This is a genomic window from Flavobacterium sp. PL002, from assembly GCF_054165825.1.
Genome location: NZ_CM135110.1, coordinates 2,629,114 through 2,686,784 on the forward strand (window position 1 = coordinate 2,629,114; position 57,671 = coordinate 2,686,784).

At 33.6% G+C, this 57,671-nt stretch carries 46 protein-coding genes (1 of these 46 running past the window's edge); 24 read left to right on the plus strand and 22 right to left on the minus strand.

Annotated elements, in window-relative coordinates; all coding sequences use genetic code 11:
- The 4 genes from ACVEGE_RS11520 to ACVEGE_RS11535 form a co-directional block, all read right to left on the minus strand.
- Nucleotides 1–1,281, minus strand: the 5' portion of a protein-coding gene (locus ACVEGE_RS11520; protein WP_192500096.1) for a catalase. It extends 870 nt beyond the left edge of the window; the window shows 1,281 of its 2,151 coding nt (coding positions 1–1,281); it begins with the start codon at nt 1,279–1,281; the stop codon falls past the left edge of the window.
- A 29-nt stretch (nt 1,282–1,310) separates the two neighbouring features.
- Nucleotides 1,311–2,039: a DUF72 domain-containing protein gene (locus tag ACVEGE_RS11525; protein WP_192500095.1), complete on the minus strand. Its 729-nt coding sequence runs from the start codon at nt 2,037–2,039 to the stop codon at nt 1,311–1,313.
- A 122-nt stretch (nt 2,040–2,161) separates the two neighbouring features.
- Entirely contained in the window at nt 2,162–2,734 is a 573-nt protein-coding gene (locus tag ACVEGE_RS11530; protein ID WP_192500094.1) for a YciE/YciF ferroxidase family protein, read from the minus strand.
- A 261-nt stretch (nt 2,735–2,995) separates the two neighbouring features.
- Nucleotides 2,996–3,544 carry a hypothetical protein gene (locus ACVEGE_RS11535; RefSeq protein ID WP_173854506.1) on the minus strand — a complete coding sequence of 183 codons (549 nt, stop codon included), beginning with the start codon at nt 3,542–3,544 and terminating at the stop codon, nt 2,996–2,998.
- A gap of 235 nt (nt 3,545–3,779) precedes the next feature.
- Here ACVEGE_RS11535 and ACVEGE_RS11540 point away from each other — a divergent pair, with 235 nt between their 5' ends.
- The gene (locus tag ACVEGE_RS11540) at nt 3,780–5,177 is read left to right on the plus strand and encodes an MATE family efflux transporter (RefSeq protein ID WP_192500093.1); all 1,398 of its coding nucleotides are present in this window, start codon (nt 3,780–3,782) and stop codon (nt 5,175–5,177) included.
- 160 nt (nt 5,178–5,337) lie between these two features.
- The gene (locus ACVEGE_RS11545) at nt 5,338–5,568 is read left to right on the plus strand and encodes a hypothetical protein (protein ID WP_173837156.1); all 231 of its coding nucleotides are present in this window, start codon (nt 5,338–5,340) and stop codon (nt 5,566–5,568) included.
- A gap of 1 nt (nt 5,569) precedes the next feature.
- On the opposite strand, the gene meaB is transcribed toward ACVEGE_RS11545, so the two are convergent.
- Nucleotides 5,570–6,655, minus strand: coding sequence for a methylmalonyl Co-A mutase-associated GTPase MeaB (meaB, locus tag ACVEGE_RS11550; RefSeq protein WP_173856610.1), 1,086 nt, complete (start codon nt 6,653–6,655; stop codon nt 5,570–5,572).
- A 170-nt stretch (nt 6,656–6,825) separates the two neighbouring features.
- Here meaB and ACVEGE_RS11555 point away from each other — a divergent pair, with 170 nt between their 5' ends.
- The 3 genes from ACVEGE_RS11555 (at nt 6,826) to ACVEGE_RS11565 (ending at nt 9,272) form a co-directional block, all read left to right on the plus strand.
- Nucleotides 6,826–7,740 (plus strand): AEC family transporter, encoded by a 915-nt coding sequence (locus ACVEGE_RS11555; RefSeq protein ID WP_192500092.1) that lies wholly within the window; start codon nt 6,826–6,828, stop codon nt 7,738–7,740.
- A 94-nt stretch (nt 7,741–7,834) separates the two neighbouring features.
- Nucleotides 7,835–8,473, plus strand: coding sequence for a peroxiredoxin (locus ACVEGE_RS11560; protein WP_173854510.1), 639 nt, complete (start codon nt 7,835–7,837; stop codon nt 8,471–8,473).
- Between the two features lie 454 nt (nt 8,474–8,927).
- Nucleotides 8,928–9,272 carry a hypothetical protein gene (locus tag ACVEGE_RS11565; protein ID WP_192500091.1) on the plus strand — a complete coding sequence of 115 codons (345 nt, stop codon included), beginning with the start codon at nt 8,928–8,930 and terminating at the stop codon, nt 9,270–9,272.
- Between the two features lie 529 nt (nt 9,273–9,801).
- Here ACVEGE_RS11565 and nudK read toward each other — a convergent pair.
- From nudK to ACVEGE_RS11595, 6 genes are all read right to left on the minus strand, one after another.
- On the minus strand, nt 9,802–10,383 hold the full coding sequence (gene nudK / locus ACVEGE_RS11570; RefSeq protein WP_192500090.1) for a GDP-mannose pyrophosphatase NudK: 582 nt from the start codon (nt 10,381–10,383) through the stop codon (nt 9,802–9,804).
- 59 nt (nt 10,384–10,442) lie between these two features.
- On the minus strand, nt 10,443–11,714 hold the full coding sequence (locus ACVEGE_RS11575) for an adenylosuccinate synthase (protein ID WP_173854616.1): 1,272 nt from the start codon (nt 11,712–11,714) through the stop codon (nt 10,443–10,445).
- A 93-nt stretch (nt 11,715–11,807) separates the two neighbouring features.
- Nucleotides 11,808–12,311 carry a Fur family transcriptional regulator gene (locus tag ACVEGE_RS11580; RefSeq protein WP_173854617.1) on the minus strand — a complete coding sequence of 168 codons (504 nt, stop codon included), beginning with the start codon at nt 12,309–12,311 and terminating at the stop codon, nt 11,808–11,810.
- A gap of 158 nt (nt 12,312–12,469) precedes the next feature.
- Nucleotides 12,470–14,689 carry a RelA/SpoT family protein gene (locus tag ACVEGE_RS11585; RefSeq protein WP_192500089.1) on the minus strand — a complete coding sequence of 740 codons (2,220 nt, stop codon included), beginning with the start codon at nt 14,687–14,689 and terminating at the stop codon, nt 12,470–12,472.
- A 100-nt stretch (nt 14,690–14,789) separates the two neighbouring features.
- Nucleotides 14,790–16,340, minus strand: a complete 1,551-nt coding sequence (locus ACVEGE_RS11590) for a serine hydrolase (RefSeq protein ID WP_192500088.1) — start codon at nt 16,338–16,340, stop codon at nt 14,790–14,792.
- A 15-nt stretch (nt 16,341–16,355) separates the two neighbouring features.
- Nucleotides 16,356–17,141 (minus strand): TrmH family RNA methyltransferase, encoded by a 786-nt coding sequence (locus ACVEGE_RS11595; RefSeq protein ID WP_173854620.1) that lies wholly within the window; start codon nt 17,139–17,141, stop codon nt 16,356–16,358.
- Nucleotides 17,142–17,347: 206 nt separating this feature from the next.
- On the opposite strand from ACVEGE_RS11595, the gene ACVEGE_RS11600 reads away from it, so the two are divergent.
- From ACVEGE_RS11600 to ACVEGE_RS11615, 4 genes are read left to right on the plus strand one after another with little or no spacing between them, the layout of a single operon-like run.
- On the plus strand, nt 17,348–17,950 hold the full coding sequence (locus tag ACVEGE_RS11600) for a trimeric intracellular cation channel family protein (protein WP_173854621.1): 603 nt from the start codon (nt 17,348–17,350) through the stop codon (nt 17,948–17,950).
- A 33-nt stretch (nt 17,951–17,983) separates the two neighbouring features.
- The gene (locus tag ACVEGE_RS11605) at nt 17,984–18,934 is read left to right on the plus strand and encodes a GNAT family N-acetyltransferase (protein ID WP_370566942.1); all 951 of its coding nucleotides are present in this window, start codon (nt 17,984–17,986) and stop codon (nt 18,932–18,934) included.
- The gene (locus ACVEGE_RS11610; protein WP_192500086.1) at nt 18,931–20,034 is read left to right on the plus strand and encodes a DegT/DnrJ/EryC1/StrS family aminotransferase; all 1,104 of its coding nucleotides are present in this window, start codon (nt 18,931–18,933) and stop codon (nt 20,032–20,034) included. The genes ACVEGE_RS11605 and ACVEGE_RS11610 overlap by 4 nt, the downstream gene beginning before the upstream one ends.
- A 2-nt stretch (nt 20,035–20,036) precedes the next feature.
- Entirely contained in the window at nt 20,037–21,317 is a 1,281-nt protein-coding gene (locus ACVEGE_RS11615) for an O-antigen translocase (RefSeq protein WP_225738065.1), read from the plus strand.
- Here ACVEGE_RS11615 and ACVEGE_RS11620 read toward each other — a convergent pair.
- Nucleotides 21,307–22,443, minus strand: a complete 1,137-nt coding sequence (locus tag ACVEGE_RS11620; protein WP_192500085.1) for a glycosyltransferase — start codon at nt 22,441–22,443, stop codon at nt 21,307–21,309. The genes ACVEGE_RS11615 and ACVEGE_RS11620 overlap by 11 nt on opposite strands.
- Before the next feature lie 41 nt (nt 22,444–22,484).
- Here ACVEGE_RS11620 and ACVEGE_RS11625 point away from each other — a divergent pair, with 41 nt between their 5' ends.
- Both ACVEGE_RS11625 and ACVEGE_RS11630 read left to right on the plus strand, forming a co-directional pair.
- Nucleotides 22,485–23,576 carry a glycosyltransferase gene (locus ACVEGE_RS11625; RefSeq protein WP_192500084.1) on the plus strand — a complete coding sequence of 364 codons (1,092 nt, stop codon included), beginning with the start codon at nt 22,485–22,487 and terminating at the stop codon, nt 23,574–23,576.
- The gene (locus ACVEGE_RS11630) at nt 23,573–23,980 is read left to right on the plus strand and encodes a sugar 3,4-ketoisomerase (protein WP_192500083.1); all 408 of its coding nucleotides are present in this window, start codon (nt 23,573–23,575) and stop codon (nt 23,978–23,980) included. Before ACVEGE_RS11625 ends, ACVEGE_RS11630 begins: the two co-directional genes overlap by 4 nt.
- Here ACVEGE_RS11630 and ACVEGE_RS11635 read toward each other — a convergent pair.
- Entirely contained in the window at nt 23,963–24,889 is a 927-nt protein-coding gene (locus tag ACVEGE_RS11635; RefSeq protein WP_192500082.1) for a glycosyltransferase family 2 protein, read from the minus strand. The genes ACVEGE_RS11630 and ACVEGE_RS11635 overlap by 18 nt on opposite strands.
- On the minus strand, nt 24,889–25,776 hold the full coding sequence (locus tag ACVEGE_RS11640) for a glycosyltransferase family 2 protein (protein ID WP_192500081.1): 888 nt from the start codon (nt 25,774–25,776) through the stop codon (nt 24,889–24,891). Before ACVEGE_RS11640 ends, ACVEGE_RS11635 begins: the two co-directional genes overlap by 1 nt.
- Nucleotides 25,777–25,997: 221 nt before the next feature.
- Between ACVEGE_RS11640 and ACVEGE_RS11645 the strand changes: the two genes are divergently transcribed.
- Nucleotides 25,998–26,726, plus strand: coding sequence for a class I SAM-dependent methyltransferase (locus ACVEGE_RS11645; protein WP_192500080.1), 729 nt, complete (start codon nt 25,998–26,000; stop codon nt 26,724–26,726).
- 16 nt (nt 26,727–26,742) lie between these two features.
- Here ACVEGE_RS11645 and ACVEGE_RS11650 read toward each other — a convergent pair whose 3' ends face one another.
- Entirely contained in the window at nt 26,743–27,426 is a 684-nt protein-coding gene (locus ACVEGE_RS11650; RefSeq protein ID WP_192500079.1) for a cell division ATP-binding protein FtsE, read from the minus strand.
- A 240-nt stretch (nt 27,427–27,666) separates the two neighbouring features.
- Between ACVEGE_RS11650 and ACVEGE_RS11655 the strand changes: the two genes are divergently transcribed.
- The 3 genes from ACVEGE_RS11655 (at nt 27,667) to ACVEGE_RS11665 (ending at nt 33,434) form a co-directional block, all read left to right on the plus strand.
- Nucleotides 27,667–30,681 carry a tetratricopeptide repeat protein gene (locus ACVEGE_RS11655; RefSeq protein WP_192500078.1) on the plus strand — a complete coding sequence of 1,005 codons (3,015 nt, stop codon included), beginning with the start codon at nt 27,667–27,669 and terminating at the stop codon, nt 30,679–30,681.
- Between the two features lie 28 nt (nt 30,682–30,709).
- Nucleotides 30,710–31,576 (plus strand): PhzF family phenazine biosynthesis protein, encoded by an 867-nt coding sequence (locus tag ACVEGE_RS11660; protein ID WP_192500077.1) that lies wholly within the window; start codon nt 30,710–30,712, stop codon nt 31,574–31,576.
- Nucleotides 31,577–31,682: 106 nt separating this feature from the next.
- Nucleotides 31,683–33,434 carry a TonB-dependent receptor gene (locus ACVEGE_RS11665; RefSeq protein WP_192500076.1) on the plus strand — a complete coding sequence of 584 codons (1,752 nt, stop codon included), beginning with the start codon at nt 31,683–31,685 and terminating at the stop codon, nt 33,432–33,434.
- A gap of 88 nt (nt 33,435–33,522) precedes the next feature.
- Here the strand turns inward: ACVEGE_RS11665 and ACVEGE_RS11670 are convergent, their stop codons facing one another.
- Complete coding sequence (locus tag ACVEGE_RS11670; protein ID WP_173854636.1) at nt 33,523–34,068, minus strand: DUF2911 domain-containing protein; 546 nt, start codon at nt 34,066–34,068, stop codon at nt 33,523–33,525.
- 182 nt (nt 34,069–34,250) lie between these two features.
- On the opposite strand from ACVEGE_RS11670, the gene ACVEGE_RS11675 reads away from it, so the two are divergent.
- From ACVEGE_RS11675 to secDF, 9 genes are all read left to right on the plus strand, one after another.
- The gene (locus tag ACVEGE_RS11675; RefSeq protein WP_192500075.1) at nt 34,251–34,700 is read left to right on the plus strand and encodes a hypothetical protein; all 450 of its coding nucleotides are present in this window, start codon (nt 34,251–34,253) and stop codon (nt 34,698–34,700) included.
- 203 nt (nt 34,701–34,903) lie between these two features.
- Nucleotides 34,904–36,580 carry an asparagine synthase B gene (gene asnB / locus ACVEGE_RS11680; protein ID WP_192500074.1) on the plus strand — a complete coding sequence of 559 codons (1,677 nt, stop codon included), beginning with the start codon at nt 34,904–34,906 and terminating at the stop codon, nt 36,578–36,580.
- Nucleotides 36,581–36,743: 163 nt separating this feature from the next.
- The gene (locus tag ACVEGE_RS11685; protein ID WP_173856629.1) at nt 36,744–38,369 is read left to right on the plus strand and encodes an amidohydrolase; all 1,626 of its coding nucleotides are present in this window, start codon (nt 36,744–36,746) and stop codon (nt 38,367–38,369) included.
- Between the two features lie 194 nt (nt 38,370–38,563).
- Nucleotides 38,564–40,171 carry an asparagine synthase B gene (gene asnB, locus ACVEGE_RS11690; protein WP_192500073.1) on the plus strand — a complete coding sequence of 536 codons (1,608 nt, stop codon included), beginning with the start codon at nt 38,564–38,566 and terminating at the stop codon, nt 40,169–40,171.
- Between the two features lie 428 nt (nt 40,172–40,599).
- Nucleotides 40,600–41,379: a formate dehydrogenase accessory sulfurtransferase FdhD gene (fdhD, locus tag ACVEGE_RS11695; protein ID WP_192500072.1), complete on the plus strand. Its 780-nt coding sequence runs from the start codon at nt 40,600–40,602 to the stop codon at nt 41,377–41,379.
- Between the two features lie 45 nt (nt 41,380–41,424).
- Nucleotides 41,425–43,719 carry an FdhF/YdeP family oxidoreductase gene (locus ACVEGE_RS11700; protein ID WP_192500071.1) on the plus strand — a complete coding sequence of 765 codons (2,295 nt, stop codon included), beginning with the start codon at nt 41,425–41,427 and terminating at the stop codon, nt 43,717–43,719.
- Nucleotides 43,720–44,490: 771 nt separating this feature from the next.
- Entirely contained in the window at nt 44,491–46,434 is a 1,944-nt protein-coding gene (gyrB, locus tag ACVEGE_RS11705; protein ID WP_173854643.1) for a DNA topoisomerase (ATP-hydrolyzing) subunit B, read from the plus strand.
- 85 nt (nt 46,435–46,519) lie between these two features.
- Nucleotides 46,520–47,455, plus strand: coding sequence for a malate dehydrogenase (gene mdh, locus ACVEGE_RS11710; protein WP_173854644.1), 936 nt, complete (start codon nt 46,520–46,522; stop codon nt 47,453–47,455).
- A 226-nt stretch (nt 47,456–47,681) separates the two neighbouring features.
- Complete coding sequence (secDF, locus tag ACVEGE_RS11715) at nt 47,682–50,654, plus strand: protein translocase subunit SecDF (protein WP_192500070.1); 2,973 nt, start codon at nt 47,682–47,684, stop codon at nt 50,652–50,654.
- 491 nt (nt 50,655–51,145) lie between these two features.
- On the opposite strand, the gene ACVEGE_RS11720 is transcribed toward secDF, so the two are convergent.
- From ACVEGE_RS11720 to thrS, 6 genes are all read right to left on the minus strand, one after another.
- Nucleotides 51,146–51,814 carry a response regulator transcription factor gene (locus ACVEGE_RS11720; protein ID WP_173856633.1) on the minus strand — a complete coding sequence of 223 codons (669 nt, stop codon included), beginning with the start codon at nt 51,812–51,814 and terminating at the stop codon, nt 51,146–51,148.
- Nucleotides 51,815–52,019: 205 nt separating this feature from the next.
- Nucleotides 52,020–53,750 carry a tetratricopeptide repeat-containing sensor histidine kinase gene (locus tag ACVEGE_RS11725; protein ID WP_173856634.1) on the minus strand — a complete coding sequence of 577 codons (1,731 nt, stop codon included), beginning with the start codon at nt 53,748–53,750 and terminating at the stop codon, nt 52,020–52,022.
- 162 nt (nt 53,751–53,912) lie between these two features.
- On the minus strand, nt 53,913–54,257 hold the full coding sequence (gene rplT / locus ACVEGE_RS11730; RefSeq protein ID WP_173854648.1) for a 50S ribosomal protein L20: 345 nt from the start codon (nt 54,255–54,257) through the stop codon (nt 53,913–53,915).
- A gap of 173 nt (nt 54,258–54,430) precedes the next feature.
- The gene (rpmI, locus tag ACVEGE_RS11735) at nt 54,431–54,628 is read right to left on the minus strand and encodes a 50S ribosomal protein L35 (RefSeq protein ID WP_022827375.1); all 198 of its coding nucleotides are present in this window, start codon (nt 54,626–54,628) and stop codon (nt 54,431–54,433) included.
- Between the two features lie 126 nt (nt 54,629–54,754).
- Nucleotides 54,755–55,312, minus strand: a complete 558-nt coding sequence (gene infC, locus ACVEGE_RS11740) for a translation initiation factor IF-3 (protein WP_370566944.1) — start codon at nt 55,310–55,312, stop codon at nt 54,755–54,757.
- A 16-nt stretch (nt 55,313–55,328) separates the two neighbouring features.
- Nucleotides 55,329–57,275 (minus strand): threonine--tRNA ligase, encoded by a 1,947-nt coding sequence (gene thrS / locus ACVEGE_RS11745; RefSeq protein ID WP_192500069.1) that lies wholly within the window; start codon nt 57,273–57,275, stop codon nt 55,329–55,331.
- Nucleotides 57,276–57,671: the final 396 nt, after the last annotated feature.

Genomic DNA, 57,671 nt, shown 5'->3' on the forward strand with positions numbered 1-57,671 from the left:
ATCAGCCTTTGCTTGAAATGGGCAACCGCCTCCTAGAGAGTTGGGATGATAGCTCACACGACCAGGATTAATTTGCTGGCGCATGTGCCCGTCACGCTGGTTGTTATGAACTTCGTTTATTGATCTATTAATTGGGATTTCGTGAAAATTAGGACTTCCTAATCTTGATAACTGTGTATCGGTGTAGGAGAACAAACGGCCTTGTAATAGTGGGTCGTTTGTAAAATCGATTCCGGGAACAATATGTCCTGGATGAAAAGCCACTTGTTCTGTTTCGGCAAAAAAGTTGTCTGGGTTTCTATTTAGAACCATACGGCCAATTTTCATCACCGGAACTAATTCTTCAGGAACTAATTTTGTAGGATCTAGTAAATCAAAATCAAATTTATGTTCGTCAGCCTCTGGGATCAATTGTACACCCAATTCCCATTCAGGGAAGTTCCCATTGTCAATAGCTTCCCATAAATCTTGACGGTGAAAATCAGAGTTTTTACCAGAGATTTTTTGCGCTTCGTCCCATAAGACTCCGTGGATTCCTAACTTAGGTTTCCAATGAAATTTTACAAAGTGTGATTCATTCTTCGCATTGATAAAACGAAAAGTGTGCACTCCAAAACCTTCCATCATACGCAAACTTCTAGGAATAGCACGGTCAGACATGGTCCACATAACTTGATGCATAGACTCTGGCATCAAGGAAATAAAATCCCAAAAAGTATCGTGTGCTGAAGCAGCTTGCGGCATTTCGTTGTGCGGTTCTGGTTTTACTGCGTGGATAAGGTCAGGGAATTTAATTGCATCTTGGATAAAGAAAACAGGCATGTTGTTTCCTACCAAATCATAATTTCCTTCGGTGGTGTAAAACTTCACTGAGAAACCACGAACATCTCGCGCCAAATCAGTCGAACCTCTCGATCCTGCTACAGTAGAGAAACGAGTAAAAACGGGCGTTTTAACCTTTGGATCTTGTAAAAAACCTGCCTTTGTATATTTCTCCATAGATTCATATACTTCAAAGTAACCATGAGCAGCTGAACCTCTAGCATGAACAATTCGTTCTGGAATGCGTTCATGATCAAAGTGCGTAATCTTTTCTCTTAAAATAAAATCTTCTAATAATGATGGTCCTCTGCTTCCTGCTTTAAGGGAATTTGTGTCGTCATTGATCAGTAAACCTTGGTCAGTGTTCATCAATTGATCAGTAGACTCGGTAGTATTTCTTTTTAAATCTTCTAATTTGGCATTAGTAAATTCGTCGTTTTTGTTTGTTTCGTTTTTCATAATAAGGGTAATTTGTTTTTTAGGTTTAGTTAAAAACCGTCCATTATATTTTTCATCTCCATAGCGTTAACAATTCCAGCTTCGCTAGCGGTATTGTTGAAAAAGAGATAGGTTTCTTTAGCAGTATTTGAAGTTATTATCTCTTCAATAGTTTTTAATTCTTCTATTGTATATTCTGAATAATACATTTTTTCCCGCCCATGCAGTCTCACGTAAATTAGCGGACTGTCAATAATTATTTTTTCTGGAAGACTAGGATGACTCACGCTACAAAATGATATATTATTTTTAGAAAGAGTAGTAATTACTTCGTCGTTCCACCAGCTCTGATGTCTGAATTCGATCACGTTTTTAAAATTGGTATTTAAATTAGATAAAACTTGTTCTAGGTTTTCTTCTGAAAAAATAAAACTGGGAGGAAATTGAAATAAAAAGCAGCCTAACTTTTCTTTTAAATGAGATTCACATATCGTGTAAAAGGTATCTATTTGCTCTTTACAATCTTTCAATTTTTTTGTATGTGTAATTTCTTTGGGAACTTTTACAGCATAGGTAAAATGATCAGGACATTTAGCATACCAATTTTTTAAAATTGTTGCAGTTGGGAATTTATAAAAGGTGGCATTAATTTCAAATGCAGAAAACTGAGTACAGTAATAGTCAAACCATTTTTTTGAAGGTAGATCTTCAGGGTAAAATACTTTTTTCCACTTTGCATTATAAAAACTAGAGCAGCCTATATGAATATCCTTTTTCATTTGAAGTAATTTGTAATGAGCAGTTGCTTATAGAGGTGTAAAATGGAATATTGTTAATGAATTTGATTTTATATAGTAACACAGCAGTAAAGTAGTTTACTCTTTACTGCTGTGTTTTATATTTAATTTTCATTTTCTTGATCAAGCTCAGCAGCTTCAAGATTGATGGCATCAACTGCTATAACTGTTAATTTAACATCAGCTGCTTTCTCTTGTTCAAGGATACTTTCTAGAATTTGTGCTGCTTTTTTATGTCCTAAAGTTTCAGCAAATTGACGCAATGTTCCATAAGTTGCAATTTCATAATGTTCAATTTTTTGGCTTGCCGCAATAATTCCAGCATCTCGCACCACACCTAATTCTGTTTCTTCAAGAATACTTTCGCCTTCTTTAATTAAACCGTCCATAGCGTCACATTTTTTAGCAACTGCTTTTTCACCAATGATTTTAAATACTTGTTCGACTTTTTCGATTTGGTCTTCGGTCTCTTTAAGATGACTCTCTATTGCTTTAATAAGCTCTTTTGATGTCGCATTTTTCATCATTTTTGGTAGCGCTTTAGTAAGTGCTTTTTCAGCCCAATAAATGTCTTTCAATCCATCTACAAATAATTCAGTCAATCCGTCTGCAGCATTTGATTTAGCTTTTACAACATCTTTTTTTGGTTGTTCTTTTTTGTCTGTTTGAGTTTTCATAATTTTTTTTATTTTTTTGTTTAACCAAAATTACGGAGTGAGGCTCAAATATTATTTATAGAATTTTTAATTAATTTTGTAAATTAATAAGTTGTTATTTAGCTATTTAGTGTGTGGGGTTGTTTGTTATTTGGTATACCAGAAATTGATTTTTAAAGCAGTTTTTTTATATAAAAGATTAAACAAAAAAAAGCAGTATTAAGATTGCTCTTAATACTGCCATTTAAATAGTTAGGTAAAATCAATTACCTAGAATATGTTTTATAGTTTGAAACCGTAAGCTAAACGTACACCTACTTGACCAAATCCTTTACCATAAGTTCCGTTATTATTAATTTTGTCAAAGTCTGAATAGTGCTCGTAGTGTAAAGATACGTCAATGTATTTTGTAGCATATCCAATACTTGGAGATAATAATAGTGAAGTTTCGTTATTTCCATTAGATACTGCAAATGCAGCTCCAGCTTCACCCATTACATAAAATTGATCATCCCAAATAAATGCTTTGAAACCTGCTTTTGCTGGTATGAATCCTACATCATTTCCGTCAGCTTTGCTTACAAATAAATTGGTGTATCCTGTAGTTAAGGTTAGTGAATATCTTTTAGACAAATCATACTGTAATCTAACATCTCCACCTAAAGCCAATTTGTAAGGATCCTGTGTTGCATACCCTACATTAGCTCCTACTCCTAAACGGAAACCTTGATCGTAGTTTGATGCAGCTGTGTCTTGTGCAGAAGAGGTATTAGAGAAAAATGCTGAGATTGCTAATACTAATAATGTTTTGATTTTTGTTGTAGTTTTCATAAATGTGGAATTTGTTTTTTAATAAATTATACAGTCACTTTTTTTTCATTTTCTTTGTTTGTGACTGGTACAAATGTAGTGGCGCAATTGTCTTGAAATGTTATAAAATTATTCGATTTTGTTACAGAATGTTATAATCAAACTTCTAAAATCATAATTTATATTAGGTTGAAGAGTATATAATAGTCTTTTCAAAAGCTTCTAATTATATTTGCACTCTTAAAAAAACATCAAATTGAATTTAGCCACATACACAAAAGAGTTTTCGTATAATTTGCGTTTAGCCTATCCTATAATATTAGGAATGCTAGGACATACCATCGTGGGTATTGTCGACAATATTATGGTAGGTAAATTAGGGCCTACTGAGTTAGCGGCAGTCTCTCTAGGAAATAGCTTTGTATTTATTGCAATGTCATTAGGGATAGGTTTTTCAACTGCTATCACACCACTAGCAGCTCAGGCTGATGGTCGAAAAAGTATAGCCGATGGTTGTAGTGCCTTTCATCATGGTTTGTATTTGTGTACTATATTAGGAGCGGTTTTATTCGCAGTAATCTTTTTATCTAAGCCTGTGATTAGTTTTATGGGCCAACCTGAGAATGTTGTTGACTTAGCAAAGCCGTACCTAGATATTGTAGCGTTCTCGCTTATTCCTTTAATAATCTTTCAGGGTTATAAGCAGTTTGCTGACGGTATGAGTGAAACTAAAATTTCTATGTGGGCTACCATATTAGGGAATGTTGTTAATGTGTTTTTAAACTACCTATTTATTTATGGTATTTGGATTTTTCCTGAATTAGGAATTGTAGGAGCTGCCATAGGTACCATTGTTTCTCGTTTTGTAATGCTTGGATACATGCATTTCCAAATGAAAAAAATGACCAAATTTCATCCTTTTTTTGAAGGGTTTTCGATAAAAAAGATAAAGAAAGAGGTTAATCTTAAAATTATAAGTTTGGGAGCGCCATCTGCAATGCAAATGTTTTTTGAAGTAGGATTGTTTACAGCCGCAGTATGGTTGTCTGGAAGGTTGGGAATCACCAATCAGGCAGCGAACCAAATTGCGTTGAGCTTGGCTTCGTTCACCTTCATGTTTGCGATGGGATTGAGTGTTGCAGCGACCATTAGAGTAGGGAACCAAAAAGGGTTGGGTGATTATAAGCAGTTACGCGTAGTCGCTATTTCGGTTTTTCTTGTCGCTATTTTACTTGAGACATTGTTTGCGCTTATCTTTATACTATTCCATAAACAATTACCAGCTTTATTTATAGATATGAATAATGTTAAAGATCTAGCTGCTAATACTGAGGTGGTAGCGATTGCAGCGCAATTACTAGTAGTTGCGGCAGTTTTCCAAATTTCAGATGGAATTCAAGTGGTATTCTTGGGTGCATTGCGTGGTTTGCAAGATGTGAAAATCCCTATGTACATTACCTTCATTGCGTACTGGGTAGTTGGATTTCCTACTTCGATTTATCTAGGGATTTATACCACTCTAGGAGCAACAGGTATCTGGATTGGTTTGCTAGCAGGGTTGACTACTGCAGCAGTGTTTTTATATATCCGATTTAATAAATTAACAAAGAGATTAATTATCGAAAATCCAGCACCGCAACCGCTAGCAAGATGAGTAAGTATTTTAAATTCGCACAAAAGCTGACACTAAAATTATAAAGGCAATTATTCGAATATAGAAATAGATTTTTTAAAACTTTATTCGGTTCTTTGTTTTTATTTGGCTTTCGAATAAAAAACAAAAATAGAAGACATCAACTTATAAATAATACAAAATGGAATTACCTAAATTTTTACTTGGAGATAATACTGATTTTCCAGATGATATCTTCATCATTCACCTTGATTATCCTAGATTTATCATCAACTTAAAAGATGATGAGGTAGAATTTATTGAAGAAGCTGAGGATCTTGATGAGGCAGAATTAAATACTGAAATGGAAGGTTTGATCGAAGCGGCGAACGCTTTCTACGACAGAGAAATGGAACTTTACGAGAAAGAGTAACTTACTTAAAGTACTTTTCTAACAATATTTGAGCGGCTGCAAAAGGTGATATTTTATCTTTTTGCACCGCTTTTTTAGTTGATGCTAGTAAGGCTTCAATTTCAGGATTGTTGTAAAAATTTAATTTTAAACGCTCATTTATAGTTTCAAGTAACCAGTATTCATTTTGCTCCGCTCGCTTGGTATTGAAGTAGTCATTGCCAGTTGTGAGTAGTAAAAATTCAGAAATCGTTTCCCATACTTCGGGAATTCCATCAGCGGTTACGGCGCTACAAGTAGCAGTAGTAGGTGTCCAACCTGATTTTTTGGCAGGAAATAAATGCAAGGCTCTATTGAATTCGGTTTTCGCTAATTTGGCTTTCCTAATATTATCACCATCGGCTTTATTGATGACTATGGCATCTGCCATTTCCATTATTCCTCGTTTTATACCTTGTAATTCATCTCCAGCACCAGCAATTTTTAATAATAGAAAGAAGTCTACCATGCTGTGTACTGCAGTTTCACTTTGTCCCACGCCTACAGTTTCGATAATTATAGTATCAAATCCGCAAGCTTCACACAATGTAATTGTCTCACGAGTTTTTCTAGCAACACCTCCAAGAGTATCTCCAGAAGCTGACGGACGGATATATGCATTTTTATCTTTAACCAATTCTTCCATTCGGGTTTTGTCTCCCAAAATACTTCCATGCGAAATAGTACTACTTGGATCTACCGCCAATACCGCTACTTTTTTTCCTAAACTCGTTAAATGCTGACCAAATGATTCTATAAATGTACTTTTTCCTACTCCAGGAACTCCTGTGATACCTATTCGGACAGATTTGTTAGCATGAAGCAAACAAGCATTTATTATGTCATTGGCTTTTGCTAGATGTTCTGGATTAGTACTTTCGACTAAGGTAATGGCTCTGCTCAAGTCACTAATGTTTCCTGAGAGGATTCCGTTTACTAATTCTTCAGCTGAAGGTTGGATTCTTCTAAATTTCTGAATGTTTTTTACAACAGTAGCACTGATAATTTCAGGAGCAGAAATTCCAGCTTTTTCATGAAGTGCAGAGACAGGTATTTTTTTATCGTTCAAAATAATAGTATTGAATTGTAAAAGTAATCAAATCTAAAACAGTTTCAAAAGTAGCGCGACAAAAGTAAAAGAAAAGTTAGGCAACAGTAGTTTAAAATAAAGCGTTTGTTTTTAGAAACGAAGTGCTTTTATAGCTGCTAATTTGTTATTTTTGTGACTAACACACTGCTATGAACAACCTTATTCTCATATTCATATATATCGTCGTAGGCCTCATTTTGCAACGTATAAAAGGCTTTCCTGTAAGTAAAGTGTATAAAGGATTTAATAAGTTAGTAATTTATTATTGTTTGCCGGCGTTGGCTTTGTTTTATATTCCAAAGATTCATTGGAACAATCAATTGTTATATCCTATAGGCGTTGCTTGGATTGGTTTTGCAGGAGCTTTTATTCTGTTTCGTTTTTTAGGAAAAAAATACGGCTGGTCTAAGAAGCTCACAGGTTGTTTAATTTTAACAGCAGGCTTAGGGAATACTTCTTTTTTAGGTTTTCCTATAATACAAGCGCTGTATGGTGATGAAGGAATGAAAACAGCAATTCTAGTAGACCAGCCTGGCTCGTTTGTGGTTTTGTCTACTCTAGGAATTTTGGTGGCTACGTTGTACTCAAAAGGAGGGGAAAGTGGTGGTGCTATTTTAAAAAAAATTCTGTTGTTTCCGCCTTTCATAACTTTTGTAGTTGCCTGCATTATGAATATTTACAACTTTGATTTTCAGCAATGGGTTCAAAGTACGTTACAATTTGTAGGAAGCGGAGTTACACCGCTTGCATTACTATCAGTAGGCTTACAGTTACGATTTGAAACTAGAAGCCAACACTGGAAATTTCTGGGACTAGGATTGTTGTATAAGCTGATTCTCACTCCAGCAATAATTTATATTTTATATGTTTTGGTTTTTAACCAAAGCTCAAAAATCATTGAAGTAGCAATAATGGAAGCTGCGATGGCACCTATGATAACTGCATGTATATTAGCATCATCTCATGGATTAAAACCACGATTGAGTAGTATGATGATTGGTTTTGGAATCCCAATTTCTTTTGTCACTTTAATTTTTTGGTATTTCGTGGTTCAGTTTGTTTAAAAATGGGATCCTTTTTTAGATATTATTTATGACTTGTGTCATAAGTAGTGTTGTTTTTTTTGAGTAATTTTAATTGAATTTAAAAAATAGCATTATGGCAACTTTACGTTTAGGAGATTTAGCTCCAAATTTTACTGCAGAAACAACATTAGGAAATATAAATTTTTACGATTGGTTAGGGGATTCTTGGGGAGTTTTATTTTCACATCCATCAGATTTTACTCCAGTTTGTACTACTGAATTAGGTACTGTAGCAAACTACTACCCAGAATTCCAAAAAAGAAATACTAAAGTAATCGCACTTAGTGTAGATGGAGTAGCATCACACCTAAAATGGATTAAAGATATTGAGGAAACGCAAAATGTGACCTTGCAATATCCTATTATAGCTGATGAAGATAAATTTGTTGCAAATTTATACGATATGATTCACCCAAATGCTGACGATACTTTTACTGTTCGCTCTGTATTTATCATTGCTCCTGATAAAAAAATAAAACTGATTTTGACCTATCCAGCCTCTACAGGAAGAAATTTTGATGAAATATTACGAGTAATAGATAGTTTACAACTAACAGCTAACTACAGTGTTGCAACACCAGCAAACTGGAAAGATGGTGATGATGTAGTTATCTCTCCATCCATTCCAGACAGTGACATTCCAGCAAAATTCCCAAAAGGATTTAGAGGAATTAAATCCTATTTAAGAATGACACCTCAGCCTAATAAATAACGGTTTGATGAAATAAAAAGAAAGGGAATTCAATTATTGTTGGGTTCTCTTTTTTTATGTGATTTAGGCATGACCCACTAAAAAAAAGCGGGTCGGGCTGTACGCTGTATCTTTATGGCTTTAAAGAAAAGCCATAAAGGATGCCGCTACCATCCCTCATGCAATTTGATTACTATTGAAAAAGTATAATTATCTAGAAGTTAGCAAACATATTATGAGACGCGTAACAGAAATCATATTTATAATATTAACTTTTGTTTTCTTTGGATGTGAAAAGAAAATCACAGAATAAGAATTCGAACAAAATATTTTTGATAAATTATTTATAACGATTGTTGATTCAACATATACAGACCAAAGACTTTATACTTGTTTTCCAGAACAAGGCAAACCAATCTACGACAAAAAAGGAAAATGGATTGGCTTGGATTCTGTCGGTCAACATCAGAGGGATTTGGAATGTGAAATCAAAAGAGTTGCTTTCCAAAAAGATACATTAAATCTCATAATCGCAATAGAAAATGAAGGATTGCTTAATGAAGAAACTAATTTAAGTAAATACAATAATTCAAAATTTATTTTTAGGCACTTAAGTGAACATCCAACAGACAAAGACTTAGAATATACAGATTGGAAAACCGAAAATAAGTTTGCTGGAGTTTTGTCTTTTTCCCGTATAAAATTTGATACAAAAAAAGAATCTGGAAGTTTAGCTGTCGGCTATCTATGCGGCGGAAAGTGTGGATTGGGTTATATGGTTTGCATTAAGAAAATAAAAAATAAATGGGTTATTGTTTAAGTCGAGGACACGTGGATTTCATAAAATACGTTTGCTAACCGCCGTTGGCAAGATTGCTAATTTTGTGGTAAATTCAAGTTTGCATTTTGTAAGAAATTTTATCTTTAATGGCAAATAATCGATTACGAAGTTTGCAGGCTCGCCAAGCAGCAAAACAATATTTTTAATATAATTGTTTAATACCAATACTTGTTATTAAACAGTCCAATTGTCATTTCGAGCGGAGTCGAGAACCATCATTGCTCCTTGGCTGCGCTCAATCTAACAAAAATTATGTGGACTATGTTGTATTTGTTTTTAATACAAGATGAATTTTTAAACATTATGGATGTTCTTAGTTTTCTAATAAACACCAATCGCTGCCCAGGATAGTAATGAAAAGCCCGTAAACAAAGCACCTTTAAAAAACAAATCCCCAAACAGCGATCGTAGGAAGCTCGTTTTGGGGATTATGTTTTTATAGGTGATGCGTGCGGACTTGTAATGTATAGCCTGAATTGGCAGACTAAAAATAGGGTTTTTATTACTACTAAATCAGTCCTTTTATTTTAGCGTGTTGTAATAATATAATTGTTTTGGCATCTTGAATTTCACCTGATTCGATCATGGCGTAAGCTTCGTTAAAGGTCATTTCAAGAACCTCGATGTTTTCTTGCTCCTGTTCTAATCCACCGCCTTCGCTTACTTTTAAAGAAGCATCGTATTCGCCAAGAAACAAATATAAAATTTCAGTTACTGCACCAGGTGACATATAGGTTTCCATTACTTTATGTACAGTTGTTAAGCGGTAACCCGCTTCCTCCTCAGTTTCTCTAATGATGCACTGCTCTGGATTGTCTTGGTCCAAAAGTCCCGCGCAAACTTCAATCATCATTCCGCTTTTATTGCCATTGAGGTAAGTGGGTAGTCTAAATTGACGGGTAAGAATTACTGTTTTATTTGTGCTGTTATAAAGTAAAATGGCGGCACCGTTACCACGATCGTAGACTTCTCTTTTTTGAGTTATCCAGCTATTGTCATTTTTTTTAAAATCAAAGGTTACTTTGTTTAGGATATACCAATTGTCAGAAAGAAGTTCTGTTTTATGGATTTTTATTTCTGGATTGTACATTAGTGCTATTTTTGATAGGAAATAAAAAACGCTCTGAAATTTCAGAGCGTTTGTAAATATTATTTGAGGATAGTTTGTTTTCTATCAGGTCCTACAGAGACAATCTTGATAGGCACTTCAACTTCTTTTTCAATGAATTCAATGTACTCTTTTAATTCAGTTGGTAACTCCTCGTAAGTAGTCATACCTGTAAGATCAGCTTTCCAACCTTTAAACTCTTGATAAACAGGAGTTACGTTTTCTGGTTCGATATTGTAAGGGAAGTGAGCAATATTTTTTCCTTTGTAAGTATACTCAGTACATACTTTTAAAGTTTCAAATCCTGAAAGAACATCACCTTTCATCATCATTAATTGTGTTACACCATTCACTTGAACAGCATATTTAAGAGCAACAAGATCTAACCAACCACAACGTCTTTGTCTTCCTGTTACAGATCCAAATTCGTTACCTACGCGTGCCATTGTTGTTCCGTCTTCGTCAAAAAGTTCAGTTGGGAACGGTCCGCTACCTACACGTGTTACATAAGCTTTGAAAATTCCGTATACTTCTTTGATTTTGTTTGGTGCAATACCTAAACCAGTACAAGCTCCAGCAGCAGTAGTGTTAGAAGACGTTACAAATGGATATGTTCCAAAATCTACATCTAATAATGATCCTTGAGCTCCTTCACATAGAATAGATTTACCAGCTTTTTGAGCTTGGTGCATGTATTCCTCACTGTCAATGAAATCTAATTTTTTAAGTTCTTCGATAGATTCAAAAAATTCTCTTTCAAGTTCAGCTAAGTTATATTGAATGTTTACATTGTGAAATTCTATCATTGCTTCATGCTTATCAGCAAGCGCTCTATATCTTTCTTTAAAATCTTCTAATTCAATGTCTCCAACACGTATTCCGTTTCTTCCCGTTTTGTCCATGTAAGTTGGACCAATACCTTTAAGAGTAGAACCAATCTTAGCTTTTCCTTTTGAAGCTTCAGAAGCTGCGTCTAATAGACGGTGAGTAGGCAAGATAAGGTGTGCTTTTCTTGAAATGATTAATTTACTTTTAATGTCTAAATTGAATTTTTCAAGACCTTCAATCTCTTTTTGAAAAACTACAGGATCAATTACGACTCCGTTACCAATTACATTTACAGCAGTTTTATGAAAAATACCTGAAGGAATTGTTCTAAGAACATGTTTGATTCCGTCAAATTCTAACGTATGTCCTGCATTTGGTCCTCCTTGAAAACGAGCGATAATGTCATAGTTTGATGTAAGTACATCAACTATTTTTCCTTTTCCCTCATCTCCCCATTGTAATCCTAGTAATAAATCTACAGCCATTCTTATTATTATTTGTTGTTGCGACAGCTTAGTCTGTCAAATAGTTTTAATTTTGTCTTTTATATAATTTGCAATTTATATGGACTGCAAGTTTTATTCTTCGATACTTTTCTCCGTTGGTATTTCTGGAACAATTTCAGGTTTTACGCCTTTTTTTACGCCATAAAAATACAAGGAGTGGTTTGTGATTTCTATATCAAAAACTTCTTCTATAGTTTTTTTTATTGTTTGTATTCTGGGGTCACAAAATTCAATTACCTCGCCGGTATCTGTCATTATAATGTGATCGTGCTGTTTATCAAAATAGGATTTTTCATAGTGTGCTTGATTTTGTCCAAATTGATGTTTTCGAACTAAGGCACAGTCTAATAATAATTCTATAGTGTTATACAGCGTAGCCCTACTTACACGATAGTTCTTGTTTTTCATTTTGATATAAAGGTTTTCTATATCAAAATGTTCTTCACTTTCGTAAATTTCCTGCAGGATAGAATAGCGCTCAGGAGTCTTTCTATGGCCTTTTTTTTCAAGATACATTGTAAAAACATTTTTTACAATTTCTTGGTTTTTGTTGTTATCTATGGAAATGAGTGTCATATCTGGCAAAGATAAATTTTTATTTTAATAGTTTTCAAGTTTAAATAGGTATAACAAGATAAATTTGTGAGTTTTTAAACAAAAACAAACTTAATTTACTTTGTAACGCTACTCTTGTCGCGCTTTTGTACAAACTAAAACAGCTATTAAATTTTGGGTTATTTTTTATAGACTCTTGTTACTTTGTCTATTCCGTCTATTTTCTTGATGTTTTCCATTAATTTTTTCAAAATGGTAATGTTTTGCACAACAACAATTAATTGTCCTTTAAAAAGTCCTGCATCACCACTTAACGAAATACTTTGAATGTTAACGTGCATGTTGTTAGAAATAACTTTGGTCAACTGATTCGTTAGTCCTAAAGTATCCATCCCAGTAATATTAAGGATGGCTTTGAATTCTTGTTGTGAAGAATCGATCCATTTTGCCTGCATAATGCGGTAAGCATAATTTGATTGCATGGCAATAGCGTTAGGGCAATCTTTTTTATGGACTTTTATTCCTTCATTAATGGTGACAAAACCAAACACTTGATCACCTGGTATGGGATTGCAACAAGCAGAAAGTTTGTAATCTAGCTTGTCTTCATCTTTCCCAAAAACAAGCATGTCAAAATCATTACTCAATACTTGTTTGTGAATATCAGCGTCAGCAGTTGGCCCGCTACGTTTCATTTTGTTTTTGAAGAAATTAATTAGCGTATTGCTTTTTTGCGCAGCATAATCCTTCAACTGTTGGTTTTCTATAGATCCAACTCCCACGCGGTAAAACAAATCTAAACTTGTTTTTAATTGGAAGAAATTCACTAATTCATTAATAACCGACTCATTTACGGTAATCTTAAGGTGTTTTAATTTACGAGTAAGGATTTCTTTTCCTTCTTCACCAATTTTTTTAGTATTCTCGTTTAATACGTTTCTAATTTTATTTTTGGCACGGGAAGTAGTTACATAATCCAACCAGTTGATAGTTGGTTTTTGATTTGCCGAAGTGATAATTTCGACTTGATCGCCACTTTTTAACTCATAGTTCAATGGAACTAATTTTCCGTTGACACGAGTACCACGTGTTTTAATTCCGATTTCTGAGTGAATACTAAAAGCAAAATCAAGAGAAGTTGCTCCTTTAGGTAAGGACTTGATATCTCCTTTAGGTGTAAATATGTAGATTTCTTTAGAATATAAATTCATTTTGAAATCTTCGACAAAATCTACTGCACTCGTCTCAGAGTTTTCAAGTGCTTCTTTTAGTAGGTTCAACCAAGTGTCTAAACCACTTTCCTCAGTAGCTCCATTTTTATATTTATAATGTGCAGCATATCCTTTTTCGGCAATTTCATCCATACGCTCACTGCGCACTTGAATCTCTACCCAGCGTCCTTTAGGTCCCATTACGGTAATGTGTAGGGCTTCATAACCTGTAGATTTAGGTGATGAAATCCAGTCTCTTAATCGGCTAGGGCTGGGTCTATAATGGTCTGTAACAATTGAATAGATTTTCCAAGCTAGGAATTTCTCTTCATTGGGAGGTGATTTATAAACAATACGCAAGGCAAATTTGTCATAAACCTCATCAAAACTCACATTTTGAGCTTTCATTTTTCTACGAATAGAATAGATAGATTTAGGACGTCCTTTAATGATGTATTCTATGTTTTCAGCATCTAGGGATGTTTTTATAATATCAGAAATGTCTTTTATATAAGCATCTTGCTGTTCTTTAGTTTCTTTAATTTTGCTTACAATATCATTGTAAACTGCGGGTTCAGTATATTTTAAACCTAAGTCTTCAAGTTTTGTTTTTATGTTATACAAACCCAAACGGTGTGCTAAAGGCGCATAAATGTATAAAGTTTCTGAGGCAATTTTAACTTGTTTATAGTCGGCCATGGATTCCATCGTTTGCATATTATGGAGTCTATCGGCTATTTTAATTAAGATAACGCGAACATCATCATTTAGCGTAAGCAGCATTTTACGAAAATTCTCTGCTTGCATAGAGATGTTCATGTCTTTTTGCACCAATGAAATCTTAGTTAATCCCTCAACAAGTTGTGCTACTTTAGGATTAAACATGCGTTCAATATCTTTAACAGTAGTAGGGGTGTCTTCTACAACATCATGCATCAAGGCGGCGGCAATGGAGGTGGCTCCCAAACCAATCTCTGAGGCAACAATTTTTGCCACAGCAATGGGATGAAAAATATAGGCTTCCCCAGATTTTCTACGTTGATCCTTGTGCGCTTCTACAGCCACATCAAAAGCTTTCCTGATTAGTTTTTTGTCCTCTGGCGTTAGCGTTTGGTAACTAATACGTAGCAATTCTTTATATTCTTGTGCAATTGCTTTATTTTCTTTTTCTATATCTATTTCTGTCATAGCGGCATGGTTCATTCTCTAAAAATAACGATAAGTTTGCATATATGCAAGCACTAAATTTAGGACTCTAAGTAAAAATTAATGTCCGTTTTTTAGAACATTAAGGAGTCATTTTTTTAAAGTCTAAATCCTGAAAATCGTAACTAAAGTCGGTTAAATCAGATATTGGTTTCATTTTTAAACCGCTAACTGTTTCTGATTCATTTAATTCGAAAAATAAGTGAGCATCAGCATGAAAATAAGCGTTATCCCATTTTACGACATAATTTCCTTTTTTATATAAAAACAATTCGCCTTTTAATTGAGAAGAACGTTTTGATTCAAAATAAATACGTCCTTTTCTTTCTGAAATAACAACTTCACCAAACCAATTGTCTTTATAAGTTCCTAAAATGGGGTTGTAGTCAATCTTGATTTTGTCTTTTTTATTTTTGGCTACAGTAGCCCAAACTTCCTCAGTAACTTTATCTGCCGAAGCTTCATTCGCTTTCATGCGGTTACTGTAAAGATTAACGTAATCTTCAGATGGGATTGCAAGATAACTGTCTTTAATAGTGTTTGTAATGGCGTTAAATGCCGCTCCGGATTGTTGATTAGTTAATACAATAATTCCCAATTGTAATTCTGGAATATAAGTTGTTTGTGTAACGATTCCTTCTAACCCCCCAGTATGCGTTACTTGTTTGTATCCTTTTACATCACTTAAAAACCAACCTAAACCATAGCCATTAAAGTGGGTGTTGTAGGGCGCTCTAGTTTTAGTAGGAATGATTGTTTGTAGCTGCCACATTTCATCATGTTCTTTCTGGGAGAATAATTGTTTGTTTTCGGGTCCATATTTTCCGTTATTCATTTGCATGATTGCCCATTTACTCAAATCATTTACGCTAGAGTAGATTCCGGCTGCAGCATCAAAAAGTTGGTTTTCATATCTTTTAATCACTTTTAATTTTCCATCAATAGGAACGTGGGGAGCAATAATATTAGCTGTGTCTTTTAATCGTACAAAAGAGGCAGCGCTATGGTTCATTTCTAATGGTTTCATGATACGGTCTTCGATAAAATCAGCCCAGTTTTTGCCGCTTACCACATGAATGACTTCGCCAGCAACGATGTATAACAAGTTGTCGTAGTCATACTTCGTTCTAAATCCCGAAACTGGTTTTAAGTACTGTAGATTTACAATAATATCTTGAGCGGTAAAATCGCTTCCATCAGGCCAAATCATTAAATCTCCTGCACCAAGACCTAATCCGCTTCTATGTGTTAATAAATCTCGAATGGTAAATTCTTGCGTTACGTAGTCATTGTACATCTTAAAATCAGGAAGGTATTTTACCACTTTGTTATCCCAGTTTATTTTTCCTTCATCAACAAGTATAGCTAGAGCTGCACTTGTAAATGCTTTGCTATTTGATGCAATCCCGAATAGGGTATTGGCATCTACTTTTTCCTTGGTGTCAATAGATTTTACCCCATATCCTTTAGATAAAACTACTTTTCCATCTTTGATGATGGCAACTGCTATTCCAGGAACATTAAAAGCAGTTAACGTTTTGTTTACTAATTCGTCTACTTGAAGTTCTGTAATTTGAGCAAATGAACTTATGCTAAATGGAAACAGTAATGCTAAAATAAAATATTTTTTCATGTTGTGTTTTTTAAATTAAAATCCGCGTTGTCTTTTAGCTTCAAATATCAAAATAGCTGCAGCTACAGAAACATTCATACTATCAATTTCTCCTTGCATTGGGATAATAATATTTTGTGTAGCAGTATCACGCCATTCTTGTGTAAGTCCAGTAGCTTCAGTTCCTACAACTAAGGCAGTTGGAGTCGTATAATCTTGCGTATGGTAAGAAGTAGAATTTTGTAAAGTAGCGCAATAAAAGTTTATGTTTCTCTCTTTCAAAAAAGCAATAATTTCAGCCGTAGTTCCCGTTGCAATTTGGTTGGTAAATAAACAACCTACACTAGAGCGAACCACATTTGGGTTGTATAAATCACTTTTAGGGTTAGCAATAATTACGGCGTCTAGTTTAGCTGCATCGGCAGTACGCAGTAATGCACCTATGTTTCCTGGTTTTTCAGGAGCTTCGGCAATTAAAATTAAAGGATTTTCTGAAAGTTTCAAATCCTTCAGTTGCATCGATTTTGTTTTGGCTACAGCCAAAACACCTTCGGTAGTATCGCGATAAGCTAGTTTTTGAAATACGTCTTTATTGATTTCTATTAATTCTGTATTAGGAGCTATTTTTTTGGCTTCAATTTCACTACAAATTTCTGGAAAGAATAATACCGTTTCTAATTCGTAACCTCCTTTTAGTGCTAACGAAATTTCTCGTTGCCCTTCCATCAAAAAGCTGCCGCTTTGCTTACGGTTTTTTGCTTTTTCTTGCAAAAGGATTAGGGATTTTATAAAGGGATTTTGAACGGATGAGATTTGTTTCAATTGATTTTAAAATTTAATTATTAAAATAAATAACAAAGATACATAGAGAAAATTCAGTTTTATAAATTTGGCGTACAATATTTAGCTTTTGAGTAAAGACTTTGACTAATAATGATAACAATAGTCTGTTGAAAGAAGTATTTTTTATAGTTTTGCCACAATTACGACACACACTAGTGGCTATTTTTTCATTATACAATATAATCATGTTTCATTTATTAGATATCATTGGTACCTTGGCGTTTGCTATGTCAGGCGCGTTAACGGCTATGAGTAAAAGGATGGATGCCTTTGGGATTTATATAATTGCCTTTGTAACTGCAGTAGGTGGTGGGACTTTGCGTGATGTTTTGATAGGTACAACCCCGGTGGGATGGATGCTTAATTTAGACTATGTGTATACCATTACAGTTGCTTTTATTTTGGCTATATTTTTTAGAAAGAAATTTGATCGTTTGCGAACGTCACTTTTTCTATTTGATACAATTGGTTTGGGTGTTTTTACACTATTAGGACTGGAAAAGGGGATTAGTGTAGGCTTGCATCCTATTATTTGTATTGCTTTAGGAACTATGACGGCTTGTTTTGGTGGTGTTACGAGAGATATTTTATGTAATGAAATTCCTGTAATCTTTAGAAAAGAAATTTATGCTACGATATGTATTCTAGGAGGAGCGGTATTTTTTATATTAAAAAAGTTTAATTTAGAAAACGATATTTTATATTTGATTACCTCATTAGTAATTATTTCCACTCGTTTAATGGCGGTAAAATGGAAGTGGTACCTACCTACATTAGAGCATAACTAGTAGGATTGTTTTGATAAAACCAAAAAATTGACCGTGAAAAAATACGTTGTAAAGCAATATCAAGAAAGTGATTATGCAGTTTGGAATGCCTTTATAGGTCAAGCCAAAAATGCAACTTTCCTATTTCATCGTAATTTTATGGAATACCATAAAGATCGATTTGAAGATTTTTCATTACTTGTTTATGATGAAGAAAAGCTTATTGCAGTATTGCCTGCAAACCGCGTTGAAGAGACCGTTTATTCTCATCAAGGTTTGACTTATGGCGGACTGATGTATTCCTCTAAAATAAATGGAGAAATCGTAGGAGATATTATAGAATCTCTTTTGTTTTTTTTGAAAGAGAAAGGAATGAAGTTTTTTTATTTTAAACCTATTCCTTCTTTTTATTCTTCTGGGGGAAATCATGAAATAGATTTTTTTCTAATTAAAAACGGAGCGTTTCTAGATAAAAAAGAAATGAATTTGGCGATCAATTTAGCACTGCCATTAACGATTTCAAAAAGTAAATTAAAGCATTTTAGAAAAATTGAAGCTCTCGATTTAGAAATAGTTGAAGAACAGCAATTACAATCTTTTTGGGAATTGGTTTTAGAACCCAGATTACTGGAGAAATACGATGCTAAACCAGTTCACACCTTACAAGAAATAACAAAGTTAAAGAGTAATTTTCCGGATAATATCAAGCAGTTTTCTGTGTATTACAACGATGATATAATTGCCGGAATTACACTTTTTGAAACAGATACAGTGGTAAAATCACAATATGGTGCTACGACTAAGAAAGGTGAGGAGTTGCGTGCATTAGATTTTCTATTCATTAATTTAATACATAAATACAAGAGAGAAGGGAAACAGTTTTTTGATATGGGGATTGTGAATGACGATAATGAAAAAGGATATCATGTTGGTCTTTTGAAACAAAAAGAAGAATTAGGTTGCGCTGTTTACAGTCAGGATTTTTATAAAATGAATCTCATATGATACCATTTTTAGATTTAAAAAAAATAAATACTCCGTATGAAACTGCTTTTCAAGAGAAGATGAAGGCAGTTTTAGAAAATGGCTGGTACATTTTAGGGAATGAAGTTAAAGAATTTGAATCTAATTTTGCTAGGTATTGTAAGTCAAAACACTGCATAGGAGTTGGAAATGGTTTTGATGCGCTGGTCTTAATTTTTAAAGGTTATATGCAGCTTGGAAAATTGCAAAAAGGTGATGAAGTCATTGTTCCCGCAAATACCTATATTGCTAGTATTTTGGCAATTTTAGAAGCCGGTTTAATTCCGGTTTTGGTCGAGCCAAAGTTGGAAACCTATAACATCGATCCTGATTTAATACAAGAAAAAATCACCTCAAAAACCAAAGCAATTTTAGCCGTTCATTTGTATGGACAGTTGGCTGCGATGGATTCTATATATGCAATTGCACAAAATAATAATTTATTGATAATAGAAGATGCCGCGCAGTCTCATGGTGCTATCTCAAATTATAAACCTCAGAATGCGGGGAATCTAAGCGATGCAGCTGCTTTTAGTTTTTATCCCGGTAAAAATTTAGGCGCACTAGGTGATGGTGGCGCGATAGTTACAAATGATTCGGCATTAGCCAAAATCGTGTTTTCACTTCGTAATTATGGTTCGGAAACTAAGTATTACAATGATTATGCGGGAGTAAATTCAAGGTTAGATGAGTTACAAGCTGCTTTTTTAAGTGTAAAATTACCTAATTTAAATGCTGATAATGAAAAACGAAGAGTTGTTGCAAGGAAATATTTATCTGAAATCAAGAATGATAAAATAATCCTTCCGTTTTGGGATTTAAGCAATAATCATGTTTTTCATCTGTTTGTTATTCGAACAAAAAATAGAGAAGAATTACAAAAGTATTTATATGAAAATGGCATACAAACGGTAATACATTATCCCATTCCTCCACATAAGCAAAAAGCGTTATCTGAATGGAATGATCTGTCTTTCCCAATTACGGAAAAAATTCATGATGAAGTTTTGAGTCTTCCCATAAGTCGCGTTTTGACTGCGGATGAAGTAACTTTTATTATAACAATTTTAAATAGGTACTGACTTTGAAGGGGATAAAAAAAATAAGTCAATCACAACTGTTTAAAATTACTTCTTTAAATAGTTTGAGTATGCTATTAAAAATAGGAATCGGACTTGTAACATCTAAGTTGTTGGCGGTTTTTGTAGGTCCAAGCGGTATAGCATTAGTAGGGAATTTAAGAAATTTCATGAACTCTTTAGAAAATGTCGCAACTCTGGGTTTTCAAAACGGAATTGTTAAATACACTGCCGAAATAAAAGACGATAAAACTGAATTAGAGCGATTTGTAACGACTATTTTTATTAGTTTATTGGTAGTAGCTTTAGTTTTGAGCGGCGGATTGTTTTTTTTAGCCCCATTTTTCGCAAATCAATTGTTAAGGAGTGAGAATGATTATACTTTTATTATCAAGTCTTTGGCGCTTGCGGTGCCTTGGTACGCAGTTTCTATAGTGTTATTGTCGCTTCTTAACGGTCTAGGGAAGTTCAAGAAGGTTATTTGGATCAATATCCTTGGTAATGTTATTAGTTTGATTGTTGCTATTTTTTTAATTTTGAAATACCAAACTTTAGGAGCGTTGCTAGCCATTGTAATAGCTCCAGCTGTATTACTTTTTGTAGTCTTTTATATTTTTAGCGCTGAAATGGCTTTTTTTAAAAAAATTACTATTAGAGATTTTGATTTTTCATATTTAAAAAAGCTGTCATCTTATTCTGTGATGGCATTAGTTTCTACAGTTTTAGGACCACTAGTTTTACTTTCTATTCGAACTAATATTATTGAGACTTTAGGTATTGATCAAGCTGGTTTTTGGGAGACTATAACTCGTATTTCTAGTTATTATATGTTATTCGTAAGTACTATTTTGACTGTTTATTTCTTGCCAAAACTCGCTAGTGCAAGGGATAGTCAAGAAACAAAAGCGATTTTTTGGAGTTATTACAAAGGTATTTTGCCTATTTTTATTATTGGGTTAATTGGGATCTATTTGGCCCGTTTCTTAATTATTAAAATATTGTTTACTCAGGCTTTTTTAGAGGTAGAATCTTTGTTTTTCTGGCAACTATTGGGTGATGTTTTTAAAGCGGCAGCTCTGGTTTTAGGGTATCAGTTTTTTGCAAGAAAACTAACCATTGCATTTGTTGTATCTGAATTATTTTCTCTAGCATTGTTTTATTTTCTTAGTGATTATTTAATTGGATTGTTCGGAATTCAAGGTGTTGTAATGGCGCAAGCAATTGATAATATGGTTTATTTACTTGTTTTGATACTTTATTTTAGAAAGAGTTTATTTAATATTTAGTCCATGTTTCTAGATATTTATTTGCAATAGCAATATAATCGTGCTCTTTTTCTATAAACGCTCTCGCACGTTTTCCAATGGCGATAATTTCGTTAGGATTTTCAATTAAATAAGATAACTCATTGACTAAATAATCGACATTTGCAATAGTATTTACCGCAACTCTGGAGGTTAAGTTGTAGTGCTTTGTGAAAGCAATTTCGGCTCCCGTAAAAACAACTTTACCTTTGGCCATCGCTTCAAGTGCGTTATAGCCTTGATCATTGGCATAACCTTGGTCTAATAATATGTGTGCTTTATTGTAAGAGTTGATGTAGGTGCTGTAAGGAACATCACGTGTTGTTATGATGCTAACTTTTGACTTGTATTTCACTGCGATTTGATCAAGTGCTTTTTCGAAATAATCGTTTGCTTTTTTATAATAATTTGCTTTATTTATTCCATGAAAAATCACAATTTCACCATGGATTTCAAGGGGTTCAAATTCAATTTTATTGTTGTTAATTGGATTAGGAATTAGGCCTAGGTATTTTTTATTTCCGTGTAGCGGAACATGGTAGTCTAGATCAGTGGCAATGATTCCTGCTGTATTCGTATAAATATAGTCGTGTAGTTTTTTAAAAGAAGGTGTTCTGAATTTTAATACGTTTGCAAAATTTTTTGCACTAATTCTTTCGCATAAATACGCTTGAATAACCGATTTGTAATCGGGGTTTTCAAAACAATATTTTACATTGAGATAATCATATCCGCAGGAAAGTAGAAATACTTTTTTATTGTTTTTAAAGAGAAATTGCAACATTTTTTTTTCGTAAAAATATTGGCAATAAAAACTGTTCTCATTAATGAGTTGTACCACATCATAATGCATAAAATTCTGGTGATTTTTCTGAAATTGGCAGTAGGTTAGATAGGAGCTAATATCAAATCCAGAAAGGGTATGTACTACGATTTTTATCTTTTTGAGAATGCCACTATCCCATTTTTTACGTAAGGGAAAATCAACGGGATAATTTTTAAAACCATCTTGATGACCTACAATAGTAACCTCATGGCCAAGTTCTTGCAATCCTTCTTTGAGCGAGTTGTGTAAACGGCTGAATTCGCCAACAAGTAAAACTTTCATTTATGTGTATATTTGACAAATATATTTATTTTTATACAAGAATGACAACAAACAGAAACAAAGTAGCAATAATTTCGACCTCATTGGCCCACGGTGGAGCCGAGAGAAGTGCGTCATTGTTGAGTTTTATTTTAAGTGATTTGAATTTTGAGGTACACAATATAGTAATCAATGATGGTGTTGATTATCCTTATGCAGGTTCACTTTATTGCTTAGAAAAAGAAGGCTTGAAGAAAATCACGTTCTTTAAAAAAATAAAAAAAGGAGTGGCCTTGTATCAGTATTTAAAATCGCATAATATTGATTGTATTGTAGATCATCGACCGCGCAATAATTTATTAAGAGAATTAATTGCGAACTGGATTTATGGGAGTAAAAAAAAGTTTTCTGTGGTGCATAGCTCTCATTTAGATATTTATTTTCCAAATTCGGTTTTTTGGGCCAAAATGGTATATCGAAATACAGCAAAAATTATTTGTGTTTCATCGGCCATTGAAAAGCAGGTACAGCAACGATTTGCTCTGGCAAATACGAGGACGATTAATAACCCGTACGATTTTTCGAAAATTAAGTTAGAGAGAAAAGGTGCTTCCAAAGGAAATTATGTTTTGTATTTTGGTAGGTTTGATGACAAAGTAAAGAACTTTGGTTTGATGATTGAAGCCTATTTTCTCTCTAAAATATTTTTAAAAGGATATTTGCTTTACTTGATGGGCGAAGGAAAAGACTTGTCTCGTATTAAGGACTTAGTGCGCAATTTTAAATTGGAAGAATATGTTGTTGTAATTCCATTTCAGGCCAATCCGTTTGCAACAGTGCAGCAGGCTAGATTTACTTTGCTAAGTAGCAGGTTTGAAGGTTTTCCTATGGCTATAGTTGAGTCCTTGGCGTTGGGAACTCCTGTTATTAGTGTGGATTGCAACAGTGGTCCACGGGAAATAATTAAGCATGAACAAAATGGTTTATTGGTAGAAAATAATAATGCACATGCTTTATCAGTAGCTATGAAGCAGTTAATTGAGGATGTTGATTTGTATGATTTTTGTAAATTTAATGCTTCCAAAAGTGTAGAACATTTATCTTTAGCAGCTATTTCAAAACAATGGGAAGCTGTTTTATTCGAAAAAAAATGATAAGTAACAAAGAGGTAAGGTTAATAGAAATTCCAAAGATTCATGATCTGCGGGGGAATCTGTCAGTAATTCAGGGAGATACAATACCTTTTGTTTCAAATAGGGTGTATTATTTATATGATATACCTGGCGGAAGTAAAAGGGGTGGACATGCACATAAAGAGCAAAAAGAGTTTTTGGTCGCTTTGAGCGGAAGTTTTGATGTAGTTCTTAAAGACGGAAAGTTTGATTCAAAAATAACACTCAATAAACCTAATTTTGGTTTGCTTATCGAAAAAGGTATTTGGAGAGAGTTGGAAAATTTTTCTTCAGGCGCTGTTTGTTTAGTTTTAGCATCGGGAGAATTTGATGAAGACGATTATATTCGAGATTTTGATAATTTTAAGCTACTTAAAAACAGCTGATCCCAAACCATGCTCAGTCCAAAATGTTTTAAATCGAATGAGAATTTGTAAAATGAAGGCAGGTAATAATAATACGATTCGTTTTTGGATACTTAAATTGCTTCGGTCGATTGCTTTACATTGATTGCGAAAAGCATTTTTATTTCCGGCTAATTTAAATTTGATAGCTAGTGAAAACCGATTCAAATCTAGAAATTTCTTTAAAAGAGGATCTGTTTTTTCCGCTATTGCAAATGCAGTAAAGTCGGGTTTTGTATGGAGGAAATTTTTGTTTTTTGAAAGGCTATTTTGATCATAAACATATCTTGTTAGAATCTCCCACGAAAATAACACCGGATATTCTAATCCAATTCTGATCCATAAATCAGTGTCTTCTCCACTTTTTAGTTGTGTGTCAAAAAAGCCTACTTTATCAAAAATAGTTTTATGAAACACCGCACAAGAAGTACATATTACTGTTTCTTTAAAACTAGCCGAAAAGTAGTTAACGATTTCGTACTCGTTTTTTTGCAGAATTGAATAGGCAGCGGGGAAAGTAGTGTTGTTTGTTTCAATCTCTATTGCAGCCGAAAATACTCTAATTTTAGGTTCTTTATTACTATTCTTAAACATTACGTCAAGAAAATTGGGATACCAGTAATCATCAGCGTCGAGAAAAGTGATGTAGTTCGCAGTAGCATTTTGAATTCCGTAGTTTCTAGCCGATGAAACACCCTTATTCGCAGTTCTAAAATATCGAATTCTAATATCAGTATAACCTTTTATGATGGAGGCGCTACTATCCGTCGATCCGTCATCAATTACTATGATTTCATAATCAGTGAATGTTTGAGCTAAAACACTTTTTAAAGTAGCTTCGATAAAATTTTCTTTGTTGTATAGCGGAATTATGACAGAGAAAAACGGCATTATTGATGGTTTAGAAAACAAAAATAACCAATTTTATAAAGGTCAAACATAAAAAGGTTTGGTTTTTTAGAAAGTAATTGACGCTCAAGTTTAGTTTTATTTTTTCGGAAAAGAAATGAAAATAGTGCAGTAATTCGTAAACTTTCTAGTTTTTTATAGGTCTTTATTAAAGGAGTATTTATAGCTATGTTGTTTTTTTTAGAAATTTGAAATAAAGTTTCTAAGGCTGTTTTTGTTTTTTGCAAAAACACTACGGATGTTTCCAAATTCAAGTGCAATACAGGATTTTCAATAGGAATAACGAGAATATGGTTCATTTCAAGTTCTTGAACAAAAAAGTAATCTTCATAACCATAAGTTTTGATATTTTCATTGAAGTTGATCGTTTCAAAAATAGTTTTATGAATAGCTACATTAGAGACTAAAGCTGTTTGATATGGATTTTTTTTTCGGATTTTTAAAGGAATTTCCTCTCTTGATTTTCCGTAAACCCAGCGCAGTAGTTGGTTGTTTTCGGGTTTGTTTTTGGCGTAAGCCAAGCCTCCAGAAAAAACTTTATGATTTCCAATTGTAATCTTTTGAAAATAGTTTTTTATAAATGTATCCTTTTTTGGGAAGGTGTCGCAATCCAGAAAAAGAAACCATTGATATTGGGCTTTAAAAGCGAGTTGGTTTCTAATTTGGCTACGACCAATGTTTTTCTTTAAAACGATAAGTTTACAATGCAATAAAGTATCTATAACGGTATTTGCGTCAGTACATAAAGTTGATGCATCATCAATACAAATTATCTCAAAATCAATATTACATTCCACACATTGTTTATGTAATTCGTGTACTAGCGGGAAAGCATTATAATTGTATATAGGAATAAGAATGGAGAGCATTTATAGTTGTTTTTTAAATATATTTGTAAATAAAACACATTCTATTAAAATATTCAATATGTTTAGTAATATTGCTAATGTTTGTTAAAAGAAAATAAATACAGAAAATGAATTTGAGAGCTCTTTACTATTTTATTTCTCCTAAATCTAGGCTTTTGGTTCGGAAAATTTATTATTTCCCCATTGATTTTTTCGAATTGATTGTTGGCCGACGAAACAAATTGATACCAAATAAAGGAGATATTTTTATAGGTTCCGGTGATTTTATTAAACAAGGGAATTATCACGTTAAACTTTTAATTGAATATGCTAATTTAAAACCAGATCATTCCGTACTAGATATTGGTTGCGGCATTGGTAGAGCAGCACTTCCTCTCACAAGCTATTTAGGAGAAAATAGTAAGTACGAAGGTTTCGATTTAGTTAAAAAAGGAATTGTTTGGTGTGAAAGGAATATAGCTACAAAATATACTAATTTTAATTTCAGATACATTCCTCTAAGTAATGACTTGTATAGTATCACAAACCAAAAAGCCGAAAATTTTATATTTCCCTATGAGGATAATTCTTTTGATACTGTGTTTCTATTCTCGGTATTTACTCACATGCAACCCATGGAAGTTCAGAATTATTTGAATGAGATTAGTAGGGTGCTAAAACCAGCAGGGAAATGCTTATCGACGTTTTTTATTTATGATGATGAAATTGAATGTAAAATCTCAAAACACAAGCAAGGCTTTTGTTTTCCTTATAATAAAGATGGCTTTAGGTTGATGAGCAAGAAGGTTCCGTCTGCAAATATTGCATTTAAAGAAGAAAGCCTTTTTGAAATGTTACAAAAAAGTGATTTAGAATTAGATAAAAAAATATACGGCACTTGGTCACATAGAGGAACAGAGTCGCTTTTAGATTTTCAAGATATTTTAGTATTTAGTAAAAAAAAGGTTTAGCTTTCTAATAGTAAAATTATACCGTTCTTTGAACTACTTCAAAGATTTTAGTGTCTTCACATTTCAATGTTTTAGACGGGTATTTCATCAATAAAGCATAATCATGTGTTGCCATAATTACTGTTTTACCGTTAGCATTGATATTTCTTAAAACTTCAATTACCTCCGTACTCGTTTGTGGGTCTAAGTTACCGGTAGGTTCATCAGCAAGGATTAATTCAGGGTCATTAAGCAAAGCTCTAGCAATGGCTACACGCTGTTGCTCACCACCTGAAATTTGGTGAGGCATTTTATTAGAATAAGCTTTCATACCTACTTTATCTAAAACTTCATCAATTTTACGATCCATTTCATTTTTATCATTCCATCCAGTTGCTTTAAGGACAAAAAGCATGTTGTCTTTTATAGAACGGTCTGGTAATAATTTGAAGTCTTGAAATACGATTCCGATTTTTCTGCGTAAAAACGGAATGTCATTTTCTTTCAAAGAACCTAAATCAAATTCTACAATATGTCCTTCACCTTCAGTAAGTGGCATGTCAGCATAAAGCGTTTTCATTAAACTACTTTTTCCAGATCCTGTTTTTCCAATGATGTATAAAAATTCACCATGGTTTACCTCCAAATTAATATTAGATAAAATCACTCTATCCTCTTGGTAAATGGATGCGTTTTTTAAAGACAGTACAGCTTGAGACATAATTAGCATTTGTTTAAGTGGTAAAAGTAATAAGTTAACGGATGTATTCAAAATAAATTTCATCAATAAAAACAATAGTTTCAAATCTCATTTTCAGGAAGCGCTCTTTTTTTAAGAAATAGCAAAAACGAGGCTGTTTAAATCACAATTCTTCTTTTAATTTCATAATAAAAACCAAAAGACTTTCGTTATACCCATTAGATTATAATATATTTGAATATTAAAAAAATCATATTAAAAATGCGTAAATTTTCTTGGCTCTACTATTCGATTTTTTTAGCAGGTTCTTTATCTGCTTCAGCTCAAAAATCAACAATATATACTTACGAATTAAAAGACTTTAATAAAGCAGTTTATTTATTTAAAGATCAGCAATATGCTTCGGCACAAATCCTGTTTGATAAAGTAAAAGATGCCACTACTGATGAAGGTGTAAAGTCTGATTGTGCCTATTACGATGCTAATTGTGCCATTAGAATGAACCAGTCAAATGCTGATGTGTTAATGGAAAAGTTTGTAGAAGACTATCCTACAAGTGCAAAAAGTAATCAAGCTTTTATTGAAGTAGCTCATTTTTATTTCGAACAAGGGAATTATCCTAAATCATTGCAATGGTTCGAAAAAGTGGATGAAAGCCAATTGAGTACTTCGGATAGGGATAGTTTTAATTTCCAAAAAGGATATGCGTTCTTTAATTCTAAAAATAAAAAAGAAGCTACAACCTATTTCAATAAAGTACTTAACTCAAAAGAATTTGGTTCTCAAGCTAAATATTATTTAGGTTTTATGGCCTATGAAGGCGATGATTATAAAGAAGCAACGCGTTATTTTGATGAAGTTTCTGGTGAAGAAAAATATAAAGAAAAACTCTCGTATTATCAGGCTGATATGAATTTTAAATTAGGAAGCTTTCAGAAAGCAATTGATTTAGGAGGAAAAGCAATGGCAAAATCAAATGCTATTGAAAAATCAGAATTAAATAAAATTATTGGGGAAAGCTATTTTAATCTAAAGCAATACGATAAAGCCATACCCTATTTAGCACAATATAAAGGAAAAAAAGGAAGGTGGAATAATACTGATTTTTACCAATTGGGGTATGCGTATTATATGCAAAAAGATTATGAAAATGCAGTTTCTCAATTTAATAAAATCATTAACGGAAATGACTTTGTAGCTCAAAATGCGTATTACCATTTAGGAGAAAGTTATTTGAATTTAGATAAAAAACAACAAGCATTAAATGCTTTTAAGAACGCTTCAGAAATGGAGTTTGATTTGTCAATTCAAGAAGATGCGAGTTTAAATTATGCTAAATTAAGTTATGAAATTGGAAACTCTTACCAAACAGTCCCTGAGATATTACTAGGATTCATCAAGAAATATCCAGCTAATGCTAATCGTGCTGCGATAGAGAAGTTGTTGATAGATTCTTATATTTCCTCTAAAAACTACAAAGAGGCTTTAGTGTTATTAGAAAAAAATAAAAGTCCTGAGAATAAATTAACGTACCAAAAAGTAACTTTTTATAGAGGGCTAGAATTGTATTCAGATAGAAATTATACCGAGGCGGCTAAAATGTTCAAGAGTTCGCTAGATGGACAAATGGATGCAACATTTGCTACGAGAGCTATCTTCTGGAAAGGAGAAACGGAATATGTTACTCAAGATTACAAAAATGCAGTTTTGAGCTACAAGCAGTTTATAGGTGCTGCAAATGCGGCTGCCACACCAGAATATAAAAACTGCAACTACAATATTGCTTATGCTTATTTTAAATTAAAAGATTACGATCAAGCGGCGACTTATTTTCAAAAACAAATTGATGGAGGTAAATTAGATTCAGAGCGATTAAGTGATGCGTATTTGCGTTTAGCCGATTGTCGTTTTGTTACTTCAAAATATTGGCCAGCAATGGATGCTTATAATAAAGTGATTGAGTTTAAAGGAGTAGATGCTGATTATGCTTATTACCAAAAAGCGATTTGCTATGGTTTTGTTGCTCGTAATGATACTAAAATCGTAGAACTTAATTCATTTTTACAAATGTATCCTAAGTCAAACTACCGCGATGATGCTATGTATGAATTAGCAAATACGTATGTAGCGAGCGATAAACAGGATTTAGCTTTAAAAACTTTTGATAGGTTAATTGCTGAAAATAAAAACGGAACTTATACAGCAAAATCAATTTTGCGTCAAGGATTAATTTATTATAATTCAGATAAAAACGAACCTGCTTTAACAAAGTTTAAAAAAGTAGCGGCCGAATTTCCAAAAACACCTGAGGCTCTAGAAGCAGTTTCTACAGCACGATTAATTTATGTTGATGGGGGTAGAGTAGATGAATATGCAAGTTGGGTACGAACATTAGATTTTGTTGCCGTAAGTGATGCTGATTTAGATAATGATACTTACGAATCTGCGGTGAAGCAATTTGAGCAAAACAATTACAAGCAAGCAATTTCTGGATTTGCTTCTTATATTTCGAGCTTTCCACGCGGAATCCATTCGCTTAAAGCAAATTTTTATTTAGCGCAAGCCTACTTCTCAGAGGGACAAAAGGATAAGGCTATAGCCAATTATCAATATGTAATTAATGAGCCTAGAAGTGAATTTACGGAACAATCATTAGCGAGATTATCTCAAATTTTATTAGATAATAACGAAAAAGCAAAAGCAATTCCGGTTTTAGTACGTTTAGAAAATGAAGCTGATTATGCACAGAATAAAGTTTTTGCACAGTCTAATTTAATGAAGTGTTATTATGATAAAAAAGACTACGCTAATTCAGTAACCTACGCAGATAAGGTGTTGAATAGTCCAAAAATAGATGATAATGTAAAAAGTGATGCGCAAATTATTATTGCACGTTCTGCCATTCAAACTGGTGATGAGGTAAAAGCAAGGGCAGGATATGCAAAACTGCTAACCATTGCAAAAGGAGAGTTAGCGGCAGAGGCATTATATTATGATGCTTATTTTAAAAATCAAGATGGCAAATTTGAAAACTCTAATACTGCAGTTCAAAAATTAGCTAAGAGTTATTCAAGCTACCGCTATTTTGGAGCAAAAGGATTGGTAGTAATGGCAAAAAACTTCTATGGATTAAAAGATAGTTTTCAAGCAACTTACATTTTAGACAATGTAATTAAAAACTTTACGGATTATCCTGATGTTGTCACTGAAGCGCAAAAAGAATTGAATATGATTAAAACGGAAGAGTCAAAAACAAATTCCTCTGTAGTAAAATAGTATTGTATATAATTAAAATTAGTTAAAAATGACGCTTCCTTTTTATATAGTTGATGTTTTTACCAAGAAGAAATATGCAGGGAATCAATTGGCTGTTTTTTTAAATGCTCAGGATTTAACAACGACTCAGATGCAAGAAATTACACGAGAGATTAATTTTGCCGAGAGTACTTTTATAACAGCCGTAGATGCTGAAAATAACACAGCTACTATAAGGATTTTTACGCCAGCAAGCGAAATGCAATTTGCAGGACATCCTATTATAGGGACCTCTTGGATAGTGATGAATAAAATAGTCAAACATAAATCGGTTTCGTTAAATATAACTGTTCCTATAGGTGTGATTCCGGTTAATGAGTCAAATGAACTTTTATGGTTGAAAGCAGCGCAACCTGAATTTTTAGATGTTTTTATGAAAGAGGATTTTGCTTCTTTTAGTACTGTAAGTATCACGGATTTTGATGAGCGTTTTGAGGTTCAGGAAGTAACAACAGGTAGTGCATTTGTAATTGTTCCGTTAAAGAGTGTTGAAGCTTTACAAGCGGTGAAGCTAGATGTAGATAAAACAGCGCAATGGCTTAATGCAAAATGTAAAACACAGCACAAGGCATTGTATTTTTTTAGTTTAGAAGAAGGGATTTTAAATAGCAGAATGCTGTGTATAGAAAACAACCAGCTTATAGAAGATGCAGCAACTGGAAGCGCGAGTACTTGTTTACAAGCGTTTCTTTTAAAGTACCTTACTAATGAAATCAAAATAGTGAATAATCAAGGAGCAAGTATCAACAGACCCTCTCAGATTTATTTTGACGGAAAAGTAAAAGAGGGACATTATGATATAAAAATAGGTGGTAAAACACAATTTGTTGCTCAAGGAGAATGGTACGTAGATTAATAAAGATAAATATTCAATAGTAAATAAGAGAATGTAATAAGGCAAGATTAAAATAAGAGTACTTCTTACTAATCGACTTTTACATTAAAAAATAAATAAAAATAATATGAATTTCAATTTTCAAAATAAGGTTGCCTTAACACTATTTTTAATCGCTTTCCAATTTTCTTTTGCTCAAAAAACGGGAGCGGGTATTGGGTCAGAAGTTGTGAATGTTGTTAAGCCTTACACGCCAACTATTTCGGATGCATTTAAAGTTCCAGAAACGCCTGTTCTTGATGATGAAGGAAATGCTAAAAAAGAGAATGTAAAATATTCAATATTTTCTTTTCCTGTTGCTTCTACATTTACACCTTCTAAAGGTAAAGCTGAAGGAGTAGAGCGTACTAAGCGTCAACATTTATATAATAACTATGCTACACTTGGTTTTGGGAATTACGGTACAGTAAATGGGGAACTTTTTGTAAACCAAGAACTGGGTAACAACGATTATGTTTCAGGGATGTTTCGTCATCTTTCGTCTCAAGGCGGAATCAGTAATGTAGAATTAGATGATAAATACTACGACACTGGAATTGACTTGAGCTATGGTGTCAATAATAAAGACATGTCTTGGAATGTTGATTTAGGATATCAAAATCAAATTTATAATTGGTATGGACTACCTGCTGATTTTGGAAGCACGATTACAGCTGATGATCGCTCTAGTTTAATACGTTCTATGGAGCCACAACATGCTTTCAATGCATTTAATGCAGGAGGTAAAATTGCTTTTTCTGAGGGGATTTTAAGTCAGGCTACCTTGAAATTCAATCACTTTGCAGATTCTTTTGGGTCGGTAGAAAACAGGTTCTATGTAAAGCCTACGGTTCAGTTTGATGTCATGGATGAATTTATAAAAACAAATATTATTGTAGATTATGTAGGTGGTAATTTCGAAAAAAATTACACGAACACAGCTGCTGTTAAATATGGTTATACTAACTTAGGAATTGCACCAAGTTTTGTAATGTTAAAAGACGATTGGACATTAAATATAGGTGCAGCAGTGTTTTTTAGTATGGATAACGAAAATAGTAAAAACAAGTTATTTGTTTATCCTCAAATTAATGCATCGTATAAAGTGGTTGGAGATTTAATGATTTTTTACGCTGGAGCAGAAGGGGATTTACAACAAAATACCTACAGTGATTTAGCTAATGAAAATCCGTTTGTATCTCCTACTTTAGATATTAGACCTACAGACAAACAATATGATATTTTTGCGGGTTTAAAAGGAAAGATTACTAATAACGTAAGTTATAATATTCGTGGATCGTTTAAAAATGAAAGAAACAAAGCGTTGTATAGAAGCTATGATTACAGTGAAACAAGTACTAATGAGCCTTACGCTTTTGGAAACTCTTTAAGTGTCGTTTATGATGATATGAGAACAGTGAGTTTTTCTGGAGATTTAAAAGCAGCCTTCTCTGAGAATGTTTCTTTTGGAATCAGCGGAACTTTTAGTAGTTACACTAATGACATACAACAAGAAGCTTGGAACCTTCCTCAAGTAAAAGTAAACTCTAATCTTGAAGTAAATATTACTCCAAAATGGTATGCAGGAGCAACCGTTTTTTATGTAGGGGAACGTAAGGACATGCAAACTAATCTTTTGTTTTCAACTACTAATTCAGCACCAATTAGTTTAGGAAGCTATTTTGATGCAAATGCACATGTAGGATATAAATACAGTGACCGTTTAACTGGTTTTTTAAGACTAAATAACATCGCTAATCAGTCATACGAAAAATGGTTAAATTACCAAGTTCAGGGATTCCAAGTGATGGTAGGAGCAAATTATAAGTTTGATTTTTAATTTGGCTTAAGCCAAAACGATTGCATAAAAAAATGGCTTCCTAAACTTAGGAAGCCATTTTTTATATACGCTAACTCTAGAAATAGAATTATTCTGTAAAGGGAACAGCAACTCTTACTTTGTCCCATCCTAAGTTTAGAACGATACCATTATCTGCTTTGGTGAAAACCATACCAAATGACTCTAGTGATTCTTTAGCTTCTGTTACTGGAACTTTTAATCTAGCAACATCATTGGCTTCTTTGTAGAAGTAAGAACCCCAAACATTCAAGTCTTTACTGATAATTATAGTATAATTGTCTTTTTCAGGAATAGCATATAATGTATACGTACCTGCTTTAATTTTAGTCTCTCCTAGTTTCATGTCTTTGTAAAGTGTGATTTCTGCCGCTTCATTTGCGCCAGTTCTCCATACTTTTCCTGCAGGAGCTAGTTCGTCTAAACTGCGTCCTTTAAGTTGAGGTCTACTGTAAGTAACTTTAGCTAATTTAGCCGCATCTTTGTAGTCATTAGGGTAAGCTGCAACATCCATCGGACTTTTATCTAAGTCTGGAAATTTTTGCGCTGTTGCGTTTGAAGCAAAAAGCACAGTAAGGCTAAATGCCATTGTAGCAATGATTGTAGATTTTTTCATAATTATGATTAATTTATTAAGAGGCTAAAATTATTGATTGTGTATTGAAAATAATCACAAAGGATGTTAAAATTTAGAAAATATTCTATTTATGCCTTAATTTAATACCCTAACTTTGGCTGCTTTTAAGCGTAGTAAAAAGGTTTTTTACATGGCTTTTATTCTTAAATAGTTACAACAAAATGACTTTTAAACAAAAAATATATGAGTACTATACACAGCTAGTTCAAGATAGAATAGATGTGTTTAGGGACATGATAACTGCTCTTACCGAAGATTCTAAAAATGATGCTAAAGGTTCGGCTGGTGATAAACACGAGACGGCTTTGTCTATGATGCATCTTGAACAAGAAAAGCTTAATACTAAACTTAAAGAAGTGTTAACTCAAAAAGCAGTTCTTGATAAAGTCGATCCAACTAAAGTTACTGAAATTATTATTGTAGGGAGTCTTGTAAAGGCTAACGGAATTTTTTTATACCTTTCTTTGGCTTTGCCAAAAATTAATATTGACGGTACTAATGTAATCGCACTTTCGCCACAATCTCCTTTAGGAAATAAACTAATGGGTAATGTAGTAGGTTTTACTTTTGAAATAAATACAACAACTTACACTATAGAAGAGATAATGTAGCTTTTGGTTGCATTATGAAAGTAAGATTATTGTGGTTTTAAACTTTTAGGTTAATTGAAAGCTGGTTTTATTTCATATTTAGCTTAAATAGGTGTTTTATGTTTCAATTTGTAACTATAAATAAGGTTAGTGTTTTTGAATTATAACTGTTATTGCATCTTTGCTTTATCAAATAAAAGAAAAATATTTAAAAATATATCGTTATGTGTGGAATAGTATGTGCCTTTGACCTAAAACAAAAAGCAGAAGTTTTAAGACCTCAAGTATTAGAAATGTCTAAAACAATCCGTCACCGTGGACCAGACTGGAGCGGAATCTACAGTAATGAAAAAGCTATTATGTCTCATGAGCGTTTAGCAATTGTTGACCCCGCTTCTGGAAAGCAACCATTATTTAGCGAAGACGGTAGGTTTGTTTTGGCTGCAAATGGTGAAATCTACAACCACAGAAAACTACGCAAACAATTTGAAGGAAAATATAACTTTCAAACAGAAAGTGACTGCGAAGTTATTTTAGCACTTTATAAAGAAAAAGGACCTCATTTTGTAGATGAAATGAACGGAATTTTTGGATTCGCGATTTATGATGTCGAAAAAGACGAATATTTTATCGCTCGTGATCATATGGGAATCATTCCGTTATACATAGGTTGGGATCAGCATGGAACTTTTTATGTAGCCTCTGAGTTAAAAGCGTTAGAAGGACATTGCACAAAAATCCAATTATTTCCTCCAGGGCATTACATGACTAGTAAAGATGGCGAATTTGTACAATGGTATAAAAGAGAATGGACAGAGTTTGACGCTGTAAAAGATAACGTAACCAGTATTGACGAAATCAAAGTTGCGCTAGAAGCTGCAGTTCATAGACAATTAATGAGTGATGTGCCTTACGGAGTATTACTATCTGGAGGATTAGATTCATCTATTACTTCGGCTGTAGCCAAAAAATATGCGCAAAAACGTATAGAGTCAGGAGATACAGCAGATGCTTGGTACCCACAGTTACATTCATTTTCTGTAGGTTTAGAAGGATCTCCTGATTTAGCCGCTGCACAAAAAGTAGCGGATCACATTGGGACCATTCACCACGAAATTAAATTTACAATTCAAGAAGGTTTAGATGCCGTTAAAGACGTAATCTACAACTTAGAAACATATGATGTAACTACCATTAGAGCATCAACACCTATGTGGTTAATGGCGCGAGTAATTAAATCAATGGGGATAAAAATGGTATTGTCTGGCGAAGGTGCTGATGAGTTATTTGGAGGGTATTTGTATTTCCACAAAGCACCAAACGCAAGAGAATTTCACGAGGAAACAGTACGTAAATTAAGTAAATTACACATGTACGATTGTTTAAGAGCAAACAAGAGTTTAGCTGCTTGGGGAATTGAAGGGCGTGTGCCATTTTTAGATAAAGAATTTATGGATGTAGCGATGCGAGTAAACCCACAAGATAAAATGATTACTGGGGAACGCAAAATGGAAAAATGGGTAGTTCGTAAAGCCTTTGAAGATATGTTACCAGAGAGTATTGCTTGGAGGCAAAAGGAACAATTTAGTGATGGAGTAGGGTACGGATGGATTGATAAATTAAAAGAAGTTGTTGCTGTTGAGGTTACTGATGAGCAGTTAGCAAACGCTAAGTATAAGTTTCCGTTACAAACGCCAACGTCTAAAGAAGAGTATTATTACCGCTCAATTTTTGCAGAACATTATCCTAGTGATGCTGCAGCCTTATGTGTACCTCAAGAAGCGAGTGTTGCTTGTAGTACTAAAATTGCCCTTGAATGGGATGAAGCTTTCAAAAACATGAACGATCCATCAGGAAGAGCAGTTGCAAATGTGCATGATTCAGCTTATTCAAAAGCATAAAAATAAGTATTTTTAAAATTTAACGCTCTCCATTTTGGAGGGCTTTTTTTTTATGCTTTTGTCTGTTTTTTTGCGTCATAGACAAGAATGGACATAAATAGAGACCACTGTTTTTTTTTATTGTACTTCTTTTTTATATTAGCCTATAAAAAAAAGAGACACCATGAAACGTTATATGTTATTTTTTAGCTTGCTGTTGCTAACTTCTTGTCTTAAGAAAAATAAGACAACTGTTGACTTGATCATAACAGAGGCTACTATTTATAAAGTTGATAAAGATTTTGGCCAAGCAACTGCTATTGCGGTTAGCGACGGAAAAATTATAGCCATAGGATCTGACAAGGAAATTACAGATAATTATAAATCAGACACTACAGTAGACGCTGACGGTAAATTTATTTATCCTGGTTTGATTGATGCGCATTGTCATTTTTATGGTTACGGGCTAAGTTTGCAAGAAGTCGATTTACGGGATACAAAAAGTATGGACGAAATTATTAGCCGTATTCAAGAGTTTCAAAAGACTAAAAAAGTGGCTTTCATTGTTGGTAATGGTTGGGATCAAAATGACTGGAAGGTAAAAGAATACCCTTCAAAAGAGATTCTCGATAAATATTTCCCTAATACTCCTGTTGTTTTAAATAGAGTAGATGGTCATGCGATTATTGTTAACAGTAAAGTTTTGGCTTTAGCTGGAATAACAAAAGACACAAAAGCTGTTGGTGGTCAAATAGAAGTTAAGAACGGAGAACCAACAGGGATTTTAGTAGATAACCCTATGGAATTAGTTTTTAAGATTATTCCAAAACCAAGTAGAAAGACACAAATTGCCGCTTTATTAGATGCTGAGAAAGTAATGTTTGATTATGGGTTAACCACTATAAATGATGCGGGATTAGATCCTGATGTTATTAATTTAATGGATAGTTTACAACAAGCAAAAGCCTTGCGGTTAAATATTTACGCAATGGTTACTGCCAGTCAAAAAAATATTGATTTGTATCTAAAAAAAGGCATTTACAAAACCGATAATTTAGATGTTCGTTCTTTTAAAATGTATGGTGACGGAGCTTTGGGTTCGCGTGGTGCTTGTTTACACAAAGAATACTCAGATATGCCAAAACAATTTGGCGCTTTATTATCATCTCCGGAGCATTTAAAGTCAGTCGCGCAACAAATAGCAAAGTCTGAATTTCAATTAAACTCTCACGCTATCGGTGATTCTGCAAATACCGTTCTATTAAAAATTTATACCGAAGCTTTAGCAGGGAAAAAAGACCGTAGGTGGAAAATAGAACATGCGCAAATATTAAGGGAGCAAGATTTTGATTACTTCAAGACGGGAATTATTCCTTCTATCCAACCCACACATGCAACCTCAGATATGTATTGGGCTGGTGATCGTTTAGGAAAAGAAAGATTAAAAAATGCGTATGCCTATAAAAAATTATTAAAAAAAGCGGGTATGGTTGCTCTAGGAACTGATTTTCCGGTAGAGCAAGTAAACCCAATGCTTACTTTTCATGCTGCAGTGGCTAGAAAAGATAGTAAAGGATATCCTCGTGGCGGTTTCCAAATGGAGAATGCGTTAACGCGAGAAGAAACATTACGAGGCATGACAATTTGGGCGGCTTATTCTAATTTTGAGGAAAAAGAAAAAGGAAGTTTAGAAGTAGGCAAGTGGGCTGACTTTGTTATTTTCGATAAAGACATTATGAAAATAAGAGAAAGCGAAATTCTAGATGTGAAACCTTCAAGTACTTATTTAAAAGGGGCTAAAGTAAAATAATAGAAAACGATAAGCGTATCATTGAAAAAAAGTAATAAACTAAAACTGCTTAGGTTGTATTGTGTTTCATATTAAAAGTTTAAAATAACTTTTTCGAATATTTTATAATTAAAAAGTAGTTTCTCGTTTTAAGAATGTAACTGATATTGCATATTTGCAGTACAAAAGGAAGTGAATAAATAAAATCAATAATTATGTGCGGAATATTAGCTATTATCGGTAAAGGAAAAGAGGAGCAGTTAGTGAGGGAGCTTTCTAAAAGAATGGCACATCGCGGACCTGATGAAAATGATTTGTACATGACTGAAAAAGGACATTTCTTAAGTCATGAACGCCTTTCTATAGTCGATTTACATTCAGGTAAACAACCTATCCAGGGTACGGCTACAGCATATATGGTTCATAATGGAGAAGTATATAACCATGAAGAACTTAGAAATGGACTATTAAAAGAGCACACTTTTAGAACCAAATCTGATTCAGAAGTTATCGTGCATTTGTATGAAGAATTTGGTTACGATTTCTGTGATAAAATAGATGGTGATTTTGCTTTTGTAGTGATCGACGGAGATGATTATATGGCGGCGAGAGATCCACTAGGAGTAAAACCGTTGTATTATGGTCTTGATGAAAGGGGGCGGATTTATTTTTCGTCAGAGATGAAAGCAATAGCGGACCAGTGCAAAACATTTTCGACTTTTCCTCCGGGACATTATTATACTGCAAAAACTGGATTTGTAAAATATTACAAACCAGAATATGAATATTACGCTAAGGCAGATCAAGATTTAGATTTAGAATTGATTCGCAATACGCTTACTGAAGCGACAAGTAAAAGATTAATGGCTGATGTACCTATTGGTGTATTGCTTTCAGGAGGATTAGATTCTTCTTTAACCTCTTCAATCGCTTCTCGTTTGCTTAAAGCAAAAGGTCAAAAGTTACATTCGTTTTCAATTGGTTTAGATGCTAATGCGCCTGATGTTGTGGCTGCAAAAAAAGTAGCTGATTTTTTGGGAGCAGAGCATCACGAAGTTTATTTTTCTGTAGAAGAAGGGGTAGCAATATTAGACCAATTAATTTGGCAAATAGAAACCTACGATGTAACCTCAGTACGAGCAAGTGTGCCAATGTATTTCCTTTCAAAAAAAATAACAGACACAGGAGTAAAAGTAGTGTTGTCAGGAGAAGGTGCCGATGAGATTTTTGGGGGTTATTTGTATTTTAGAAACGCACCTAATGCCGAAGAGTTTCAAAAAGAAACGATCGAGAGAGTACAAAAATTATTCACTGCTGATTTACTTCGCGCAGATAAATCCACAATGTCACACGGTTTAGAAGCAAGAGTTCCATTTTTAGATAAAGAATTTTTAAATGTTGCAGTACGCATCAAGCCACATGAAAAACAGCCTAAAAATTACGAAGGAAAAGAAAAGTATATCTTAAGGAAAGCATTTGATACCCCAAACGATCCTTATTTGCCTGATGAGGTTTTATGGAGACAAAAGGAGCAGTTCTCTGATGGAGTGGGGTACAACTGGATTGATCAGTTGATCGATTATTGCGCAACACAAGTTTCTGATGCGCAATTAGAAGGAGCAGTAACCGAATTTCCATACAATTCCCCAACTACAAAAGAGGCCTATTTGTACCGTTCTATTTTTCAAAAACATTATCCTCAATTAAGCGCTGCTCAAACAGTAAGAAAATGGATCCCGAAATGGCAAGAAAACCTAGATCCAAGCGGAAGAGCAAATGATGCCCATTTAAAACCAGGCTTTCAAATGGCCAAGTTGGATTAAAATTTAATTTTAAAAAATATCTTATAGCACTAAGCCTTCTTGATTTTTATGGGTTTAGTAGCAGGACGATTTATACTTTTAAGAAACAGTCGTCCTGCTCTACGCTATATCTTTGTGTTTTTAAAGAAAAAACACAAAGGATGCCGCTATGATCAGGGCTAAAAAGGTTGTTTTAGTTTTATAAGAGGCATAAAAATACTCCTATACATTAATCGGTTATACAATTCCAGATTTTTAATTCCACTAGGAATCTCAAGTGGAAGAGTTTGGTTTATAAATGCAAATTATTTATTGTCATAACAACCTTTAAGGCTATTGCTTCTTAAAATAATTCAAAAGCAAAACTATATTTATGCTTTATTTAGTAATTGCGTACCCACGATTTCTATCTTTTTTAACTAAATTTACAAGTATTAAAGATATTATAAATGCAAACCGTCACATACGAAGGGATTAAAAAAAATGCTGAATCTAGGGAGCTGATTACTGATTTTTTAGTGGTTGAAGCACCCTTAGAAATAAGCATCAATCAAAGTCCGTTTACAGTTGTTATGCGTACGCCAGGAAATGATTTTGACCTCATTCGAGGATTACTCTACGTTGAAGATATTTATAGAAATACGGGGGAACTTTTGATGGAAATCATTTCCGAAACAACAAACGGCTTCACTAAAATTGAAGTGAGCATTCCAGAAGATCAAATAGGGATAGGTTACCTCAATAAACGATCCTTATTATCCGTTTCTTCGTGCGGCATTTGCGGTAAGCAGCAACTAGAAGATTTTGATAGCCCAAAAACCAAATTGGCAAAACAACCCTCGCTCAACTTAAATAAACTACCAGAAATGTTTGCCTTAATGACTGCCAACCAAAAAACTTTTAGTTTAACGGGTGGCTCTCATGCAGCAACCGTTTTTGATGCTAATTACCAAATGCTAACGCTCAAGGAAGATATCGGTAGGCATAATGCAGTCGATAAATGTGTGGGCGCATTAATTCAATCCCAACAATTAAATAAAGGAACGTTTCTACTAGTAAGTGGTCGCGTTTCTTATGAAATTATAACAAAGGCTTTCTTTGCTAAAATAGGTACAATTGTAGCCGTTTCTGCTTGTTCATCGCTGGCGGTAGATTATGCCAAGGAATTCGGAATCTGTTTAATTGGATTTTCTAGAGATAACAAAGCAACCATTTATTCCAATCCATAGCGACCACCAGCCAGATTCACTTTTAAAATAAAAAACACTGTCATCATGATAAAAAGAACAATAGCGCAACCACCAGAAAAACTAACAGGAATCGAAGAAATTGAAGTTCCACATTCTGCTGTAGGATTTAAAGCAATCAAATCGGCTTTGACTTTTATCAAGGACGAAGTAGGAATTGTAAAAGGAATAGGATTATTGGCAAAACTCAATCAAAAAGATGGTTTTGATTGTCCTGGTTGCGCATGGCCAGATCCAGATGAAAAACGTTCATTTTTAGCTGAGTATTGCGAGAACGGTGCCAAAGCAGTAGCCGAAGAAGCAACCAAAAATCGTGTTTCTCCCGGTTTTTTTGCTTTGCATAGTGTGAATGAATTAGGACAATTATCAGATTACGAATTAGGAAAAAAAGGGAGGTTAACGCATCCAATGTATTTGCGCGAAGGCGGTACACATTATGAAGAAATTAGTTGGGAGGATGCATTTGAGTTAATAGGGAAAACACTAAACGGTTTGGATTCCCCAGATGAGGCTGTTTTTTATACTTCGGGACGCACTAGTAACGAGGCAGCTTATTTGTACCAATTGTTTGTACGTCAATTTGGGACTAATAACTTACCTGATTGTTCTAACATGTGCCATGAATCAAGCGGATCCGCTTTAAGTGAAACAGTAGGAATAGGAAAAGGTTCTGTGACTTTAGGTGATTTTAAACATGCTGATTTGGTTATTGTCATGGGGCAAAATCCAGGGACCAATCATCCTAGAATGTTAACGGCTTTGGGTGAAACAAAACATAACGGCGGAAAAATCATCAGTGTAAACCCATTGCCAGAAGTGGGTTTGAAAAACTTCATCGAACCACAAAATCCCTTAAAATGGTTAGGAAGCGGTACTGAATTATCTGATTTGTTCTTGCAAGTCAAGATCAATGGAGACGTTGCACTCTTAAAAGCGATATTGTTATTACTGCTTCAAAAAGAAAAAGCCAATCCTGGAACTGTATTCGATCAAGAATTCATAGCAAAACAAACTCAAGGATATGACGCTTTTATAACCGACTTGGAGAAATATAAAATTCCAGAATTAATTGCGCAAACAGGATTAACACACAAAGAAGTAGTTGAAGCGGCTGAAATGATTGCCGATAACAAAAAAATTATCGTCTGTTGGGCAATGGGCTTAACACAACATAAAAACGGAGTCGATAATATCCGTGAAGTGGTGAATTTATTATTACTCAAAGGAAGCATTGGGAAACCTGGTGCAGGAACTTGTCCCGTGCGCGGACATTCTAACGTGCAAGGTGATCGTACAATGGGAATTTGGGAAAAAATGCCAGAAGAATTTTTAGATAATTTAGATGCTTATTTTGATTTTAAATCACCTCGTAAGCATGGCTATGATGTTATTAAAGCTATTGATGCCATGCATAAAAAAGAGGCACGCTTCTTTCTTGGAATGGGTGGAAATTTTAATTCAGCCACTCCAGACACCGAGTTTACAGCTCAAGCATTGCGCAATTGCGATTTGACAGTGCATATTTCGACTAAAATAAATCGTTCGCATTTGGTTCACGGTAAAGAAGCGTTGATTTTGCCTTGTTTAGGACGTACAGAGATTGATTATCAAGCAAGTGGAGAACAGTTTGTAACTACAGAGAATTCAATGGGTGTAATTGCTAAATCAGTAGGGAATTTAGAACCATTGTCTGAATTCCTAAAAAGTGAAACCGCTATTGTCGCCGGAATGGCAAAAGCTACCGTAAAGAATTCTAAAGTAGACTGGGATGCCATGGCAGGGAATTACGACTTGATTCGCAACGCAGTCGAAGCTACCATTCCAGGATTTGATCAGTATAATGACCGCGTGCGTATTCCTGGCGGATTTTATTTACCTAACAATGCCCGTGAAAATGACTTTAGTAGTACCCACACCGGAAAAGCTAATTTTACAATCAACGAACTATCAGATATTGTTCTTGAAAAAGAGCAGTATCTAATGATGACTATACGTACACACGATCAATACAATACTACAATTTACGGTTTAAACGACCGTTACCGAGGTATTTTAAACGAACGCCGCGTGGTTTTTATGAACCAACAAGATATAGATGAAGCTGGGTTAAAAAAAGACGATTTGGTCGATTTGATAAGCCACTTTGAAGGGCAAGAACGCCTAGCCGAAAAATTTATCGTCATTCCGTATAGCATTCCTCGTAATTGCACCGCAACTTATTTTCCCGAGACTAATGTTTTGGTGCCTTTGCAAAGTAAGGCCAGAATAAGTAATCAACCCACTTCTAAAACGGTGGTGATAACTGTGCGAAAAAGGGAGTAGGGGATTATGATGCGCCTATTCCAGCTATTCGCTATAGCCCTCTTTTAAAACGCTTTTTTTACTAGGTCACAGCAGGAGCTTCCTTTGGTCGCTCTGCTACTCCCGTAAAAAATAGCGTTTTTTCAGTCGGGGCTGTCGCTACTATCTGGGGCGAGTAATTCGGGGTAACCCATTTTTTTTGTACGCCATTACAATCGCACTCTAATATCAATTTTTTTTTAAATTTACGTTAGTTATAACTAGTGCTCGGAATAAGATCTATTGATTATCAATTCTTATCTTTTAAAGATGCATTTTCGTATTATTCAATCTAAGTCAAAGATCTAAGACTTGTTATTAATAATAAGCCTTTGCAAACGGAAACTACTTTTTTTTTCTGCTGGCAGAGCGAAAACCAGAAGCTTCTGCTTGTAGTTAGAAAAAGAGACTTAAGTTAAAAAGATTGAAATTTATGGGAAGAATAGCTCTTTAAAATATGGATTGTATGAATCGATTTCAAACATTTTTTTAAAGATTCTTGAATAGTTGCGAGTGTAGCTCTGTTTAAGGTGAAATTTTAAATATGGTCTTTGGCTTAAAAACAGAATTAGTACTTTAAAAACAGAAAATGTAACTAAAAGAAGGCACTCTCTTTTCTGGAAGCGTTTTTTTTGGTGTTAAATCAACAATATGTTAATAACTTAACCGCTTAAAGTGGTATTTTAACGGTCAAATAGTTTACGTTTTTATATATTTGCGTGTTAGACAAAATTACATTTTAGAATAAAACATATGAGCGAAGAAATCAATAAGAGCAATTATTCAGCGGATAGTATTCAGGCATTAGAAGGAATGGAGCACGTAAGAATGCGTCCATCGATGTATATTGGAGATGTGGGTGTCAGAGGTCTTCACCATTTAGTTTATGAAGTGGTAGATAACTCTATCGATGAAGCTATGGGTGGTCACTGTGATACTATTATAGTTGATATTAATGAAGATGGATCTATTTCTGTAGAGGATAATGGTCGTGGTATTCCGGTTGGTATTCATAAAAAAGAAGGTGTTTCGGCACTGGAAGTGGTAATGACTAAAATTGGTGCTGGTGGTAAATTTGACAAGGATTCTTATAAAGTCTCTGGAGGTTTACACGGTGTTGGAGTTTCTGTTGTAAATGCACTTTCTAATCACTTGAGAGCTACGGTTCACAGTAGTGATGGTAAGGTTTACGAGCAAGAATATGAAAAAGGAAAGGCGCTTTATCCAGTAAAACAAATTGGAGAAACAACAAAAAGAGGTACAATTGTAACTTTTTATCCTGATCCAACAATTTTTACGCAAACAATTGAGTATTCTTACGATACTTTATCAGCACGTATGCGTGAATTGTCATTCTTAAACAAAGGAATTACAATTACTTTTACTGACAAAAGAGAATTAGATAAAGACGGAAATTTTGTTTCGGAGGTTTTTCATTCTAATGAAGGACTGAAAGAATACATTCGTTATTTAGATGGAAACCGTGAGCCTATTATTGCTCATGTAATTTCTATGGATCACGATAAAGGAGAAATTCCGGTTGAGGTTGCATTGATTTATAACACTAGTTATACTGAAAATATTTTTTCTTATGTGAATAATATTAATACACATGAAGGAGGAACACACTTACAGGGATTTAGATCGGGTCTTACTCGTTCCTTAAAAAAGTATGCTGATAGTTCAGGAATGTTAGATAAACTGAAATTTGATATTTCGGGAGATGACTTTCGTGAGGGATTAACAGCAATTATTTCTGTAAAAGTAGCTGAGCCACAATTTGAGGGGCAAACTAAAACAAAATTAGGAAATAGAGAAGTAGTTTCGCCAGTAAGTCAAGCGGTAAGTGAGATGATTGAGAATTATTTGGAAGAAAATCCAAATGACGCTAGAATCATTGTTCAAAAAGTGATACTTGCTGCTCAAGCACGTCACGCAGCTAAAAAGGCGCGTGAAATGGTGCAGCGTAAAACCGTAATGGGCGGTGGTGGATTGCCAGGAAAATTATCAGACTGTTCTGAACAAGATCCTGCAAAATGTGAAGTGTACCTTGTCGAGGGAGATTCGGCTGGAGGAACGGCAAAACAAGGTCGTGATAGAGCATTTCAAGCTATTTTACCATTACGTGGTAAGATTTTGAATGTTGAAAAAGCAATGCACCATAAAGTTTTTGAAAACGAAGAAATTCGAAATATATTTACTGCACTTGGAGTTACCGTAGGTACTGAGGATGATAGTAAAGCTTTGAATATTTCTAAATTACGTTACCATAAAGTAATAATTATGTGTGATGCCGATGTCGACGGTAGCCACATTTCAACTTTAATCTTAACGTTCTTTTTTAGATTTATGAAAGAATTGATTGAGCAAGGACATATTTACATTGCTGCACCTCCTTTATATTTGGTTAAAAAAGGTCAAAAGAAAGAGTATGCTTGGAATGATGTTCAACGTGATCAGGCTAATGAAAGAATGGGCGGTAGTGCAGCGATACAACGTTATAAAGGTCTTGGAGAGATGAATGCAGAGCAATTGTGGGAAACTACAATGGATCCAAGTTTTAGAACTTTACGTCAAGTAACAATTGATAGTTTAGCTGAAGCTGATCGAGTTTTCTCTATGTTAATGGGAGACGAAGTGCCTCCAAGAAGAGAATTTATTGAAAAAAATGCAGTTTATGCAAATATTGATGCATAATTAAGATACGGTGATTTGTATGAATACGATCACCAAATAATAAAAAATAACCAAATTAACGAATAACCGAAATAAACTCAAAATTATGAAAGTTACTATTGTAGGAGCAGGAAATGTTGGAGCCACTTGTGCGGATGTTATTTCTTATAGAGGAATTGCAAGTGAGGTAGTGTTATTAGATATTAAAGAAGGTTTTGCTGAAGGTAAGGCTCTTGATATAATGCAGTGTGCTACGAATACAGGTTTTAATACTAAAGTTTCAGGAGTTACTAATGATTATTCTAAAACAGCCAATAGCGATGTAGTCGTTATTACTTCAGGGATTCCTAGAAAACCAGGAATGACAAGAGAAGAGTTAATAGGTATTAATGCAGGAATTGTAAAAAGTGTTGCAGAGAGCGTATTGAAATTTTCTCCAGAAGCGGTAATCGTTGTAGTTTCTAACCCAATGGATACCATGACTTATTTAGCATTGAAAGCTACAGGTTTACCAAAAAATAGAATTATAGGTATGGGTGGTGCTTTAGATAGTTCTCGTTTTAGAACCTATTTATCAATGGCTTTAGATAAACCAGCTAACGATATTTCGGCAATGGTTATTGGAGGACATGGTGATACTACTATGATTCCGTTAACTCGTTTGGCTTCTTATAATGGTATACCAGTTTCTCAATTTTTGTCTCAAGAAGCATTGCAAAATGTAGCTGCGAGTACAATGGTTGGAGGAGCTACATTAACTGGATTATTAGGAACTTCAGCTTGGTATGCTCCAGGAGCTTCTGTAGCCTTTTTAGTAGATAGTATATTAAATGACCAAAAGAAAATGATTGCTTGTTCCGTTTTTGTTGAAGGAGAATATGGTCAAAACGATATTTGTATTGGTGTTCCTTGTATCATTGGTAAAAATGGAGTAGAAGAAATTGTTGAAATTGAATTAAATGATACCGAAAAAGCTTTGTTTGCTAAAAGTGCAGATGCTGTTAGGCAAATGAATGATGCTTTAAAATCAATTTTAGCTTAGTATAAGTGTTATATAATAGAGAAGACTGCACTTTTGCAGTCTTTTTTTTGAGATTAATCGATAAATAAATTGGTTAATCTTAACCTTAATTATATATTTGCTCGGTTTATAAAAAATAGTATGCTTATTTTGCGCTTTTTTAGGGGTGTAAAAATATAGGCAGAGGGTATAGATAAAGGGTTAAAACAAGAATAAATAAATATAAAATAATTAATTTTTAGTAATAATGCAGAATAAAGGACTCATTAAATTTTTCGCAATTCTATTTGCATTGGTAAGTATTTACCAACTATCATTCACTTTTGTCGCAAGCAAAGTAAAAGACGATGCTAAGGCATTTGCAGGAGGTAACCCTGACAAAGAATCAAAGTATTTAGATTCTATTGGTAAAGAAAAAGTTTTCAACCTAGGATTTACTGATTTTACTTTCAATGAAGTTAGTGATAAACAAATCAACAAGGGTCTTGACTTAGAAGGAGGAATTAACGTAATTCTTCAAATTTCTGTTAAAGACATTTTGAAAGGATTATCTAATAATTCTAAAAACCCTGTTTTTAACAAATCACTTGTTGATGCTACAGCTAATTTAGAAGGTAACAAACCTTATTTAGACAAGTTTTTTGAAGCTTTTGAAGCAAACTCTAAAGGAAATGTGAAATTAGCATCTCCTGATATTTTTGCAAACAGAAGTATGCAAGGTGAAGGTGGTATTGATTATCAAATGACCGATTCAGAAGTTCAAAAAATCATTAAAAGAAAAGTTAATGAATCAGTTGAAAGTGCTTTTGGTGTACTTAGAAAACGTATTGATAAATTTGGGGTAACACAACCTAATATTCAAAAATTAGGAGAATCTGGACAAATTCTTGTTGAACTTCCAGGAGCTAAAGATGTTGATAGAATCAAGAAATTATTACAAAGTACTGCCCAATTAGAGTTTTGGGAAACGTACAAGATTGATGAAATGGGTAACTTTTTAGTTGCTGCTAATGAAGCATTAAAGAAAACTGAAATTAATAAGGTAGAAACTAAAGTAGTTGTTAAAGACTCTTTAAGCGCTTTGTTAACAGATTCTAAAGATTCATCTGCTGCTAAAAAAGGAAACAATCCTTTATTTGATAAAATTATTGCTCAAGGTGGAGGACCAGTTTTAGGGTTATTCTCTCCAAAAGATACTGCAGTAATCAACGGTTATTTGAAAAGATCAGATATTAAAATCTTATTGCCTGCAGAACAACGCTATGTTAAGTTTGTTTGGGGTAAAGAAACTACTATCAAAGATGCAAAAGATAAAGATATTGAAGCAGTTGAATTATACGCTTTAAAAGGGAATAGAGATAATGTTGCTGCTATGAGCGGTGGTGTGATTACTGATGCTAAAGATTCATTTGATCAATCAGGAAAACCTGCTGTGTCAATGCAAATGAACGGACAAGGAGCTAAAGCTTGGGAAGAATTAACAGGGAAGGCTTATACTCAAAAGAGTAATATTGCTATCGTTCTTGACGATATTGTATATTCAGCTCCTGGTGTATCAAGTGGACCTATTGCTGGAGGAAGATCTGAAATTTCAGGTTCTTTTGACGTTACAGAAACTAAAGATTTAGCAAATGTATTAAGAGCGGGTAAACTTCCTGCTACTGCAGATATTGTACAGTCAGAAGTTGTTGGGCCATCCTTAGGTCAAGAAGCTATTGATCATGGAACAAACTCTGCTATTGTAGGTTTGCTTATTGTATCACTTTGGATGATGGTTTATTACGGTAAAGCAGGTTGGTATTCTAACATTGCATTAGCGGTTAATTTACTTTTCCTTTTTGGAATATTAGCTAGTTTAGGTGCTGTACTTACATTGCCTGGTATTGCGGGTATCGTATTAACAATGGGTACTGCTGTTGATGCAAATATAATTATATATGAAAGAGCAAAAGAGGAGTTACGTGCTGGTAAAACACTAGAAGAGGCAATTAAAACGTCTTACAGTTGGAGAGGTGCAATGTCATCTATTACAGATGCTAACGTGACTCACGTTCTTACTGGAGCGGTATTGTTTATTTTTGGTTCAGGACCAATTAAAGGATTTGCTACTACATTATTAATTGGTATTGCGACTTCGTTATTTACTTCTATTTTTATTGCAAGAATATTTTTGGATAGAAATTTAAAAACTAAAAATGACTTAACTTTTGTTACAAGCTTCTCTAAAAAGATATTTAATAACTTCCATTTTGATTTCTTAGGTATGAAGAAATGGACGTATTTATTCTCAAGTATTGTAATTGTAGTGAGTATTATATCATTATCAACAAACGGACTTGATGAAGGTGTAGATTTTGTTGGAGGAAGAACTTTTCAAGTACGTTTTGAAAAACCAATTGAAACAGATGTTGTAAAAGCAGAATTGGCAAAAGTTTTTGACGGAAGTGCTGAAGTAAAAGTATTTGGTAATAATAATCAATTAAAAATTACTACAAAATATAAAGTTAAAGAACATGGTGTTCAAGCTGATCAAGAAGTTAATAAATTAATGTTTGAAACATTAAAACGTTATTATGGTCCTGAAATTACTTACGATAAATTTGTAAATGCTTATGATGGTAAAAAAGTAGGAATACTTCAAGCTTCTAAAGTAGGTCCATCTGTTGCAGAAGATATTAAAACAAACGCATATTGGGCTGTATTGGGAGCAATGTTATTAGTGTTTTTATACCTAATGATTAGTTTTAGAAAATGGCAATATAGTTTAGGAGCGATTGCTGCTGTAGCGCATGATGTTATTTTTGTATTAGGAATATACTCTTTATGTTACAAATTCATGCCATTCGGTATGGAGATTGATCAACACTTTATAGCTGCGATTCTTACTGTTATTGGATATTCAATGAATGATACTGTAATTGTATTTGATAGAGTTCGTGAGTTTTTAGCAGGTAAAACTAAAGGGAATTTTACTGAGATTGTAAATCAATCGATTAATACTACTATGTCAAGAACAATTAATACTTCGTTAACAATGATCGTGGTTTTATTAATCATGTTTATTTTTGGAGGAGAGTCAATTAGAGGATTTATCTTTGCGATGCTTGTGGGTATTGTTGTAGGAACTTACTCTTCACTATTTATTGCAACGCCAGTACTAGTGGATACTATTTCTAAAACGGATAAAGAGCGTGTTGAGAAATCACATGAAGAAATCTAATATTTTAAATATTGATATAAAAGACCCAATGAAAATTGGGTCTTTTTTTTGCTTTAAAACCAAACGAATCTTTTAATTAAATTAAGAGTTTGTACTGTTTTACGAAATAATTTTATGCTTTTAATCTTCCCAGCCGCAAAGAGTAAGTCCATAATCATGTGCTTGTTTCAGAGATACTTTTTTTAATTCATGTTTACAATTGCTAAGACCGCGACAAGAGTTAGTAAAATGATACTTTTTTGCGCCCGTAGGGCCACAGATGTAAACATTAGTATCTAAATTACTCATAGTTGTTATTATGAGTAATAGTAATATTGAAATTAGTTTCATTATTTGATGTTATATTTAAACTTAAGCTTAGTGTTTAAAATAGTTCAATAAAGTATTTTAAGTAGTGCTTAATTATTTTTAATATTTTTTTTCATAAAAAAAACAGCGACCCAATAACGATTAAGGTTTGCTGTTTTGTTATTTAAACGATGTTTTTTTTACTAAATCAACCCTAGGTCTTTAGCAATTGCTACTAGATGTGTAGGATTGTTTGCTTTAAAATATATTTTAAGCTTATTTACACGCTTTTCAATTGTACTTTTACTATTAGGAGTGATTCCTAGTTCTTTAAACTTAAACTCCATGTTTTCTTGTGTAATTCCTATTGAGAGGTATTTAATAAGCTGAATGTCATAGTTGTCAATTTCGTTAATGGTTTTATCTTGAAATATATGTGTTAACTCTGGAGAAACAAATTTTTCTTCTGAACTATTGACTTGTAAAATAGCTTTGTTTAATTCAAACATTGTATTTCGGCCTTTAATGACATAGCCATTTATATCGAATTTTTCAAATAAAAATTTAATTGGATAGGACTTGTCTTCAATTGAAAAAGCAATAACCTTAATTTCTGGGTATAATTGTTTTACAATGGCAATTAATTCTTCGCCTGATTTAATTTTTTCATCTCTATGATCATCTTTAAATGATAAATCACTAATAAGTAATTCATAAGGTTGACCATCATTTGCAGCTTTTTTTATTTTTAATAAAGCATCGTCACAATATTTTGCAAACTCAATTTCAGGTACGCCTAGTTCTGTTAGTACATGCTTGGCTCCGGCGTCATTAAAATCTATATCGTCAACGATCAAAACTTTTGTAAACATATGTTGTGTTATTTTGGAAATGTAATTTTTGCTTAGAAATCCTTATTGATTTCAAAAACAAAAGTAAAGCTTCTATTACTAGCTTGAGTACGGTTTTCCACATTCGGGTATTTTTTTTTGGATCTAAAAAAACGTACATTATTTGGTTTCTTTGCTGTTTTGACGTATTAGATTGATTTGATAGGTTGTAAAATAGTTATTCATTTTATACAGGAAACTGAATGTTAATTTTAGTTCCTTTTTCTAAAACAGAATTAAAAGTAATAGTTCCTTTTATAGATTCTATTCTATTTTTAATATTTTTAAGGCCATTACTGTGTCTGTCTTTTTTATTATTGAAACCAATTCCGTTATCAGTATAGCTAAGTTGTAGTTTTTTCTTTTCTCTTTTCAATACAATTACAACAATACTGCATTGACTATGTTTTTTCATATTGACTAAGAGCTCTTGTAGGATACGGTATAAGGTTATTTTTTTGGTGTCTTCAATTAATGACCATTCTATTGATTCTAGACCATTAATTATTAGGGATATTTCAGGAGTATTGAAATCTAGTAACATCATTTTTAATTGTGCAGTAAATTGTTCATCAGTATGGATGTTACTGTTTTCTTTCGAAATATTTCGCGTACGATCATAAACAGTATCGAGACTTTTAAGTAGTATTTCTTTGTTTTTGGGAGTAGATAGATCTTTTGTTTCAGTAAATTTCATCATTTGGTATACGTCGTTAGCAAGTTCATCATGAAGTTTCTTTGCGATTTGAGTTTCAGTTTTATAGGATATCTGTAGCTTTTCTCTATTGCTCTTGTTTTTAATGTAGTAGAGAATAAAGGCAAAAACAAATAATATAAAACCTACGAGGATGTACAATAATTGATTTTTATTTTTTTGTATCTGTATTTGTAAACGATCTTCTGTTTTTTGTTCTTTTAAACTAATGTTCTCCTCTTTCTCTTTTTTAGAGTCATATTTTATTTTAGCAAAATTGTTTTTTGCTTTTTGTCTATTTTTTAATATGCTATCATTTAGACTTAAATATTTCTTGGTATGTTTTGTTAATTCATCTCCTTTAGTGCTTAGCATTAATAATTTTAATGATTCCAATTGTGCTTCGTTAAAATTAAATTTCACACACAATTTGTAGGCCGCTAATGCGTATTTTGCGGTTAAGTTTAAGTTTGTTTCTTTGTAATAATCTGAGAGTTCATAATAGCTACCAACCATTCCCCAATAATCTTTATTTAGTATCCTTATATTTAATCCTTTATTTAAAAAATAAAGTGCTTTTTTATTATGAGTTTTTTTATAAGCCGTACCTAGAGTGTTGTTAATTTGAGCAAATGTTTCAGGATTATTCAGTATTTCTCTTTGTTTTATTAGAGAAATAAGAATTTCAATTGCCGTATTATATTGGCCATTCTCAATGAGTGCTATACTAATGTTATGCTCTATACTAGCCCTAATTATTTGATCTGTTTTACTATTGATTGCCTTTTTGAAATAATGTATTGCGTTATCGTTATCATATAACAATAAATAATTATTAGCTAGACCAATGTAAATATTTGTTTGGCCGTATAAATATTTATTTGGATTTTCAATTAATGGTAGTGCCTCAACGCTAGTGGCTTCACTTCCGCTATAGTCACCTTGATTTCGTTGTATCTGAGCCATCCAGCTCAATGAGTGAATTATTCTAGCAGTATCTTTTTGGAGTTCGGCATTATTTTTAGCTTTGTTGTAATAATAGAAAGAACTATCAAATTCTATTTTTTGATAGTATTGATACCCAATTTCTATAAGCTTTTTTGTTTCTTTAAAATCGTTTTTATGCTCAATTTTATCATTACTTTTATTATTATCACATGATTGCAGTAGTACAATAATAGTAATTAATAAGTATAATTTTATGCGTGGTATTTTCAGTATCATATGGCGAAAATAGGGGTTTTGTTGATAAGTATAAAACCATTAAGTAATTTTATTAATTTAAATTCAGTTGTTTTAAGGTGTTTTTTAAGCATAAAAAAACCCTAATCGAAAGATTAGGGCTTCTATATAAGTAAGTAGTCTTAAATTGAGTTGATAAAACGTTTATTTTACTTTATTAAGTATTGCTTTGAAAGCTACTGGGTGGTTCATAGCCAAATCTGCAAGAACTTTACGGTTCAATTCGATATTGTTCTTTTTTACTTTACCCATGAATTGAGAATAAGACATTCCTTCCAATCTAGCTCCAGCGTTAATACGTTGAATCCATAAAGCACGGAAATTTCTTTTATTCACTTTTCTGTCACGGTAAGCGTAGCACATTGCTTTCTCTACCGCATTCTTAGCAACTGTCCAAACGTTTTTACGTCTACCAAAGAAACCTTTGGCTTGCTTCATTATTTTTTTTCTTCTTGCTCTTTTAGCAACTGAATTTACCGCTCTTGGCATAATTTTTATGTGTTTTTGTAGCAGGCGGCCTGAATTTAATCAAAAGCACTTATTGGCCATACTCCAAGGTTATTTTAAATTGTTTTAACCGAAAGATTAATCTGTGCAAAAGGAATTAGATATTAGTCAAAAGTTTTATAACTATTGACTAGTAACTAATAACTAATGGTCTACTAGATAATTCTTAATTGTTGTTTGATACTTTTCATATCTGTTTTGTGAACTAACGCTGAGTGTGTCAAAGCTAATTTACGTTTTTTAGATTTTTTAGTCAAGATGTGACTTTTAAAAGCATGCTTTCTTTTAATCTTTCCAGAACCAGTAACTTTGAAACGTTTCTTGGCGCTAGATTTGGTTTTCATTTTAGGCATTTTTTCCTAGTGTTTTAATTTATTCTTACTTACTTATCTTTTTGCCCTCCCTAACCCTCCCCAAAGGGGAGGGAGTAGAAAAGTATATTGCTATCCACTTCATTTCCCCTTCGGGGGTTAGGTGGATTATTTCTTCTTCTTAGGAGCAATGAACATAATCATTCTCTTTCCTTCAAGAACTGGCATCGCTTCCACTTTACCAAACTCCTCTAGATCTGTAGCTAATCTTAATAATAAAATTTGACCTTGATCTTTATAGATAATAGAACGTCCTTTAAAGAATACAAATGCTTTTAATTTAGCACCTTCTTTTAAGAACTTTTCAGCATTCTTTCTCTTAAATTCATAATCGTGCTCATCTGTTTGAGGACCAAAACGAATTTCTTTCACAGTTACCTGTGTAGATTTTGCTTTTAAGACTTTATCACGTTTCTTTTGTTCGTAAACAAATTTCTTGTAATCCATAATCTTACACACTGGCGGCTCAGCATTGGGTGAAATTTCAACTAAATCTAGTTCAAATTGATCCGCTAAACGCAAAGCTTCTGAAAGTTTAAAAACTCCAGGCTCTATGTTTTCACCTACAAGACGTACCTCTTGTATACCACGAATATGATTATTTATTCTGTGGGCATCCTTTTTTTCTACGCGAGGTTGGTAACCTCTGTTGCTTCTTATTGCTATGACTTTATAATTTAAGTTAAACTGTAAATACTTTTAATGTTTTTTTAATCTCTGCATCAATAATTGCAGCAAATTCTTCTATTGTAATGGTACTATTTCCTTTTCCTTCTTGTCCATGACGGCGTATAGAGATCGTACCGTTTTTCTCTTCTTCCTCACCTACAATTAGCATAAAAGGAATTTTTTGCATTTCTGCATCTCTAATCTTTTTACCAATTGTTTCGTTTCGGTTGTCTACGATTGCGCGAATTTCGTGATTTTCTAGCAAATCTAAAACTTTTTTGGCATATATTTCATATTTCTCACTTAAAGACAAGATTATAGCCTGTTCTGGCATTAGCCATAGCGGGAAATTTCCTGCAGTATGCTCTAGTAAGATAGCTATAAATCGCTCCATAGATCCAAATGGTGCTCTGTGGATCATTACAGGTCTGTGTAATTCATTGTCTGATCCTTTGTATGTCAAATCAAAACGTTCAGGTAAATTGTAATCCACCTGAATTGTTCCCAGTTGCCATTGTCTTCCCAGGGCATCTTTAACCATGAAATCTAATTTAGGACCGTAAAATGCAGCTTCTCCATACTCTATTACGGTTTTTAAACCCTTGTCTGCAGCAGCATTAATAATAGCATTCTCTGCTTTCTCCCAGTTTTCATCACTTCCTATGTATTTTTCTCTGTCTTCCTTGTCTCTCAATGAGATTTGAGCTGTAAAGTTTTCAAAACCTAAGGAGCCAAATACATAAAGTACCAGGTCAATAACTTTTTTAAACTCTTCATCCAGTTGCTCTGGAGTACAAAAAATATGAGCATCATCCTGAGTAAAACCACGAACACGAGTTAAGCCATGTAGTTCTCCACTTTGTTCGTAACGGTATACTGTACCAAATTCAGCGTAACGCTTTGGTAAATCCTTGTATGACCAAGGTCTTACATTATAAATTTCACAGTGGTGCGGACAGTTCATCGGTTTCAATAAAAACTCTTCTCCTTCATTAGGAGTGGATATTGGTTGAAAGCTATCAGCCCCATATTTTGCGTAATGACCAGAAGTAACATAAAGTTCCTTGTGACCTATATGTGGAGTAACAACTTGCTCGTAACCTGCTTTTTTTTGCGCTTTCTTCAAGAATTGCTCTAAGCGCTCTCTCAATGCAGCTCCTTTAGGTAACCATAATGGTAAGCCTGCTCCAACTTTTTGAGAAAAAGCAAACAATTCTAATTCCTTACCTAATTTTCTATGGTCTCTACATTTTGCTTCTTCCAGCAAAAGTAAATATTCAGTTAAGTCTTTCTGTTTAGGGAATGATGTTCCGTAAACACGAGTCAATTGCTTGTTTTTTTCATCACCTCTCCAGTAAGCACCAGCAACGCTCATTACTTTCATGGCTTTAATGATCCCTGTATTCGGAATATGTCCACCGCGACATAAATCAGTAAAAGTATCGTGATCGCAAAACGTAATCGTTCCGTCTTCAAGATTAGTAATCATCTCAGTTTTGTAAACATTGTCTTTGTATAATTCTAAAGCTTCTGCCTTAGTTACAGGGCGCAATTTAAATTCATGCTTTCCTCTTGATATTTCAAGAACACGATCTTCAATTTTCTTAAAGTCTGCTTCTGTAATTTTATGATCTTCAAAATCTACATCGTAATAAAATCCATTAGCAATTGCAGGTCCAAGAGTCAATTTAATACCAGGGTACATTTCTTCAAGAACTTGTGCCATGACGTGCGAAGTTGAATGCCAAAAAGCTTTCTTACCACCTTCGTCATTCCATGTAAATAATATAAGACTACCATCCGTTGTCAAAGGAGTGCTTGTTTCAACGGTCGTCCCGTTAAATGATGCCGAAATTACATTTCTAGCAAAACCTTCGCTAATACTTTTAGCAACATCCATCGGAGTAACGTCTTGTGCATACTCTCTAACTGACCCATCGGGCAAAGTAATCTTAATCATTGTTTGTTAATTTAAGAATGCAAATATAAACCATTACAAAAACACATCCAATATATATGTTAGGATTGTTTCATTATTATTTAGCTTAGTCCATAAAGAGTAAATTAATCCGTACCTATATATAAGGATAGTTCAATAATAAATTTCAGGAGCTATTTCCTGCTCTCCGCTGTATCTCTAGTGGCGAACCCCGCCACTAGAGGATGCCGCTGCTATCAGGGCTAATGCAGTAGAGTAGGAGATATGATTTTGATAGCTATATATAAGGAGTAAGGGATTGATCCGTACTTTTTCATTTACAAATCGAAGAAATCCCATTGTTTAAGGAGTTGGGCAACTTTATATGGCGCTCCTAATCCAAGAGCAGCTATAGAAAAGCTTTTACGAGCAAATACA

Coding starts and splice junctions, on each gene's coding strand:
- asnB (WP_192500073.1), top strand. CDS start 38,564: ATGTGCGGAATATTAGCTATTATCGGTAAAGGAAAAGAGGAGCAGTTA.
- ACVEGE_RS11585 (WP_192500089.1), bottom strand. CDS start 14,689: ATGACAGAAATAGATATAGAAAAAGAAAATAAAGCAATTGCACAAGAA.
- ACVEGE_RS11720 (WP_173856633.1), bottom strand. CDS start 51,814: ATGTTTACAAAAGTTTTGATCGTTGACGATATAGATTTTAATGACGCC.
- ACVEGE_RS11555 (WP_192500092.1), top strand. CDS start 6,826: ATGAACAACCTTATTCTCATATTCATATATATCGTCGTAGGCCTCATT.
- ACVEGE_RS11625 (WP_192500084.1), top strand. CDS start 22,485: ATGACAACAAACAGAAACAAAGTAGCAATAATTTCGACCTCATTGGCC.
- ACVEGE_RS11530 (WP_192500094.1), bottom strand. CDS start 2,734: ATGAAAACTCAAACAGACAAAAAAGAACAACCAAAAAAAGATGTTGTA.
- ACVEGE_RS11610 (WP_192500086.1), top strand. CDS start 18,931: ATGATACCATTTTTAGATTTAAAAAAAATAAATACTCCGTATGAAACT.
- rplT (WP_173854648.1), bottom strand. CDS start 54,257: ATGCCAAGAGCGGTAAATTCAGTTGCTAAAAGAGCAAGAAGAAAAAAA.
- ACVEGE_RS11535 (WP_173854506.1), bottom strand. CDS start 3,544: ATGAAAACTACAACAAAAATCAAAACATTATTAGTATTAGCAATCTCA.
- ACVEGE_RS11650 (WP_192500079.1), bottom strand. CDS start 27,426: ATGTCTCAAGCTGTACTGTCTTTAAAAAACGCATCCATTTACCAAGAG.
- ACVEGE_RS11670 (WP_173854636.1), bottom strand. CDS start 34,068: ATGAAAAAATCTACAATCATTGCTACAATGGCATTTAGCCTTACTGTG.
- ACVEGE_RS11525 (WP_192500095.1), bottom strand. CDS start 2,039: ATGAAAAAGGATATTCATATAGGCTGCTCTAGTTTTTATAATGCAAAG.
- mdh (WP_173854644.1), top strand. CDS start 46,520: ATGAAAGTTACTATTGTAGGAGCAGGAAATGTTGGAGCCACTTGTGCG.
- ACVEGE_RS11675 (WP_192500075.1), top strand. CDS start 34,251: ATGACTTTTAAACAAAAAATATATGAGTACTATACACAGCTAGTTCAA.
- rpmI (WP_022827375.1), bottom strand. CDS start 54,628: ATGCCTAAAATGAAAACCAAATCTAGCGCCAAGAAACGTTTCAAAGTT.
- thrS (WP_192500069.1), bottom strand. CDS start 57,275: ATGATTAAGATTACTTTGCCCGATGGGTCAGTTAGAGAGTATGCACAA.
- nudK (WP_192500090.1), bottom strand. CDS start 10,383: ATGTACAATCCAGAAATAAAAATCCATAAAACAGAACTTCTTTCTGAC.
- ACVEGE_RS11665 (WP_192500076.1), top strand. CDS start 31,683: ATGAATTTCAATTTTCAAAATAAGGTTGCCTTAACACTATTTTTAATC.
- ACVEGE_RS11635 (WP_192500082.1), bottom strand. CDS start 24,889: ATGCCGTTTTTCTCTGTCATAATTCCGCTATACAACAAAGAAAATTTT.
- ACVEGE_RS11700 (WP_192500071.1), top strand. CDS start 41,425: ATGATAAAAAGAACAATAGCGCAACCACCAGAAAAACTAACAGGAATC.
- ACVEGE_RS11590 (WP_192500088.1), bottom strand. CDS start 16,340: ATGAAAAAATATTTTATTTTAGCATTACTGTTTCCATTTAGCATAAGT.
- ACVEGE_RS11600 (WP_173854621.1), top strand. CDS start 17,348: ATGTTTCATTTATTAGATATCATTGGTACCTTGGCGTTTGCTATGTCA.
- ACVEGE_RS11575 (WP_173854616.1), bottom strand. CDS start 11,714: ATGGCTGTAGATTTATTACTAGGATTACAATGGGGAGATGAGGGAAAA.
- secDF (WP_192500070.1), top strand. CDS start 47,682: ATGCAGAATAAAGGACTCATTAAATTTTTCGCAATTCTATTTGCATTG.
- ACVEGE_RS11640 (WP_192500081.1), bottom strand. CDS start 25,776: ATGCTCTCCATTCTTATTCCTATATACAATTATAATGCTTTCCCGCTA.
- ACVEGE_RS11560 (WP_173854510.1), top strand. CDS start 7,835: ATGGCAACTTTACGTTTAGGAGATTTAGCTCCAAATTTTACTGCAGAA.
- ACVEGE_RS11725 (WP_173856634.1), bottom strand. CDS start 53,750: ATGATACTGAAAATACCACGCATAAAATTATACTTATTAATTACTATT.
- ACVEGE_RS11685 (WP_173856629.1), top strand. CDS start 36,744: ATGAAACGTTATATGTTATTTTTTAGCTTGCTGTTGCTAACTTCTTGT.
- ACVEGE_RS11630 (WP_192500083.1), top strand. CDS start 23,573: ATGATAAGTAACAAAGAGGTAAGGTTAATAGAAATTCCAAAGATTCAT.
- gyrB (WP_173854643.1), top strand. CDS start 44,491: ATGAGCGAAGAAATCAATAAGAGCAATTATTCAGCGGATAGTATTCAG.
- fdhD (WP_192500072.1), top strand. CDS start 40,600: ATGCAAACCGTCACATACGAAGGGATTAAAAAAAATGCTGAATCTAGG.
- ACVEGE_RS11580 (WP_173854617.1), bottom strand. CDS start 12,311: ATGACACTCATTTCCATAGATAACAACAAAAACCAAGAAATTGTAAAA.
- ACVEGE_RS11620 (WP_192500085.1), bottom strand. CDS start 22,443: ATGAAAGTTTTACTTGTTGGCGAATTCAGCCGTTTACACAACTCGCTC.
- ACVEGE_RS11655 (WP_192500078.1), top strand. CDS start 27,667: ATGCGTAAATTTTCTTGGCTCTACTATTCGATTTTTTTAGCAGGTTCT.
- ACVEGE_RS11660 (WP_192500077.1), top strand. CDS start 30,710: ATGACGCTTCCTTTTTATATAGTTGATGTTTTTACCAAGAAGAAATAT.
- ACVEGE_RS11545 (WP_173837156.1), top strand. CDS start 5,338: ATGGAATTACCTAAATTTTTACTTGGAGATAATACTGATTTTCCAGAT.
- asnB (WP_192500074.1), top strand. CDS start 34,904: ATGTGTGGAATAGTATGTGCCTTTGACCTAAAACAAAAAGCAGAAGTT.